Origin of the sequence: Frankia sp. CcI49 (assembly GCF_001983215.1) — a bacterium.
Classification (GTDB): domain Bacteria; phylum Actinomycetota; class Actinomycetes; order Frankiales; family Frankiaceae; genus Parafrankia; species Parafrankia irregularis.
In genome coordinates, this window is record NZ_MOWP01000036.1 from 1 (window position 1) to 56315 (window position 56315).

The window sequence follows — 56315 nt, forward strand, 5'->3', positions numbered from 1 at the left end:
CACATCGTCGAGGAAACAGCCGGTGTCGTGGGCCGAACCGCCAGCACGGTCGGACGCGTCGCCGCCGGTGGAACAGTCGCCGTACTCACCCTCGGATTCGTCGTCCTCATGGCGACCCCCGTCTCCGACCTCCCCTACGAACCCGCCACCGACCCGGCCGCCCGTGAAGGCGCCGGAGGCGGAAACGGTGGCGGCGGCGCCGGAGGCGGAAACGGCGGCGGTGGTGGCGGTGGCGCTGGTGGCCTCCCCGCCAGTGGCGGCGGCGGCGGAGGCGGCGGAGGCGGCGGCGGCGGCGGAGGCGGTGTCACGGTTCTGGAAAAGACCGCGCAAACCGTCAACCTCGAATGGCTCAACGTCCCCCTCCTCTCCGCCACCAACCCCACCAACATCCCCGTCGACCGGCCCGCACGACCCAACCCCAACAGCGGCGGCCCCGGCCTCCACGCCGACCTCGGCGCAGGCACCAAAACCCCCTACACCATCCCCCAATGCGCCCCACCCCTCCGCTGCATCGACGACACCCCACCCCCCACCACCGGAACCGGCACCAAAACCGACCCCGACAGCACCCCGCTCCCCGACACCGCCGCCGACGGCGTCACCGACAACACCTGCGCCACCACCCCCGCCGCCAGCGGCCTCGTCGACACCTGCCGCCAGGCACTCCCCGACCAGACCTGCACCCAGACCGGCAACCCCCACACCGACCGCTACGACCTCGGCAACACCCGCATCTGCCAACACGGCACAGACAGCCTCGCCGATGCCCTCGCAGATACGCAGGACATGTTGTCCGATCTTCAGAGCTCCGCTGATGGCGCGAAAATTTCCGTCGTGGCTCGCCTCGATATCGCCGGCCGTGATCCGATTTACGGCGTAAATGGACATGGGCAGGCGTATCCACGGCCCGCCAGTGTAATGCCCCAGTCGATGGGGCACGYCGAATCCGATGCGTTCATTCAGGCGRCAAAAACTGGAGCAAATGGTGGTATCGCGGATCTCTATGTGGCAGGCAAGATTCCTTGCGGGTTCTGTCGATCCAGCCTAGGTGGATGGGCAAAGTTTCTCAATCTTGACGAGTTGAACGTGTATGGTCCAAACGGATACGTGGGTCAGTATGTAAGGGGTGGGAGGTATCGTACGCTAGAGTGGGGAGATAATCCCCACTAGTTTAGGGAGCCTGATGTTCGATGTGGCAGGGAAGCTCGCCGTTCTGCCGTCTAGCCCTAGCGAGATGCTTGGGTTACTGCGAGAGGTGGTTGAGGCGTGGCGAGGCGAGGCCGGGAACCGGGTTGGCTGCACCTCCGAGGAGCTCGTAGCCGTACAGGGCAGGCTCGGTGTGCAGGTTCCGTGGCCTCTGGGGAACTTCCTCGGTCCGAATGGAATCGGGCGATACCTTATGAACTGCCAGGATCCGTTCCTTCTACCCCGCAGTATGCGGATCGAAGATAATGTGCTCGTGATTCAAGAAGAGAATCAAATGTGCGCACTTTGGGGCATCTCAACTCAGCGGCTAGCAGAGCTCGACCCGCCAGTTCTTTTTAAGGGTCTAAATGATGTGACGGGTGATTGGCGCCCCTATCACGGCAGGCTCTCCGTGCACCTCTTCGAGGCGGTCCTGAACGAGTTGGTAATTTCATCGAAGGGCAGCATATTTCGTGAAGTAGACGAAGATTCCATTGATGCACTTACCGGCTCGCTGATACAGGTCGGAATTCCCAGGCACCCATTCTGGGCCGAACCGGAAGGAGCGGCAGTTAAGTGGCTCGCTGGCGCCGAAATATTGGTGCGCATTGACGGAGACTCGATAATCTGGGCTTCAGCCCCGTTGGGATACGAAGCGCGGGGCGTTCTCAATATTGTTCCTGAGGGCTGGGAGAGTGTCGACTCCTGAATTCTTCGTGCGACATGCGGGAATGCTATGCGATGGACTTTGTTCCCCTTGCCATACGTCAGGATCTTTGGCAGAGGGGTTCGTTGGCCATGAGCCCTAGGAGATCAAGATGAGTCGTCCTCCGGTGATCCCGGCCGAGGACAAGGTCCGGATCGTGTTGTCGGTGCCTACCAGCGCGTCGACACCCTCTACAACCTCACCATCGCCGACCTCCACACGTACTATGTCGTGGCAGGATCGACACCGATCTTGGCCCACAACAGCAACTGCAAAACCATCGACCCGGTCGGGGGTGTCAAGAAAACAAGCATTCGGGTAGCCCGGGGGATCTTATCCCCGGGCCCCACAGAGCCCGGTGACGATCTCTCGTCACTGGGCTCTTGTTATCCTGTCTGAACCGCTCCGGGTTCATTAGGGGTCGGGGCGGTTCATTTGAGGTTGCAGCGTCGAACCGGCGCTGGAATAGATAACGTCGAGAGCGGCTGTCGCTTGCAATGGGGTCAGTCGAACAGGGCGCTGACGGATTCGCCGTTGTGGATGTGTCGGATGGCTTCGGCGAGTGCCGGGGCGACGGACAGCACCGTGAGCTTGGAGAACTGGTCGGCGGCTGGCACGGGGACCGTGTTGGTGCAGACGATCTCCGTGACGTCGGGCTGATCGCCGATGCGCTTGAGCGCTCCGTTGGCGAAGAGACCATGCGTGCAGGCGACCCGGATGGACCCGACGCCGATTTCGCGCAGGCGCTCCAGCAGTTCCAGCACGGTGCTGCCCTGGGCGATCTCGTCGTCCAGGATGATGATGTCGCGGCCCGCGACGTCGCCGATGACCGCGCTGATCGCGACGCGGTCGTCGGCGAAGCGCTGCTTGGCACCGGCCGCGACGGGGACGCCGAGGCGCCGGGCGAACCGCGCCGCCTCCTTGGCGTTGCCGAGGTCGGGGGAGACGACGGTCGTGTTCGACAGGTCGTTGCGCTGGAAGTGCTGGGCGAGTTCGCGCAGCGCGTGCAGGTGGTCGACCGGGACGCTGAAGAAGCCGTGTACCTGCGGTGAGTGCAGGGTCATCGCGAGGATGCGGCTGGCGCCCGCGGCGACCAGCAGGTCGGCGACGAGCCGGCCACCGATCGAGATCCGCGGTGTGTCCTTCTTGTCAGACCGTGCGTAGGAGTAGTGCGGCATGACGACGGTGATCCGGGCGGCGGAGGCGCCGCGGGCCGCGTCGAGCATGAGCAGCAGCTCGACCAGGTTCTCCTGGACGGGTTTGATCAGCGGCTGGATGAGGAAGATGTCCCGCTCGCGGCAGTTCGCCTGCAGCTGTACTTCCAGGCAGTCGTTGGCGAAACGGTCGACCCGCACCGGCGAGAGTGGAACGTCGAGGTGGTCGCACACGTCCTGGGCGAGCTGGTGGTGCGCACTCCCACTGAACACGGCGATCTCTCGCACAATTAGCTCCCGATGTCTGCGCTGCTGGGGATCTTCGCTGACCGGGCCATCCTACGAGGCGCGGCCGGCGAGCCGGCTCGCCGCGGCCCCCACGGGCGGGTGCGTTCCCGCGGGCCCGCCGGCCGGTGCCGGGCTGGCCGGGTGCCGGCCCGTCCGGGCTGGTTCTGTCGTGGCGGGGACAGGCCCAGGTCCAGCATCTCGCGGGATACTTCGGCGTAGGTCATCCCTACGATCGCGGATGTCGGTCCAGATTCTCCGCAGCGGCGTGCGCCCGGCGCGCCGGGACGAGGAGGCAGTGGATGGCCCTCGGCGCGCGCCTGGATCGTGCGCAGCAGAGCCGACCGAGTGTCGCGTTCCCGCTCGCGGTCGTCTACAAGTTCACCGAGGACCAGGGCGGGTACCTGGCCGCGCTGATCGCCTTCTACGGGTTCCTCTCGCTGTTCCCACTGCTCCTGCTGCTCACCACCTGCCTCGGTTTCGTGCTTGCCGGGCATCCGGACCTGCAGGAGCAGGTGGTCAGCTCCGCGCTCAGCCAGTTCCCGATCATCGGTGACCAGCTGCGCAACGACGTCCACGCGCTGCGGGGGAGTGCCGCCGCGGTGGCGATCGGCGTCTTCGGCAGCATCTGGGGCAGCCTCGGTGTGGCCCGCGCGGTCGGCAACGCGCTGGACACAGTGTGGGCGGTTCCGCGCCGGTCCCGACCGAACCCGTTCTTCGCCCGGGTGCGCAGCTTCGGCCTGATCGGTCTGCTCGGCCTCGGTGTGCTTCTGACGACCGTGCTGTCGGCGATCACGACCCGGGCGAGCGACCTGGGGACCGGCCTCGGGGTCGGCCTGCAGGTGCTGGCCGTGGTGCTCGGTCTCGTCGGGAACACGGGCCTGGCCCTCGTGGCGTTCCAGCTGCTCACCGTCAAGGATGTGTCGTTCCGCCAGGTCCTGCCCGGGGCGGCGGTCGCCGCCGTGGGCTGGCAGCTGCTCCAGTCGGCCGGTACCTATCTGCTGCAGTACCAGCTACAGGGCCGGACCCAGGTGTACGGGCTGTTCGCCTTGGTGCTCGGCCTGGTGACCTGGCTGTACCTGCTCGCCGTGGTGATCGTGTTCGCGATGGAGATCAACACGGTGCGGGCCGGGCGGCTGTACCCGCGCGCGCTGCTGACGCCGTTCACCGACGACGTCGTCCTGACCGACTCGGACCGGCGCGTCTACACCGCGTACGCGCAGGCCGAGCAGTTCAAGAGCTTCCAGAAGGTGGACGTCTCCTTCGACCAGGATCCGCCCATGGAGCTGACCCACGCGATGCGCACCACGGGGACCTGCCGCAGGTTCCGGCCGGACCCGGTGCCTGATGACGTCCTGGTCGAGGCGTTCGACGCGGCCCGGTTCGGGCCGCAGGGCGGGAACCGGCAGCCGGTGCGGTTCGTCGTCGTGCGCGATCCGGAGCGTCGCGCGGCGCTGGCGGAGCTGTACCGGGCCCGCTGGCAGCTCTACCTGGCGGCGTTGCGGGAGCGTGGGCTCGAGCCGCCACCCGACACGGACCACTTCGTGCGACACCTCGCCGAGGTACCGGTGCTCATCGTGGTCTGCGTGGAGCTGGCGGCGCTGCATCCGACCGACACCGATCTCGGCCGGCTCAGCATCGTCGGCGGGGCGTCGGTCTACCCGATCGTGCAGAACCTCTGCCTCGCGCTGCGCGGCCAGGGTGTCGCCAGCGCCCTGACCACGCTGTTGGTCGCGGACGAGCCCGCGGTGGCCGAGCTGCTCGCGATCCCGCCCGGGTACGTCACCGCTGCACATCTGGCGGTCGGCTACCCGGAGGCGGACTTCCCGCGCCGGCTGCGCCGCCGCCCCGTCGCCGAGCTGGTCTTCGAGGACACCTTCGGACACCCGATGGGCGACAGTCAGTAGCCCGACGGGCGACAGTCAATGGTCTGAGTGACACTCGGGAAATGACGGCACGAGAGCATGTCAGGGTCGACGTGACCGGGATCGTGCAGGGGGTCGGCTTCCGTCCCTTTCGTCCACGGGCTGGCCACCCGGCTGGGGCTGCGCGGCGAGGTCGGTAACGACAGCGAGGGCGTCCACATCGAGCTGGACGGCGACGGCGCCGACGTCGCCGCGTTCCTGACCGCGCTGCGGGACGAGGCGCCGCCGCTCGCGGAGATCGACACGGTCGACGTCACGGAATACACCGACCACACCGGCCACACCGATGGCGCCGGTGGCGCGGACGGCGCCGGTTCCGCGGAACCGGGAGGTGGCTTCCGCATCGTCGCCAGCGATCCGGCGCGCGACGGGGGCGGGCCGCGGACGCAGGTCTGCGCCGACAGCGCCACCTGCGCGAACTGCCTGCGCGAGCTGGCCGACCCGGCCGACCGGCGCTACCAGTACCCGTTCATCAACTGCACGAACTGCGGGCCGCGTTTCACGATCATCCTGGACGTCCCCTACGACCGGCCCGCCACGACGATGGCGCCGTTCCGGATGTGCGGCCGCTGCCGGGCCGAGTACGAGGACCCGACCGATCGGCGTTTCCACGCCCAGCCGGTGTGCTGCCCGGACTGCGGGCCCACGCTGGAGTTCCGGCCGGCGCACGGCTTCTGGCTGACCCCCGACTTCCGCCTCGGGCCGGGGTTCCGCCTCGGGGCCGGGATCCGTCCCACCACCCGCCCGGGCCAGGCGCCGTCCGACAACGCCCTGAACCAGGCGGCGGCGCTGCTGCGGGCCGGCGGGATCCTGGCGGTCAAAGGCCTCGGCGGATACCACCTGGCCGTGCTCGCCACGGACGACAAGGCGGTCGCCGAGCTGCGCCGGCGCAAGCGCCGCGACGGCAAGCCGTTCGCCCTGATGGCCCGGGATCTGGCCGAGGTGGAGCGGCTCTGCGTCGTCGACGAGACCGCCCGCCGGCTGCTCACCGGCCGGCGCCGCCCGATCGTGCTGCTCGACCGCCGGCCCGCACCGCCCGACCCGCCTGCCCCACCGGACGCGTCCGACCTGCCCGACGGTGCCGGGACGTCCCCCTGCATCGCGCCGTCGGTGGCCCCCGGGGTCCGGACGCTCGGGATCATGCTGCCCTACACGCCGCTGCACCACCTGCTGCTCGGCCGCCTGCCCGGTCCGATCGTGCTCACCAGCGGCAACATCTCCGACGAGCCGATCCTGTTCCGTGACGACGAGGCCCTCGCCGGGCTCGGCCGGGTCGCGGACGGGTTCCTCCTGCACGACCGGGCCATCCACACCCGCCTGGACGACTCGGTCACCCGGTCGGTCCGCGGCCGCGCGGCGGTGGTGCGCAGGTCCCGCGGCTACGCGCCGGAGCCGGTGCCGCTGGCCTGGGACGTCGCCCGGCCCGTGCTCGCGTGCGGAGCGGAGCTGAAGAACACGGTCTGCCTGGCGGCGGGGCGGCGCGCGTACCTGTCCGGGCACCTCGGCGACCTGGAGAACCCGGCGACCCTGCGTTCGTTCGCCGGTGCCATCGAGCATCTGGGCAGGCTGTTCGACATCCGGCCGGAGCTGGTGGCGCACGACCTGCATCCGGAGTACCTGTCCACCAAGTGGGCGCTGGAGCAGGAGCTGCCCGTCGTCGGCGTCCAGCACCACCATGCGCACATCGCCTCCTGCCTGGCCGACAACGGACAGCGGGGGCCCGTGCTGGGGGTGGCGTTCGACGGCCTGGGCTTCGGCCTCGACGGCACCCTGTGGGGTGGGGAGTTCCTGTGGGCCGACCTGACCGGCTTCACCCGGGTGGCCCACTTCGAGCCGGTGGCACTGCCCGGCGGGGCGGCGGCGATCCGCGCACCGTGGCGGATGGCCGCCGCCTACCTGCAGGCCGCCGGGGTGGACCACGTGGAGCGGCTCGGGGTCGCGCGGCGCAACGAGGCGTGGTGGGACGCGGTGACCAGCCTGGCCCGCGCGTGCTCGGCCACCTCGCCGGCGACGCCGTCGGCGCTGGCAACGCCGGACACACCGCCCACGCCGACTCCGCTGGCGCCGCGGACCAGCAGTGTGGGGCGGCTGTTCGACGCGGTCGCCGCGCTGGTCGGCGTCCGCGACACGATCCGCTACGAGGGGCAGGCCGCCATCGAGCTGGAGCAGCTGGCCGCACCCGGTGACCACGGCGCCTACCCGTCCGGGGCAGGCCGGGGAGCACTGGCCCGGGGCACACGGGTCGGGGGAGCGCCGGGCACCGACGCCCTGGTCCTGTCGGGTGCCGGGCTGGTCCGGGACGTGGTGGCGGACCTGCGCGCCGGGGCCACCCCGGAGGTGGTCGCCGCCCGCTTCCACACCACCCTGGCCAGGCTCACCGTCGACACCTGTGTGGCGCTGCGGGAGCGGCTGTTCGGAACGGAGCCCGGCACCGTGGCCCTGTCGGGCGGTGTGTTCGCCAACGTGCGGCTCGCCGGGGAGATCGAGGACGGCCTGGCCCGATCGGGCTTCACCGTGCTGACCCATGCGCGGGTGCCCTGCAACGACGGCGGGATCAGCCTCGGTCAGGCGGCCGTCGCCAGCGCGCGCAGCCAGGAGAACCAGTCGGACAGCCCGGCCCCGTCGTTCGCTGACACCGCCAGCACCCGGACGGACGGGTTGACCTGACGCACCGCGTCGGTGAACTGATCCCCGTCGAAGGCCAGCCAGGGCAGCAGATCGACCTTGGTCAGCAGGATCAGATCCGCGGCCCGGTACATGTGCGGGTACTTGGTCGGTTTGTCCTCGCCTTCGGTGACCGAGGTGAGCACCACCCGGGCCGTCTCACCGAGATCGAACAGCCCGGGGCAGACCAGGTTCCCCACGTTCTCGATGAGCACCACGGAGCCCCGGTGCGGGTCGATGGCGCCGCGGTGCGGGTCGAGACGGCCGGGTGGCGGGTCTAGCTCGCGCAGCGCCCGGCCGACGGAAGCGGCGTCCAGATGACAGCCGGTGCCCGTGTTCACCTGGACCGCCGGCGCTCCGGTCGCGCGGATGCGCTCGGCGTCCAGCCGGGTCTCCTGGTCGCCTTCGATCACCGCGCACTCGACGGCCCCGGTGAGACCGGGGATCGTGTGCTCCAGCAGCGTCGTCTTCCCCGAGCCCGGAGAGCTCATCAGGTTGACGGCGGCTGTCCGCCGCGCCGCCAGCCAGGCCCGGTTCTCCCGGGCGGCCTCGTCGTTTCGGGCCAGCACGTCCAGCTCCAGCCGCAGCATCCGCGTCGCGGCGCCGGCGCCGGGGCCGGTCTCGCGTGCCGACTCGTCGGTGCGGTCACACCCGCAGGTGCCACACATCAGCCCACCTCCTCATCGGCCACCTCGACGTCGGCCACCTCGACCTCATTGGCCACCTGGACGTCGGTCACCTCGACTGCGACGATCCGGACCTGCTCACCGCCGGTCAGGTCGATCTCGTGGCTGCCGCACCGGCACGGCGTGAGCAGGTCGGGCAGGTCGACGTCTCGCCCACATCGTCGGCAGTGACCCCGCCCGACCGGCTCGGTGAGCTCCAGCCGCGCGCCGGCCAGCGGTGTGCCGGCGGCGACCAGGTCGAAGCAGAACCGCACCGGCTCGGTCATCACCCCGGACAACCGGCCGATCTCCAGCGCCACCCTGGTGACCCGCACGTCTGCGGGCAGCCGGTCGACGACCATGTCGACCAGGCCGACGGTGACGGAGAGCTCGTGCACCGCGCGACCGCCCGGTCAGCAGATCCGCGGCAGCGGGTCGCCCACCAGCAGGTCGACGATGCGGGTGCCGCCGAACGCCGTGTTGAGCAGCACCGTTCCCGGCGGGTCGTCGACGATCCGGCCGATCACCGTGCTCTGCGCGCCGAGCGGGTCCGCACGCAGGGCCGCGAGCGCGGTGTCGACCGCCTCCGGGGCGACGATCACCACCATCCTGCCCTCGCACGCGACGTACAACGGGTCGAGCCCGAGCAGCTCGCAGGCTCCGCGCACCTCGGTGCGGACGGGAACCGCGGCCTCGTCGACGACGACCCCGACACCGGACGCCTTCGCGACCTCGTTGAGGATCGTCGCGACTCCACCGCGGGTCGCGTCCCGCATCGCCCGCACGCCGCCACCTGCTGCGCCGCCGCCCGGTGCGCCGTCACCGTCCCGTGTGCCGCCACCGTCCTGGGTGCCGTCACCGCTCTGCGCGTTGACGGCTGCCAGCAGGCGTGCGGTGAGGGCTGACAGCGGGGCGGTGTCGGAGCGGAGGTCGGCACTGAGGTCCAGCTCGCCGCGGGCCAGCAGCACCGTGATCCCGTGGTCGCCGATCGGCCCCGTGACCACGACGACATCCCCCGGCCGGGCCAGTGACGCCCCGAGCCGCAGCCCCGGATCGACCAGACCGACGCCCGTCGTGGTGATGTAGCAGCCGTCGGCCCGGCCACGCTGGACGACCTTCGTGTCCCCGGTGACGATCGACACGCCCGCGCGCGTCGCCGCCTCGGCCATCGACGCCACGATCCGGCGCAGGTCCGCGATGTCCATGCCCTCCTCGAGGATGACCGCGCAGGCCAGGTGCAACGGGCGGGCCCCGGCCACCGCCAGGTCGTTGACCGTGCCGTTCACCGCGAGATCCCCGATGTTGCCGCCGGGGAAGAACAACGGCGTGACGACGAACGAGTCCGTCGTCAGGGCGAGGCGCTCGGTGCCGGCGGCGAACACCGCCGCGTCCTCCAGCGGTTCCAGCAGCGGGTTGCGCAGTGCCTCGAGGAAGACCGCGTCGACCAGGGTCGCTGTGGCCTTGCCGCCGGCGCCGTGCGCCGAGGTGATGTGGGTGTCGCGCAGCTTCGGACGCCGGCGCCGCGCGGCCTCGACGCGGTCGAGGACTCCGGACGCACCCTGGCCTGCCGTCGTCATGTGCCGATCACCGCCTTTCTGCGGTCCGCCTTCGCGGGGCCGACGGAGCCGACGTCATCCCCGCGATGGGGGTTGGCGGAGCCGCGGTGGCGCAGGCGCCCGAAGTTGTAGTAGGCCGCGCAGGCCCCTTCGGGGGAGACCATGCATGCCCCGATCGGGGTCTCCGGGGTGCAGCCGGTGCCGAAGACCCGGCATTCCCACGGCTTGATCACACCGGTCAGGACCTCGCCGCACTGGCAGGCCTTCGGGTCGGCGACCCGGGCACCTGGTGGCGCGAAGATCCGCTCGGCGTCGAAGGCCGCGAACCGCTCCCGCACCTGCATGGCCGACCACGGAATGCGTCCCAGCCCGCGCCACTCGAAGTCCGGCCGCGGTTCGAGGACCTCGTCGATGGCGGCGAGTGCCACCGGGTTGCCCTCGGCCGCGACCACCCGGGTGTACTGGTTCTCGACCTCGCACCGTCCGTCCCGGAGCTGACGGAGCAGCTGGTAGATGGACTGCAGGATGTCCAGCGGCTCGAAGCCGGAGACCACCAGCGGCTTGCCGTAGTCGCGCGGGATGAACTCGTACGGCCGGCAGCCGATGACCGTCGAGACGTGCCCGGGGCCGACGAATCCGTCCAGGCGCACGTCGGGGGAGTCGAGGATCGCCCGCAGCGCCGGCACGATCGTGATGTGGTTGCAGAAGACGGAGAAGTTCTCCAGGCCTTCCGCGGCCGCCCGCAGCACCGTCAGCGCGGTGGACGGTGTCGTCGTCTCGAAGCCGATCGCCATGAACACGACCCGCCGGTCCGGGTTCGCCCGCGCGATCTTCAGCGAGTCGAGCGGGGAGTAGACCATCCGGATGTCGGTGCCCTCGGCGTTCGCGTCGAAGAACGAGCCGTGACTGCCCGGAACCCGCATCATGTCGCCGAACGAGGTCATGATGACGCCGTCCTGACGGGCGATGTGCATGGCATCGTCGACCCGGCCCATCGGGATGACACACACCGGGCACCCCGGGCCATGCACCAGGGAGACCGCCGGCGGGAGATGGTCCTCCAGACCGTGTTTGTAGATCGTGTGGGTGTGCCCGCCGCACACCTCCATGAAGGCGTAGGCCTGCCCGGGTTCGCACAGGTCGGCCATCCGGGCCGACAGCGCCCGCGCGGTGTCGGCGTCTCGGTACTCGTCGACGAAGCGCATCAGCTTCCCCTCCTTCCTCGCTGGTCGGCCGACGTTCCGTGAGCCTGAGCAGGCTCAGTCGATGGCCGATGCGCGCAGCGCCGCCAGCTCGTCGTCGTAGGCCCGCCCGATGCCGGTCAGGAACTCCAGCGCCGCCCGGGCCTCGGCCTCGTCGATCAGGGACAACGCGAAGCCGACATGGATGAGGACCCAGTCACCCGGCCGGGGCGGGGTGGCGTCGAGCAGCCCGATGTTGATCGCCCGCCGCACTCCGCTGACGTCCACCGTCGCGATGTCCGGGCGGTCCGGGCGGATCTCCACGACCTCGCCTGGGATGCCAAGGCACATGCCGGATCACATCCGGCTGAAATCTAGGTAGCGCCGCAGGTCAGGGGTCACTGTGACGGCCACTGCGCCGAGGCCGGCCGTCGCGGCGGCGAGCAGTATCCAGTGCGACATGATCAGCTCCTTCGCGATTTCGAATGCGAGTGCGAGTACGAGTACGAATGCGCGGGTGTTTCCGGGGCCTCCTCCGACGCCGCCACCTCCTCGACCACGGAGCGGACGAGCCGGGCCGCGGGCTCCACGGCGGCTGCCACCTGCGCGGACAGCCCGATCTGGGGATGCACGATGGCCGGTTCGCAGCCGACCAGCAGGGCGCGGTCGAGGTGGCCGCCGAGCGTGGCGACCAGGTCGAGGACGGCGTCCGGCCGCATCCCGTGCGCGTCGAAGCCGACCGGTTCCCGCGCGCCGCCCAGATCCAGCAACGAGACCGTTCCCGGCGGGTGCCCGCGCCCGAGCGCGTCGACGAGCACCACAGCTCCGTACCCGGAACACAGGTCGAGGGCGAGCTGCATGCCGCTGATCCCGTAGTCGGCGACCGTGACGCCCGGCGGTGGGCCGGCGTCGAGCAGACGGCGCACCACCTCGACGCCGAAACCGTCATCGGCGAGCAGGACGTTACCCACTCCGGCGACCAGCGTGGGCGGGCTCATCTCGGTTCCAGTTCGTCCGGGCTGAAATACAGGAAGCGGCCGAACTCCCGGCGCAGGTCGGCGCCCGGATCCTCGTCCAGGGTGACCGCGATGTGGGTCCGTCCGTCGAGGTCGTGCAGTACCGCGGCGACGGTGGCGGCGGCGCCGTCGACGAACATGTCCTGCGCGTCGGTCCGCCCGCGGCGGGGCCGGACCCACACCGCGGCGCCCTCCACCAGCTGCGGGGACGGGGCCAGCGGCGGGGACGGGGTGGCACGAGCCGGGTCGGAGCCGGCGATCCGGGTGCGGCCGTGGAGTTTCTCGACCATCGCCGGCGCAAGCTCCGCGACGGCGTCCAGGAGCTCGGCCGCCCGTGGGTCACCCGCCCGGGCGTCGCGTTGCTCGGTCTCGGTCAGGGTCGCCGTGCGCAGGGCGAGCATCTCGTCGATCTCGGTGGCGTCGCAGAAGGAGGTCGGGCTCTCCGCGGCGAGTTGAGGGTCGTCCGGGAGGATGATCGGTGCCGCCAGCAGCGTGTCGCTGCGGCCGGGCCGGCCCAGCAGGGCGGGCCACAGCCGCTCGTTGGCACAGTCAGCCGCGGCGCGGGCCGCCCATTCGGGCGGGTCCGCCAGCGACAGGAACTCCCCCGGGGCGACATGGGCCACCAGTTGCAGCCCGATGAACGCGGCCCCCAACGCCGCGTCCCGCGCTCCGGCGGCGGCGTCCGGCGCGCCCGGTGGCTCACCGGCGGAGATGTTGCGGACGCTCGCGCGGATCCGGAACCCCCCGTAGGGGCCAGGAAGCCGCTGGGCGTCGAGCAGCAGCTCGCCGCGCGCCGCGGGCGTCGACGGCGTCGGCCGCGGTGGCGGGTAGGTGAGTTCTCGGCGTGCCGGCTCATCGAGCATGTCGGCGAGGCGCATCCGCAGGGCGGTGGCCGCCTCGCCGCGGGCTCCGTCGTGCTCCCACAGCCATCGGATCGCGACTGTCAGCTGGGCGTCCGGGCCGCCGTCGAGGAGGAACTCGGTGTGCGCGTTGCTGTGCTCGCCGCTGCCGGCACCGGCGAACGACGGGGGCATCAGCACCCCGAACTGCCAGTGCTGCTGGTTCTTCAGCGCGTCGGCCCGGTAGGGGTAGAGCAGGTAGCCCTCGTACAGGACGGTGTCCGAAAGCGCCCGCGCCGCGGCGGACAGGAAGCCGAGCGCGTCATCGTCGCCGGGCACGGGTGCGGACGTCCCACCATCGGCGTGGTCACTGATGGCCGCGTCGGTGCTGGTCCGGTCCGGCGATCTCATCGGTCCTCCCCGGCCAGCAGCGAGACGATCGCGGCGTCGGCGGTCGCGATGGCATGGTCGCGGCGGTAGCGCGTGAGCGCGTCGACTGTGCCGCGATCCAGGCGAAGCCAGCCCGAGCCGGGGAAGTAGGCGTCGATCAGCTCGCGCCAGGTGGCCACCGGCATGCGGCAGGTGGTCTCCAGGCGCCAGGGCACCTGCTCGACGCGCAGCCCGTGCGGGCCCACCCCGAAGACGGTTCCGCTGAACATCAGACGCAGCGGGATCACCCCGCCTCGCAGCGACTGGAAGTAGTTGCCGGCGGCGACCTCAAGATCGTAGCTGCAGGGCACGGCGAGTTCGACGTCCGCGCTCCCGGTGAAGCCGGGAATCATCGTGGACACCATCGCGAACTGGATCGGATGCGGCGGGCCGGCTCCGAACAGCCCGGTCAGCGCCTGCGCCTCCGCGTCGTCGTAGCGACGCGCGCCGGGCTCGATGCGGATCTGGCAGCGGAGCGCCAGCGCGTGCAGCCGCTCACCGCTGTGCTCCTCGACCCGCAGGACGAACCGGAGCGTCGGCGCCGCGGCATGCCGCAGCGGCGTGACCTCGACACAGGTGAAGGTCAGGTCGGCCATCATGCGCCTCCCACAGCCGAAGTCATGGGAGCCGCCGCATCCGCATCTACAGCGCTGGCCGCAGCCGCAGCCGCATCCGCAGCGCTGGCCGTGGCCGTGGCCGCGGGCGTGGCCCCGGCCCGGTGCCGGGCGTCGGCGAGGAAGGCCGCGAGGTGGGCGCGGGCGTCGGCGCCGCCGTCGAATCCCCGCCAGTGCAGCCGCAGGTCGCCGACGAGCCGGTAGCAGGCGTCGATCGGCAGCAGGTACCCCGCCTGGCCGTCGCGGGTGACGTGGACGAGTACCGCCTCGACCTCGGGCTCCGGCCGCCACGCCGTTCCGCCCGTTGCGCGGTCGGCACCAGCGCTGGTGCCGGCGCCGGCGCCGGCGCCGGTGCCGATACCGGTGCCAGGGCCGTCGGTGTCGTCGAGGTTGAGGTCCTGTGGCGTCAGGGTGGCGGGCAGCTCGCAGTGCGTCGCCCCCGCGGGACTCGGGTAGAAGGCGTTGACCGCTCCGTCGTGGATCACGAAGAACGCCAGCCCCACCGGGATCCCCGCCGCGGCCAGCAGCCGCGGGCCGGCAGCGAAACTGGCGGCGAAGTGGTATCGGGTCGGTATAGCGCGGTAGCGCCCGCCGCCGGCTCCGGTGGGGGTGAACAGCAGCCGGCAGCCGGGGCAGGCGCACAGGATGGACCTGGTGGCCAGATCCGCGACATGACCGTGACCGTGCTCGTCGTCGACCGCCTCACCGCAGAACTCGCACCGGGTCATGGCGCGGCCCGGGTTCCCGGCGAGGAAGCGGCGCAGGGTGGGGGCTGTCATGGCGTGCCCGCCCGACCCGCCCTGCTGGCACGGTCAGCCGTGCCCGCCGCGCTCACGCCGACGACGGGCAGCAGGGGACGTCCCGCGGCGAGGTCGCCGGCGAGATGCTGCCCCTCGACGGTGACGCCGACCTCGGGTGCGAGCGCCGCGACGGCGCTTTCGACGGCGGCGATCACCGCCGGGCTGGTCGGCTGCCCGTCGGCCCGGACGGTGACCATCCGATCGTCGGCCGGGCCGGTCACCGCCAGCACGGGGGTCCGGTCGCCGAGCCGCGCGCGGATCTGGTCGAACGCCTGCTCGACCCGGTCGCGGGTGCTGACGGGATGCAGCCCGTGCATCGCCAGCATGGCGCCCAGGTGCGGGTCGGCCGCGAGCCGCCGGACGGTGTCCGCGTCGGCGATCCGGGTGACGCGGGCGAGGCCGGCACCGTAGAACTCCATCAGTGCTCTGACGATCTCTTCCGCGAGCACCCGCGTCCGGCTGTCTCCCAGCTGCTCCATCCTGGCGAGCAGACCGTCGACGCGGGCCGCGGTGTCACGCGGGTCCGTGCTGTCGTGCGGGTTCAGGTCGTGCGGGTTCACGGTGTCGCGCGGGTCCGCGGTGGTCGCTGTTGCTGTTGCTGTCGCTGTCATCGCGCTCATCCGGCCGGGGTGAAGGCATGCGGGGTGTGCAGCACCTCCAGGGTTCGTCCGGTGCCGGTGTGCATGTGCACACCGCATGGCAGGCACGGGTCGAAGCTGCGGACCGTGCGCATGATGTCGATCCCCTTGAACGACTCCGGCGGGTTCTTCTCGAAGATCGGCGTGTTCTGCACCGCGTCCTCGTACGGGCCGGGGGTGCCGAACACGTCGCGCACGCTGGCGTTCCACGGCGTCGGCGGGTACGGGTGGTAGTTCGCGATGCGCCCGTCCCGGATGACCATGTGATGGGAGAGCACCCCGCGTACTGCCTCGGTGAAACCACAGCTCACGGCGTCCTGCGGGACGTCGAACGGCTCCCAGGTCCGGGTGTGGCCCGCACGGACCTCGGCGAGGGCCTGCTCGACGAAGTAGACCGCGCAGGCCGCCGCGTAGGCCTGGAAGTAGGTGCGTGCCCGGTTGCGTTCCAGGGCGTTGCTCCACCGGGGGATCATCCACTCGAAGGTCCGCTCACCGACCGTCGCCGACTTCGGCAGGGTGATCTGGACGCTGCTGCCGGTGGCCCGTACGTAGCCGATGTCGACCAGCCCGGACAGCGCGGTGCTCCACAGCCGGGCGATCGGGCCACCGCCGGTGTCGAGAGGGAGGTGGTCCGTCCCGTCGAACCAGCGCGGGGACATGACCCACGAGTACTTGTCGTCGAAGTCGCGCCGGCCCGGATGGGGGATGGTGTGCTGGTTCCAGGGGTGGTGGCGGTCCACCGGGTTTCCCAGCGGGTCGTTCGTGACGAACATCGGCTGGTCGGCCCAGTCGTCGTAGTACGAGCTGCCCAGCAGGATGCGGATGCCGAGGTTGATGTCGACCAGGTCGTTGGTGACCAGCCTGCCGTCGACGATCACGCCCGGGGTGACGAACATGTGCCGGCCCCAGTCGGACATGTTCCGGTAGGTGAAGTCGCAGTGCGCCGGGTCGTTGAACGAGCCCCAGCAGCCGAGCAGCACCCGCCGCCGGCCGACCTCCTCATAGCCCGGCAGGGCCTTGTAGAAGAAGTCGAACAGGTCGTCGTGCATGGGGACGACGCGCTTGAGGAACTCGATATAGCGCATCAGCCGGGTGAGGTAGTCGGTGAACAGCTGCACGGACGCGACGGTGCCCACCCCGCCCGGATAAAGCGTGGACGGGTGAACATGGCGCCCCTCCATGAGGCAGAACATCTCCCGAGTCACCCGGCTCATCGCCAGGGCCTCGCGGTAGAACTCGCCCTCGATGGGATTGAGTGCGTGCATGATGTCGCCGATGGTGCGGTAACCGTGCTGGTCCGCGTTGGGTGACTCGGTGCGCCGGGCCTGTTCCAGCACCTCGGGATTCGTCTCGCCGACCATCTTCTCGCAGTAGTCCACACCGACCAGGTTCTCCTGGTAGATGTTGTGGTCGAACATGTACTCGGCGGCTTCGCCGAGATTGATGATCCATTCTCCGAGGTGTGGTGGCTTCACTCCGTAGGCCATGTTCTGTGCGTAGACGGAGCAGGTGGCGTGGTTGTCACCGCAGATACCGCAGATCCGGCTGGTGATGAAATGCGCGTCCCGCGGGTCCTTGTCCTTCATGAAGATGCTGTAGCCGCGGAAGATCGATGACGTGCTGTGGCACTCGACGACCCGCCGGGCCGGCCAGTCGATCTTCGTGTAGACGCCCAGGCTCCCCACGATGCGGGTGATCGGGTCCCATGACATCTCCAGCAGATGGGAGTCAGAGCCTCGGGCTTCGGTTTCCCTGTGCTCCGAGGTGGTTGTCATGCCAGCACCTTCTCCCGCGAGTCCTCGGCGTGCTGGGGCGCGTGGCCATCCCGGCGCCGCCAGTGCGGTTCGATGTCGGCCTTGCGCGCCGTGATGGCGCGGAGCCTGCGGATGACCGCGCCGTACACGCTGCTGGCCGCTGCCGACACATGGGCGCCGGGTGGTTCGTCCATGAACGGCATGAAACGGTCCGGGAAACCGGGCATGGTGCAGGCGATGCAGATGCCGCCGACGTTCGGGCAGCCGCCCACCCCGTTGATCCAGCCCCGCTTCGGGACGTTGCACTTCACCACCGGTCCCCAGCAGCCGAGCTTCACCAGGCACTGCGGGGTTCCGTATTCGGTGGTGAACTGGCCCTCCTCGTAGTAGCCGGCGCGGTCACAACCGTGGTGCACGGTCGCCTCGAACAGCCAGCGTGGCCGCAGCTGTTCGTCCAGCGGAATCATCGGAGCCTGGCCGCTGGCCTGGTAAAGCAGATAGGTGATCGTCTCCGAGAGGTTGTCCGGCTGCACCGGGCAGCCTGGTACGCACACGATCGGAATCTGCGCCTTCGATTTCCAGTCCCAGCCCAGATAGTCCGGGACCCCCATCGCGCCGGTCGGATTCCCCGCCATGGCGTGGATGCCGCCGTAGGTCGCGCAGGTTCCCGCCGCGAGCACGGCGAGTGCCTTGGGCGCAAGGCGGTCCAGCCAGGTGCTGGTGGGTACCGGCTGGTGGGTCTGCGGATCGTTGCCGAAACCGCACCAGTAGCCCTCGCCGGTGATGAGGTCCTCGTTCGGGATGGAGCCCTCGACCACCAGCACGAACGGGTCCAATTCGCCGTGATCAGCCTTGCGGAACCATTCGATGAAGGTGTCGGCGCCCTGCTCCGGGCCGGATTCGAAGTCGATGAGCGGCCAGTGCACGCTGACCTTCGGCAGACCCGGCAGGGCGCCGAGCACGATGTCCTCGATGCTCGGCTGCGTCGCCGCGGTGAGCGAGACGGAGTCCCCGTCGCAGCTCAGACCGGCGTTGATCCAAAGTATGTGGATCGGTTCCTCGACTGTGGACACGAATCTCCACCCCTTCCGTCGTCGACCGATCACTGATCTCAGACGACGGCGATCGCCTCCCCGGCGTKCACCAGGACGGTGTCGCCCGCCTGCGCCTCGACCAGCGCGATGCTGATCTCCTCCACCCCCGCAGCGGCCCTCGCGACGGCCAGTCCGCCCTCCTCCAGCCGGACGATCTCCATCTCGATCGCGTCGTCCGAACAGGTGATGCAGTGGCCCGTCTCGCCGGTGAGTTCACCGGCGGGGTGGCAGGGTGGAGCGCTTGGGCCAGCTATATCGGCATGGTCCTTGCGGTGCGTGTTCACGGCCTAACGGTACGTCTGTGATGTGAGCGGCACCACCCGACACGTGACGACCTGCGCCGCGGCGGGACGGTGGCGCCGTGGTGAGCATGACCACCCAGACCGGGCCTGATGTCCGCCCGGCGCGCCCTACGCTCGGAGACATGGCCTTCGCCTCCTTGCGGGATCTCGTCGCGGCCGGCGGCGTCGCCGTGCTCACCGGCGCGGGGATCTCGACGGGTTCCGGCATCCCGGACTACCGCGGCCCGAACGGGTCGCTGCGCCGGCACACCCCGATGACCTACCAGCAGTTCACCGGGGACGCCGAGTCCCGGCGCCGGTACTGGGCCCGCAGCCACGTCGGCTGGCGGCACGTCGCGCTGGCCCGCCCCAACCCGGGCCACCACGCCGTCGCGGCGCTGGAGGGGGCCGGACTGGTGGACGGCGTCATCACCCAGAACGTCGACGGCCTGCACAGCGCCGCCGGCTCGCGGCGGGTGATCGACCTACACGGCAGCCTGGCGCGGGTCCGCTGCCGCGGCTGCGGGGTCCTCAGCGACCGGGCCGATCTCGACCACCGCCTGCGGCTGCGCAACCCCGGTTTCGGCAAGCACGGTTTCGACAGCGGAGCCGTCGCGGGCTCGCCGTTGGGCGCCGAGGTCAACCCGGACGGCGACGCCACGCTCGCCGAGGCCGAGATCGACGGTTTCGCCGTGGTCGGCTGCGCTGACTGCGACGGTGACCTCGAGCCCGACGTCGTGTTCTTCGGCGCGACCGTGCCGCCGGCCCGGCTCGCCGCGGCCGTCGACCTGCTCACGCAGTCCCGTGCGCTGCTGGTGCTCGGATCCTCGCTGGCGGTCATGTCGGGCTACCGGTTCGTGCTGCGGGCCGGGGAGCTGGGCATCCCGGTCGGAATCGTGAACCAGGGCCCCACCCGCGGCGACGCCCGGGCGGCCTTCACGCTGGACGCGCAGCTCAGCACGGTCCTGCCGCGGCTGGCCACCGAGCTCGCCGGCGCGGCGGCGCGATGACCGCCGTCGATGATCTCACCGTCCGTGTCGCCGACAGCCAGGACGCGGCCGCGCTGGTCGAGCTGATCGAGTCGGCGTATCGCGGCGAGGGCAGCCGGGTCGGCTGGACCACCGAAGCCGACCTCCTCGACGGCCAGCGCACGGATCTGGCGATGGTGCTGGCGGCGATCGCGCGGCCGGATCTGCGGCTACTGGCCGCGGTCGACCCGACGGGCGCCGTCGTCGCCTGCTGTGAGCTGGAACGCCGACCCGACGGCGCGTACTTCGGGATGTTCGCCGTGCGCCCGGATCTGCAGGGCAGGGGCGTCGGCGACCGGCTGCTCGCCACCGCCGAGGAGTTCGCGCGCCGGCAGTGGCATGCGGCCCGGATGGAGATGCTCGTGATCTCACTGCGGGACGATCTGATCGCCTGGTACGAGCGGCGTGGCTATCGGCGCACCTCCCGCCGCGAGCCGTTCCCCTACGGGGACGAGCGGTTCGGCCTGCCACGCCGGACGGATCTCGTCTTCGTCGTCCTCGACAAGGATCTCGCACCCGGCGCCTGAGCTGGCGTGGGCCCGGCCTGCCGGCAGCGGTGCTGCTGGCGACGGTGCTGCCGGCGGCGGTGCTGCCGGCGGCGGCGAGACGGGCGGAGACGCCCGATCGGTACTGGATCTGTCGTCCAGTCGGATTCTCCGTGAACTGGGAGTGTCTGTGTACTGATCGGGATACTGATCAGGTGTCGCCAGAGGCTGCCCGCGGCGGTGATACAACCCGCCTCACGGCGAGCGGCCGTTCAATGGAGAATGAGGACGTGAGCGTTGCTGATGATCCTCATCTGTCGATGATCCGGCCGGTTGTACCGACAACACCAGATGGCTGCACCGAGTGTCTGCGGGTCGGCTCGTCCTGGGTGCATCTGAGGCTGTGTCTCACCTGTGGCAATGTGGGTTGTTGTGACTCCTCGCCGCTGCGACATGCCCGCGCACACGCGCATACGGAGGGCCATCCGGTCGTCCGTTCGTTCCAGCCCGGCGAGCACTGGCGTTGGTGCTACGTGGACGAGGCCTATGTATAGCTGTGTCCGATAGCGTGCCCAAAAGCAGGGCGTCCGATGTTTGGGCATCCGAAATGCCCCGGTGGGTGCCCGGTGGTTCGTGGAACCTCCGCCGGGCCGCCGTGGGCCGAGGTGCGTGCGCCGCCCCGGGGCCGCGGGCACCGGTGGGTGCCGTCGGCCCCGGGGCGGGTCGCCGTGCTGGCCACGCAGCACCTCGCATGGCCTGGCGGGGCGGACTAGTGGTGCGCGGTGTATCGGTCACGGTCGCTGCGTGCGTGCGCCTTGGCGCGACTGGCCCACAGCGGGGCGGCGACGGCGACCAGGGCGACCGCGACGCCGATCTGAAGAACATGGCGAATCCAGTCGATACCCGACGTGTTGCGCACCCCGATCGCGCTCGCTATGACATTTCCGACGAGGGCGCCGACGATACCGATGGCCACGGTGAGCCAGAGCGGGATGTCGTACCGGCCGTGCCCGGCCGCGCGTGCGATGAAGCGCGCGATGAGCCCGATGACGAGACCTGCCACTACTATCCACAGAATTTGAAACACGACGGATGGCCCCCTGGGTCGGGTGATGGATACCCCGGGTTTCCCCTCCGTTCCAGCGTCGCAAACGAGTCGTCGACCAGACGGGATGAATACGGATGTCGTTGATGGCGGAACGCGGTGAGAACGCAACGCCGTTTGACGAGGGCGTTCGGCTGCTGGCACCGGACGGGTCGCTCGTCGATGATCCGCGGTTCGCGGTGCGCGCGGATTCTCGCCAGACGGAGTCGTTTTACCGGGAGATGGTGCGGGCCCGGCGGCTGGACGAGGAGGCGACAGCCCTGCAGCGGCAGGGGGAGCTGGTCCTGTGGATTCCGCTGCGTGGCCAGGAGGCCGCGCAGGTGGGCTCGGCGGCGGCCGCCCGCCCGGGCGACTTCCTGTTCCCCAGCTACCGGGAACACGCGGTGGCCTGGCATCGGGGTATCCCGCCGGTGGAGGTCCTGCGGCTGCTGCGTGGCGTGACGCACGGCGGCTGGGATCCGGAGCTGTACAAGGTGGCCAACTACGTGCTGGTGCTGGCCTCGCAGACGTTGCACGCGGTCGGCTACGGCCTCGGCGTGCGAATCGACGAAGGCGTCGCTCGAGATGGCGACCCGCAGGTGGTGATGGTCTATCTCGGCGACGGTGCGATGAGTCAGGGCGACGCCAACGAGGCCTTCGTCTGGGCGGCCAGTTTCGCGGCACCCGTGGTGTTCTTCTGCCAGAACAACCAGTGGGCGATCTCCACGCCGAGCCGTCGCCAGTCGCCGGTGCCGCTCGCGCGGCGCGCGGAGGGGTTCGGCTTTCCCGGGGTTCGGGTCGACGGCAACGACGTTCTCGCCGTGCATGCGGTGACCGGCTGGGCGCTTGAGCACGCCCGTTCCGGCCAGGGCCCCGTGCTCGTCGAGGCCAACACCTACCGGATGGCACCGCACACGACGTCCGACGACGCGACCAGGTACCAGGAGCCGGCCGAGGTCGCCTGGTGGGGCGCGCGGGACCCGATCGACCGCCTGGAGCGGCTGCTGGCACACACCCACGAGCCGGCCTGGTTCGCACAGGTGCGTGCCGAGGCCGACGCCGACGCCGACGCGCTGCGCCGACAGTGCCTGGCGCTGCCGGATCCGAGCCCGTGGTCGCTGGTCGATCACGTGCTCGTTGGTGGCTCCTCACTACTGCGGGAGCAGCGAGGGCAGATCTGGGAGGGTTGACGCCGTGATAGATGTCGAAATCCACGCCGGATCCGAATCGTCCGCCGACGCCGACAGCCCCGCCGGAACCGGCCACAAGATCGCGATTGTGCGCATCGACCGGCCGGATCGGCGCAACGCCCTGGACATCGACCACTGCCAGGGCCTGCGCGACGGCGTCGGGCAGGCGGTGGACGCCGGCGCGCGCGCCATCGTCCTCACCGGTGTCGGCACCAGCTTCTGCGCCGGCGCGGACCTCGACCAGGTGTACGGCGAGGCGTTCACCGAGGCGCTCTACGCGGCACTGCACGCCATCACCGATGCCGCCGTTCCGGTGATCGCGGCCGTCAACGGCCCGGCGATCGGCGCCGGTCTGCAGCTCGCCCTCGCCGCCGACCTGCGGGTGGCCGCCGAACGTGCCTCGTTCGCGATTCCGACGGCGCGGCTGGGCCTCGCGGTCGACCCGTGGACGCTCAGCCGCCTCGCCGCGCTCGCCGGTGGCGGGACGGCACGCGCGGTCGTGATCGGCTGCGAGAGCGTGGCGGCGCAGCGGGCGATCGACCTCGGCCTGGTGCAGCGCTCCGGTGAGCTCGACGTCGCCGTCGCCTGGGCCCAGGAGCTGGCCGGGCTAGCGCCGTTGACGCTCGCGTACTCGAAGCGGGCGTTCAACGAGGCCGTGGACGCGACCGCCCGGCCGTCGGCGGCCGTGACCGCCGCCTATGAGGCATGCTGGGCCAGCGACGACGCCCAGGAAGGCCGCCGGGCGCGAGCTGAGAAGCGCCCCCCGATCTTCCAGGGCAAATAGGGCCCGCGGCCCGACGACGGGGCGGGTGCGTCCGGACGCAGGGCCATCGGACGTGGGGACGAAGGTGGAACGTCATGGCAGCGCAGGCAGCGGAAGCGAAGTTCGAGTCACGTAACCCGGCGACCGACGAGGTCGTCGGAACCTTCGCGGTGATGTCCGCCGACGAGGTGGTCGCTGCCGTGCGGTCGGCGCGGTCCGCGCGGTCGGCGTGGCAGGCGGCCGGCTTCGCCGGCCGGCGGGCCGCCCTGCTGCGCTGGGCGGCCTGGCTGGCCGCCCATGAGCATGAGATCGTCGACCTCGTCCACGCCGAGAACGGCAAGCCGGCGATCGCCGCCCGCCTCGAGCTCCTGCTGACCTGCGAACACATCCGCTGGGCGGCGCGCAACGCCCGCCCGGTGCTGCGCGAGCGCCGGGTCCGTACCACCGCGTTGATGATCGACTACGCCGCGCGGGTCGGCTACCTGCCCTACGGCGTGGTCGGGGTGATCGGGCCGTGGAACTACCCGCTGCTGACCCCGGCCGGTTCCCTCGCCTACGCGCTCGCCGCGGGCAACACGGTCGTGTTCAAGCCCAGTGAGCTGACCTCCGCGCTGGGCCTGCTCCTCGTCGAGGGCTTCACCGCGGCGAACCCGGAGCTGCCCGACGGCGTCCTCGTCGGGGTGACCGGTGGCGGCGAGACCGGGACGGCCCTGTGCCGGGCGGGTGTCGACAAGATCGCCTTCACCGGATCGGGCGCGACAGCCAGGAAGGTGCTCGCGACCTGCGCGGAGACGCTCACCCCGGTGGTCGCCGAGTGCGGCGGCAAGGACGCGGCGATCGTGGCCGAGGACGCCGACATCGCCGCCGCGGCGAGGATGGTGGCCTGGGGCGCGGCCTCGAACGCCGGGCAGACCTGCGCCGGGGTCGAACGTGTCTACGTCGTGGCCGGTGTGCGCGACGCCTTCCTCACCGAGCTGGGCCGCCAGCTCGCCGACGTCCGGCCCGGGTCTGATCCACAGGCCGCCTACGGCCCGATGACGATGCCGGGCCAGGCCGACGTCGTCCGCCGCCATGTCGCGGATGCGCTCGCCCGCGGCGGGTCGGCCCTGCTCGGCGGGCCGCAGGCGGTGCGCGGCCGGTTCGTCGATCCGATCGTGCTGGTCGACGTGCCAGAGGACAGCGCGGCGGTCCAGGAGGAGACGTTCGGCCCGACCATGACCGTGCGGACCGTCGCCGACGTCGACGAGGCGATCGCCCTGGCCAACGACAGCCGCTACGGACTGGGCGCGGCGGTCTTCTCCCGGGCCCGGGGCGAGGAGATCGCCGGGCGCCTCGATGCGGGCATGGTGTCGGTGAACTCGGTGTTGTCCTTCGCCGCGATCCCCGCCCTCCCGTTCGGCGGGCGCGGCGAGAGCGGGTTCGGGCGGATCCACGGGGCTGACGGCCTGCGCGAGTTCGCCCGGCCCCGATCGGTCGCCGCCCGCCGCCCGGGCGTCCGGGGCCTCGACGTCACCCGGTTCGACCCGTATCCAGGGACGTCCACCGTGCTGAGGGCGGCATTGCGGGTGCGTCACCGCGGCGTGCCCACGACCGGCAGCGCTACGGGGACGACGATGGACGGTGCGACCGGGACTACGGCTGGCAGCGCGACCGGGACGATGGCCGGAAGCCCGGCTGGGACGACGGCCGGCGGTGCGGCGGGCCGGCTGCTCAGGCGGGTGCGAGCAGCCAGGCGATGAGCTCGGCGGCGACCGGGCCAGCGGTGCCGCCCAGGCCGAGCGGGAACCCGAGCGTGTCGCGCAGCCCCGCCAGGACCGGCTCGCTGACCGCCTTCCCCTGCACCGCGAGCACCAGCGCGGCTCGCTGACGGTCATCCAGCACGGCGAGCGCCGGTGCGGCACCGGGCCGGCTCAGCAGCTGGCGGGCCACGTCGTTGTCGACGACCACCTCGCCTGCCGACAGCCGGGTCAGCACCGACCGCAGCTGGTCGCGGTTCGTGATCGTCGACTTCAGGACGTAGCCGACGCCGCCTGGTGAGTCACGCAGCAGGTCTGCCGCGTACGGCGCCTCGTCGTCAGCGGAGAAGACCAGCACCGCCGTGGCCGGGCGCAGCGCCTTGATCTGCCGCGCGGCACGCAGGCCCTCGTCGGTGAGGGTCGGCGGCATCCGCATGTCGACCAGGGCGACGTCCACCGGCTCGGTGACGGGGGCGTCCGTGACGACGTCGACGAGGTCGTGACCGCGGCCGACGACCGCGACGACCTGCGCGCCGACACTGGCCACGAGCGCACGCAGCCCCGCGCGCAGATGTGGGCTGTCATCCGCGATCGCTACCCGCATCGGTCAGGTCTACCGGACCCGTCCCGGTGCGGCTACCGGCCCTACCCCGGAACGTCCGGGGGTTATCCCGGTGTGATCGGGACAGTGAGCCCTTCCACCTCACGGTGCACGGGCAGGGTGCCGCAGGTCGGAGTCGACGATGGAAAAGGCTCAGCGAGCACCGGCGTGAGAAGATCCGGTGTGCGTGTTGCGATCGCGGAGGACAGTGGGCTCATCAGAGAGGCACTCGGTGTTCTGCTCACGACGATCGGCGTCCAGGTCACGGCGTCGGTGCCGACCGGCACCGAACTGCTCGCGGCCGTGCGCGAGGCTCCTCCCGACGTCGCGATCGTGGACATGCGGATGCCGCCCACCCGGACCAACGAGGGGCTGCTGACCGCCCGCGCGTTGCGCGACGCGCACCCGTCGATGGGCATTCTCGTCGTCACCGCCCACGACGACGACCCGTTCGCGGCCGACCTTTTCGCCGGCGGTGCCGACGGTATCGGCTACATGCGCAAGGACAACATCACCAACCGGCAGGCGCTGCGGGACGCGCTCGAGCGCCTGCGGGACGGGCAGCCCGTCATCGACTCGCACATCGCCGCGCGCCTGCTCGCCGGCTACCCGCAGTCGCACCGCCTGCTCGGGCTGTCCGACCGCGAACGGCGAATCCTCGAACTGATGGCGCAGGGGCTGTCGAACAGCGGGATCTCCCAACAGGTGCACCTGAGCCCGAAGACGGTCGAGTCCCACATCGCCAGCATCTTCACCAAGCTCGGCCTGCGGATGGAGCCCACCGAGAACAGGCGCGTGCTCGCGGTGCTCGCCTGGCTGGAGGCCGCACGGCACAGCTGAGCGGCACAGCTGAGCGGCGCAGCTGGGTGCGGCACCCGGCCGGGCGCCGCACCCAGCTGTGGTTGCCTGGGGTCAAGTAGCGTCTGTCTGGCGCCGGATGGCGTCCGGGTGGTGGCGAGCGGCGCCCGGGCGGCGTCGGGCGGCGTCTGGCCTGTGCCGGGGAGCGCCTGCCGGGCACCTTGTCACGACAATGTGATGGTGTTCGGAACGCCCCGGCTCGACGGGCCCGACGGCTTACACTTCAGATGATCTTCTGTTTGCCGTGTCAGCGGGGAGGTGCTGTGAGCGGTTCGGAAGCATTGAGTCGCGTCATCACGTTCTGTGGCAAGTGCAGCTGTGGCTGCCCGGAGCTCTATATCGATCATGAGGCTGAGGCCACCCGGAGGGTTGTGCTCACGGACGACTTCGGCCAGCGGATCCAGATGAGCATCGAGCAGCTCGAAGTCATCGTCGACGAGGCCCGCGCGGGCCGGATCACCTCCCTGGTGGCGGCCGAAATCGCCGCCGGAGGGTGACCGGTCATCCTCATTCCGTAGCGGCCGAGCTCGGTCCGCTACCGGGGCCGGTCACCGCCGTGGCTGCCGCGGCGGCCGCGGTGGTGGCGGCGGTTCACCTCGTGCGGCTGTACGGGCTGCTTCGCTCCACCCCGGCCGGGCGCCTGACGCTCGGTCATCCGGCGGCGGGTCATCCGGCGGCTGGCCATCCGGTGGCTGGCCATATGGTCGCCGACGGCTGGATCGAAGTCGCCCACGTGCTGGTCGCGGCGGGGATGGCGGTGATGTTCGTCGGCCCGCCGCGGCTCATCGGCTCGTGGCCGTTCTTCGCCGTGTACCTGGCACTCGCGCTCGTCATGCTGGCGATGGTGGTGCTGCATCCGCACTGTGGGACGCCCGGAGTCTGGTCATGCTGCGCCATGGTCGTCGTCGAGTCGGCGGCGATGGCGTGCATGTCGGGCGCGGTCGGTTTCGCGGGCTGGCCGCTGCGCACCGACGGCGCCCTCGGCGCCTGGTGCGTCGCCGTCTTCGCCGGAGCCTGCCTGGTGGCGCTGGTGGGCCTGCCCGCCCGCTGGGCGGCGCGGACATCCGCCCGCAGGATCACCGCCTGGCTGGTCAGGGCGTTTCCGGATCCGGTCGTTCCGCGTGGCACCAGGCTTGTCATGTCAGGCGGGATGGTGCTGATGTTTCTCGGGCACGTCTGACCGCGATGTTCTGATCCGCGCTGTTCCGATAGCGCGCGAATCGCCTTCCTGGCGGGCGGAGCGCGCCACGGGCGCCTATGGTCACCCGGTTGGCGGAAACGAGGCCAAGGGGGCGACCCATGCGGCGCATCGTGCTCATCTTCGTGCTGACCTTCACTGCAGTGCTGACCGTGACGGCTTCGGCGAGTTTCGCCGCACCGGCGAGCGCACCGGCGAGCACACCGGCTGTCACATCAGGCACCGCGACACCTGCCGCCCCGGCCGGTGCGTTGACACCCGCGCAGGCGGTGCAGCTGGTGCGGGAACGCGGCTACACGCCGATGGGGAGCAGMAGCTACGAACCCGCCTGGGCGCTGAGCGCGATCGTGGGGCGGTTGACGTCATCCGTGGACGGACATCCGCAGCAGGCGTTCTTCTTCAGTCAGGGCCGGTTCGTCGGAACCGACAGCGTCCCGAGTGCGAACGTGCGATGGGTGTGGTCCACGAGCGACACCGTGGCGCTTCAGTACGACCTGTACCGCCCTGATGATCCGATGTGCTGCCCGTCGGCGGGGGCGGCCACGGTGCGCTTCCGGTGGAACGGCACCGCGGTGCAGGCGCTCGACCCGATCCCGACCAACGACTGGTCGGCTCCGACGAGCCGCCGCTGAGCCGGCCATGTTCTACGTCCTGTAGAAAAGACGTCATGGGCGTGGTCTACGACATCGTTGTTGTGTTTCACCTGGTCGGGATGGCCATGATTGTCGGAGGGTGGCTCGCGCAGATCCGCTCGCCGCATCCGGTCATCACGCCCGGCATCCTGCACGGCGCCCTCGTCCAGATCGTCACAGGCATGATCCTGGTGGGGCTGGCGTCCAGCGGGGCCGTGGACCGGGACGTGGACAACGCCAAGATCGCGGTCAAGCTCGTCGTCGCGGCGGCCGTCGCCGGCATCGCCGTCGTGGGCAACGCCCGCGGCCGCGAGGCGCCGGCGGCCCTGGCTCACGCCGCAGGTGGGCTCGGGGTGGCCAATGTGGCGATCGCGGTGCTGTGGTGACGATGGCAGCCGGGCGGGCCTTCACGGCCCACGGGTGATCGCGGGCTGCGGGCTGCGGGCTGGGGACTGCGGGCTGGGGACTGCGGGCTGGGGGGGGCACCGGGCGTCGGCGGGATGGCCGACGCCCGGTGCCTCGTGCGTGCAGCCGGTGCGGGGGCGCCGAGTCAGTGCCCTTCCGGTGCCTCGACCAACTCGGTGAGCACACCGCCGACACCCTTCGGGTGCATGAAGGCGATGCGGCTGCCGGCCGTGCCGTGCACGGGCGTCTTGTTGACCAGGTCGAAGCCGGCGACGGTGAGCGCCGCCAGCGCGGAGTCGATGTCACCCACGCCGTAGGCGATGTGGTGGATGCCCGGCCCCTTCTTGGCCAGGAACTTGCCGACCGGGGTGTCCTCGCGGATCGGCTCCAGCAGCTGGACGTAGGAACCGCCGGTGTCGCCCTTGTGGACCAGCAGCATGGCCTCGCGCACGCCCTGCGCCTCGTTGGTCTCCTGATGCGCGACCGTCAGGCCGAATGCAGCCTCGTAGCGAGGAATGGCCTCCTCCAGCGAGGCCACGGCGATCCCGACATGGTCGATCCTGGTCAGCACAACATCGCTCCTGGTCGTAGGACGGTCGGCCCGTGGCGGCGTCCGGCCCGGGCCCAGCCTCCKAGAGTGCCCGGATACGGCGTTGCGGTCCACTGAATCCAGTACGCCGTGTCCCGGTCACCACCGACCTGTGGCGCGCGTCACCCCGGGCCTCGTCGAAGTTTCATGACGAGTGGTGCGGGAAGGTCCCAGTCACCGCAGTCGGTATGAATTCCCCGCTCGGACCCACAAGAAGATCCGTGTTGTCTGTAGTGATTAATGGAAGGCGTGTAACGGTGCCTGGAGCTCGGCTGGATCGCATTTCTGCCGAGTCGATGCCAGGGGTGCGGCTTATCGCCGGAAAACGCGGCGTCCCCGCCGTGACGCCTCTGGATGTCCAGGGGCCCGCGGCGGGGACGGTGCGTCGAGTCGATCGACGATTCCGATCAGCTTACGAGGGGCAGCTGATCGATCGGTCGCTCGCTCGGGTATTCGGTTGTGCGGCCGATCAGCCGAACAGGGCCTTGTGGGTGAGCGGGCCGATGACGCCGTCGGGCACCAGGCCGTGCTTCTTCTGGAAGTCGATGACCATGTGGTTGGTCTGCGGTCCGAAGTAGCCGTCGACGACGATCGGGTAGCCGAGCTTACGCAGCTGGTCCTGCACCAGGGAGACATCCCAGCGGGGGCCGGACACGCCCAGCCGCATGTAGCCCGAGTCGACGGCGCGGTTGGCGCTGGTGGACGGCGCGGTGGACACCGTGGTGCTCACCGAGTTGCCCACGGCCGCGGCTGCTGCGGCTCCACGAGCCAGGTACTTCGTGTGCATGCCGTTGGTGTAGGCACTCCACGCGGTGATGCCCTGGCTCTGGCAGACCTGCCGTGCGGCCCAGGCGTTGACGTTCGGGTCGTAGAGGTCGCGGTTTCCGACCCAGCTGGCATGCGCGCGCATGTTGATCTGCCACAGGCCGCGGGAGTCCTCGCCGACGGTCGCGTGGGCGGTGGTGTTGCCGCCGGACTCGGCGAGCGCGACGGCGACCCAGGTGCTCAGCGGAATTCCGCGGCAGGAGTTCAGGCCGGCGTTCTTCGCCGCCTGCGCGATGCTGGTGTCCGAGATTACCGCCGCGCTGGCGGGGCTCGCGGTGAAGAACAGGCCGGCGGATGCCCCGATGACGCTCGCCGCGGCAACAGCAGCGGAGCGACCACGGCCTCGGCGGCGGACGCTGGGGGACTTGCGGTGCTTTCCGGTCGACATCAAGATATCTCGTTTCTACGTTGAAGAGCAGGCGGGTAGGGCGTCTTCGGGCGCCAGTGATCCGTACACGGATCAATGAGTCGCGACGAAATGGGGTCGCGAAAAAAGGCGCACGAATGGACGCGCGTTCTGCTATCGGCGTGAAATTTGTCCGGGCCCGAGCGGGCCCCAGATCTCCGGTGTCAACCCCGGGTTACGGGCGCGGCGTTACCGCGGCGGCGTTCCGGGGGACGGATGCAGTCCCGGCTGCTATTCCAAGCATGCGTACACGCAGATCCTTCCCGTACGCCTGCGAGGTTAGCTGTCGGGTTCGGGCCGGGAAGCCCGGTCGGCGCGCGCTGCGCGGCGACTTCACCCCGAGGACGGCCGCCTGGGTGCGGTGGCCATCCGGAGGAACCTGGTTCCCCCGCTTCTGCCCTGGTGGTCACTAGGAGGGGACGACGGGCCTAGGGCAGAACTCGGCGTACGACCCGTCGCTTGTTTGGTGCCAACACACCGTAACGAACTACTAAGGGTAGTCGCAAGTCCCAGTTTTTGCCCTTTTGTGGCGCTACCTAGTCACGATGCGTACAACAGGTTGGTGTATGCGCACTGTACGCGACGAAGAGGGGGAGGGGGTCCGCCGAGTACCGCCGGTGCCGCCGATGTGGTGTATGCGGCGTTCTGCCGGCTGCTTGAGCTGCGCGTGGTGACCGGGTCGTCCGCGGAGGGTGGTGACCGATCCGCAGTGATCCCTGGCAGGCCTGTCGGCTCGCGATCGCCGAATCGGCTGTGATGTGCGTAGCATCTCCGGCGAGAGTGGAATACCGGACCCCTGCCCCGTCCCCGTGGGGCCCTCGCCGACGTCCTACGGTGACTGGCGGGGCGGTTCCGCGGAACCGCCCCATACGTCGCGGGCAAGCTGGCGGTGTGGGCGCTCTCCCGTCGACCGCGCCGTCAGGAACAGGCTCGCCCGGCCAGCGGACCGGGCGAGCCCGAGCGGATGTGCGATGTGATCAGACCCAGCCGGACATCGGGTAGGCCGTCATCAGGTCGCGCACCTCGCCGGCGATGCGGCTGATGGTGGTCTCGTCGTCGTCGCCCGCTGCCTTGACGGCCTCGTCGATCCAGCCCGCCAGCGTCGGCATCTGCTCCGGCTGCAGTCCGCGGGTGGTGATCGCGGCCGTTCCCAGCCGGACGCCGGACGGGTCGAACGGCTTGCGCGGGTCGAACGGAACGGTGTTGTAGTTGAGCTCGATACCGGCCCGGTCCAGCGCCTTCGCGGCCGGCTTGCCGGCGACGCCACGGCTGGTCAGGTCGATCAGGATCAGGTGGTTGTCGGTGCCGCCGGTGACGAGGTCGAAACCGCGGGCGGACAGCGCCTCGGCGAGCGCCTTCGCGTTCGCGACGACGCGGTGGGCGTACTCGCGGAAGTCCGGGGTGGTGGCTTCGCGCAGCGCGACCGCGATGGCGGCGGTCGTGTGGTTGTGCGGGCCGCCCTGCAGGCCTGGGAACACCGCCTTGTCGAGGGCGGACGCGTGCGCCGCGTCCGACATGATCATCGCGCCGCGGGGCCCGCGCAGGGTCTTGTGCGTGGTGGTGGTGATGACCGGCGCGTGGCCCACGGGCGAGGGGTGGGCGCCACCGGCGATCAGGCCGGCGATGTGGGAGATGTCCGCCACGAGCACGGCGTCGATCTCGCCCGCGATCGCCGCGAAGGCGGGGAAGTCGATGGTGCGGGGGATCGCGGTCCCACCACAGAAGATCACTTTTGGTCGGTGCTGGAGCGCGAGGTCGCGCACCTCGTCGAGGTCGACCCGCCCGGTGTCCTGGCGTACTCCGTACCGGACCCCCTGGAACCAGCGGCCGGTGGCCGACACCGTCCAGCCGTGGGTCAGGTGGCCACCCGAGGGCAGGCCCATGCCCATCACGGCGTCGCCCGGCTGCAGGAACGCCAGGTAGACGGCCAGGTTGGCAGGCGAGCCGGAGTACGGCTGGACGTTCGCGTGCTCGACGCCGAACACCGCCTTCGCCCGGTCGATCGCCAGGGTCTCGACCGGGTCGATGAACTGCTGGCCCTCGTAGTAGCGCTTGCCGGCGTAGCCCTCGGAGTACTTGTTCGTCAGGACGGAGCCGGAGGCCTCGAGGACGGCGGTGGAGACGTAGTTCTCGGAGGCGATCAGGCGGATCTTCTCGAACTGGCGCTGGGCCTCGGACTCGACCAGGCCGGCGATCTCGGGGTCGCTGGCCGCCAGGTGCGTCATCGCGGGCTCGTGCATGTGGACCTCCAACGGGCATGCGGCGGACGTCGGAGYGCCCAGGCGCGCGGCACCGCCAGCAGATTCGTCGCTCCCCGGTGGTCACTTCCACCCGAGCACGCCAGTCACGACTGTTGCTCTGCATCGTAGTGGTCACGGCCTTGTCGCCCCGGAGGCCTGGACAGTGGACCGCCGTCGCCAGGCGCCGGCCGGCACCACGCCGCGCCGGCACGCCGCCGCGCCGGCACGCCTGCCGCCATGTCACGCCTGCTGCCGCGTCACGCCCGAGGCTCGTCGTGCTCCGCGGCGCACTGACCGCTCAGCGCCTGTCGGGCCTGGTCGGGTCGAAGCGGTGGCTCGGGCAGCGGGTGGGCGGCCTCGGCGCGCAGGCCGTCCAGCATGATCGCGAGATGGCGTCGCCAGGCGCGGGGCGCGACGGCCGCGGTCGCCTCGACGGTGCGGGCGTGGCCCCACAGGACGAAGGCCATGTCCTCCAGGGTGATGTCCGCGCGCAGGACCGCGGCCTCCTGGGCCCGCACGATGACCTGCTGCATCAGCTCATAGCCGCGGGCCCGGGCCTGCTCGGCGGCGCCGCGCAGCGGCAGTGCCCGGGAGACGACGTCGTTGTAGCCGAGGTCGGCGGCCTGCAGCTCGCAGGTCTGTTCGAGCAGGAGGACGAGCGCCTGCCACGGGTCGTCCATGTCGAGCGCCGCTTCGGCGATGCGCACACTCGCCGCGACCCGGTCGGCGAACACGGCGTCGACGAGGTGGCCGCGGGTCGGGAACCGGTTGTACAGCGTGCCGATGCTCACCCGGGCGCGGCGGGCGATCTCCTCCAGGGGGACGTCGACGCCGCGCTCGGCGAACAGCTCGCGCGCGGCGGCGATCAGCTGCTCGCGGTTGCGGCGTGCGTCCCTGCGCAGGCCGGGCTCGTCTTCTGTCGGGGGCAATGTCCTCACCTGGGGAAGTTGACGGTGTCCTCAAGTTACCCTAGCCTCTGCCGAACTTGAGGGTCACCTCAAGTTCGGGGTGGCGGGGCGCCGGCTGTAGGGGAGAGATCGGTAGACGTGGGCAGATTCGTCATCTCGGGGGGAACCGACGGCATCGGGCGGGCCCTGGCCCTGCACTACCTGCGGGCGGGTGCCGACGTCGTGGTCATCGGCCGCAGCGAGGAGAAGTTCCGCCGCCTGGTCGCCGAGGCCGGCGGCGGCGTCAGTGGCGTCAGTGGCGCCGGGGTGGCCCATTTCGTCGGGGYGGACCTGGCGCTCGCCGCGGAGAACCGCCGGGTCGTCGCCGAGGTCACCGACAGGTTCCCCGCGATCGACGCACTCATCCTCTGTGCGGCCTACCTGCGCACCACCCGCACCGTCACGGCGGAGGGCCTCGAGCACACCTTCGCCCTCTACTACCTGAGCCGGTACCTGCTCAGTCACGGCCTGGCTGACCGGCTTGAGGCCGCCGAGCGGCCGGTGGTTCTGAACACCTCGGTGCCAGGTGCGTCTCGCGACGCCGTGAGGTGGGGCGACCTGCAGCTTGACCGGCGGTTCACCGCCCGGCGCGCCAACCAGCAGAGCCGGCGCGCCAACGAGCTGCTCGGTCTGATGTTGCGTGCGCGTCCGGCGGGCCGCATCCGTCACGTGCTCTACAACCCCGGCTTCGTGCGCACCAGCCATGCGGGTGCGCTGAGCCGGCCGGCGCGGGCGCTGGTGTCGGCGCTGGCCGCGGTCGCTGCCACCCCGGTCGACCGGGCGGTCGAACCGATCGTCGAGCTGATCGATCAGCCTCCGGAGCGCCAGGTGTCGGCCTACCGGCGCCGGCATCGGCTGCGGCTGAGTGCGGGAGCGGCCGACGTCGCCGATGCCGAACGGTTGCGGAGCGTTACCGATCGACTGTAACTACTCACCGTCGCGTATAGAGATTTTCTGGTGGTTGTTGTGACTGCTTGTCGACAAGGTCGGCAAGGTTCCAGTGATGGATCTCCACGGTGCGTGGTGAGATGGATGCGTACGGGTGGCTCGGAGCTTGTGAAATAGATCGCCCAGTTGTAGTGATTGACGTTTTACCTGGTCATCGGGCATTCTTCACCTATGCGGTGGACATACACCGGCGTGGCGCGCCGCTACGTCGACCTCGTGCGGATCGCCAGCGCCCTCTGTCGCTAGTCGTCGACGGCGTCCGGTGCCACGCTCCGTGGCACCCCGCCAGGTGTGCCTGGTCCTCTCCACCGGGTCCGGGTTGATGTAGGTAGCCACCGTCCGTCACCGGTGGACAGGTCGGGCACCCGCGCCCGTGCCAGCTGTACAGCCGGTCCCGAGATGCCTGCTGCCGGAGTTTCGTCTGCTGCTGGCATTGTCGTCCGCCTCCCGTCGGCGGACGTCGCTCCACCGCTCCCGTTCCGTGTTCCTCGTCCGCGCGCGGCGTCATCAGACGCCTGCGCGACCCTGCCCGCGCCCTGCCTGAGAACGCCCCGTGCCCTGCCACCGCCGGGTCGTGTTTTCAGCGCGCCCGTAACTAACCGACCGGCATCCGTACCGGTCGGCACCCCGCCATGCCTGACTTCCGCCTGACTTCTTCGCTGCCGCCTGACTTTTCTCATGCCTGAGAGGACCAACCCGTGAGTACCCCGAGGACGACCTTCCTGAGTTCCGCCTCGTCACCTGAGTCGGCGGCGCCGGTGATGGGGCGACGTGGGTTCCTGCGCCTGGGGGCGCTGGCCGGAGGCTCGATCCTGCTGGCGGCGTGCGGGGGCGGCGGTGACTCGGCCTCGGGCGGCAGCACCAGCGGGGGCACCCTGCGCTGGGGATGGGCGCTGGTCACCTCCTGGGACCCGATCACGTCGTCGGCCGGGTGGGACGTCCACGCCCTCTCGCTGGTCTACGCGGGCCTGACGAAGCTGGACGAGAAGGCGAACCCGGTGCCCGCGCTCGCCAGCTCCTGGGAGTACAGCGCCGACGGCACGTCGGTCACCTTCCACCTGCGCTCCGGGCTCACGTTCAGCGACGGCACCGCGGTGGACGCCGCCGCCGTCAAGAAGAGCCTCGAGCGCGGCCGGGACGCGAAGAACTCGTTGGTGGCCGCCCAGCTCGCCAGCCTCAAGGAGGTCGTGGCGGTCGACGCGACGACCGTCCGCATCGACCTGAAGAACACCGACTACCAGCTGCCCGCCATTCTCGCCGGCAAGACCGGGATGATCGTCAGCCCGAAGGCCATCGACACCGACGAGAAGGGCCTGGCCACCAAGCCGGTCGGCGCCGGCCCGTTCCAGCTGAACTCCTATGTGCCCAACGACAGCGCGAAGCTGACGCGCTTCGCCGGCTACTGGGACGCCGCCAACATCAAGCCGGACAACTTCGAGCTCTACCCGGCGCCCGAGGCCGCCACCGCCCTCGCGTCGCTCCAGTCGGGCCGCCTCGACGTCGCCATGATTCCCGCGTCGCAGCTCACCGCGGTCAAGGCCGCCGGGTTCGAGGTACAGGTCATCTCGTCGCTGGTCATCAGCGTGCTCGACGTCAACAACACGGTGGCTCCGTTCGACAATCCCAAGGTCGTCCAGGCGATCAAGCATGCGGTCGACCGGAAGGCGCTGGTGGACACCGTCAACTTCGGTGTCGGCGAGGTCAACTACCAGCCGTTCCCGAAGGGGCATGCCGGGCACAACGCCGCCCTGGAGAACGCCTACCCCTACGACGTGGCCAAGGCCAAGAAGCTGCTCGCCGAGGCCGGGCACCCGGACGGTATCGACGTCACCCTCACCACCACGGTCGCCGAGGGGCTGCCCGAGCAGGTCCAGGCGCAGCTCGCCAAGGCCGGGATCCGGGTCAAGCTGGAGGTCATCCCGCAGGCCCAGGCGACCCAGCAGGTCTACATCCAGCGGGCGAAGCCGTTCTTCACCGACCAGTTCGCCGGGCGGGAGAGCCCCGTGCAGGCGTTCCAGGTGCTCTTCGGCGACCAGGGCCTGATGAACCCGGGCCGGACGAACCCGCCGGCGCTCAAGGAGGCGGTCGCGAAGATCACCGCGACGCCGCTGGACGACCCGAACTACGCGTCCGTCGTGCAGGCGGCCACGAAGACCGCTGTGGAGACCATGCCCAACGTCTTCCTCTTCAGCAACCCGCGGATCCTGGCCCGTCGCTCGAACGTGTCGCCGGTCGGCAGCTACCTGATGGCGCAGCGGTTCGAGGGCGTCACCGTGACCGGGAACAGCTGACCATGACCACCCTCGACGTCGTCGGCTCCGGAGGACGGGGCCAGCCGGAGCCGTCGCAGCCGTCGCAGCCGCGGCTCCCGGGGGGCGCGGGCCTGCTGCGCCGCTGGCGCCCGTCGGGCCTGTCCGGGCTGGCCCGTGGCCTCGGGCAACTGCTGGCGGTGGGGGTGCCGGTGACACTGCTGGCCACCTTCATCACCTATGGCATGACCGCGCTCACCGACAGCAATCCGGCCGCGACCGTGCTCGGGGATCTCGCCACGCCGCAGGACATCGAGCGGATGAACCACCAGTTCGGGCTGGACCGGCCGTTCCTCGTCCAGTACGTGAGCTGGCTCGGCAACGCGCTCACCGGGGATCTCGGCTACTCCTACTTCACCACCCTGCCGGTGCGGGACAGCGTCGCGCAGGCCCTGCCGGTCGACCTGTCGATCACGCTGGTGGCCGCGGTGGTCGCCATCCTCGTCGGCGGGGTGACCGGGATCGCCGCGGCGCTGAACAACGGCGGGCGGCTCGACCGTGCGGTCACGGCGGTGTGCGCCGTGGCGTCGACCATCCCGCCGTTCGTCGTCGGGATCGGTCTGATCATCCTGTTCGCGGTGACGGTGCCGGTGCTGCCCTCCGGAGGGTACGTGCCGTTCACCGAGGACCCGGGCCAGTGGCTGAAGTTCGTGATCCTGCCGGGGATCGCACTCAGCGTGGAGTTCGGTGCGGAGCTCACGCGCCAGATCCGCACCTCCCTGGTGGGCACCCTGCGGGAGAACTTCGTGACCGGTGCCACCGTGCGAGGGCTGTCGGTGCGCAGGGTGGTGTTCGGCCATGCGCTGCGCAACGCCGTCGGGCCGGCGCTGACCGTTGTCGGCCTGTACGTGCCGCGGCTGATCGGCGGTGCGGTTGTCGCCGAGGCGGTCTTCAACCTGCCCGGTCTGGGGCAGCAGGCGCTGCAGGCCGCCGAGCGCGGTGACATTCCCGTCATCCAGGGCGTTCTCGTCACCTCGATCGCACTGGTGCTGGTCTGCAACGTCGCGGTCAACGTGGCGCTGGTGCGGCTCCGCCCCGCAGCGGAGCGGCGATCATGAGCGTGCTGCGCCGGATGATCCGGCTGCGTTCGGTGCGCCTCGCCCTGCTGGTACTCGCGGTCGTCGCCGTGCTCGCGGTCGCCGGCGGCTCCCTCGCGCCGCAGGACCCGATCGCCCAGGACCCGAAGGCGATCCTGCAGAACCCGAGCGGCGCCCACTGGCTGGGCACCGACTACCTGGGCCGCGACGTGCTGAGCCGGCTGATGGACGCCACCGGCCGCTCGGTGGTCGGCGCGGCCGAGGCGGTCGGCGTCGGGCTCCTGCTCGGCGCGCCCGCGGGGCTGGCGTCGGTGGTGTTCGGCCGGGCCTTCGAATGGCTCGCGCTGCGGATCAGCGACGCGCTGCTCACCCTGCCCTACATCATCTTCGCGATCGCGGTCACCGGGATCATCGGCAACGGCATCCATCAGGCGATGCTCGCGATCGGCCTGGTGCTCGCCCCGAACTACTTCCGGATCACCCGGGCCGCGACGCTCGGCCTGGCCTCCTCGCAGTACGTCGAGATCGCCGAGCTGGTCGGGGCGTCCCGCTGGTGGATCCTGCGGACGCACATCTGGAACAAGGTGCTTCCCACCATCGTGGTGACGGCGGCGAGTGGGGCGGCGGCGTCGCTGCTGGTGGTCTCGTCGCTGTCGTTCCTCGGCATCGGGACGAAGCCGCCCGCGCCCACCTGGGGCGGAATGCTCTCGTCGGACCTGAACTACCTCGCCCAGCGGCCCTGGGCACCGCTCGCGCCCTCGCTGGTGATCATCATCACGGTGGTCGCGCTGAACGCGCTCGCGGACGCGCTCCGTGACACCACCGGCATCGTCACCGGCGATCCGGCTCGCAGYGGCCGTGCCCGTGGCAGCGACTCCGCTGACACCGCCGAGACCAGCTCTGCCGCCACAGTCAGCTCTGCCGCCACAGTCAGCTCCGCCGTCGCGACCAGTTCCGCCGCGACGGCCACGGCCACCGGGCCCGTCGAGACCACCACGGCGGCCACGTCCTCCATACCCCGGCAGAACCGGGAGGTGCGCGATGCCTGACGACCTGCTTCGGGTCGAGGACCTGAACATCACCGTCGGCGGCGTGTCGTTCGGGCGGCGCCGCCGTGCCCGCGGCGCCGGCGGAGTCCCCGCCGTGCAGGGAGTCTCGTTCACCATCCGGCGCGGCGAGGCGGTGGGGTTCGTCGGCGAGTCCGGCAGCGGCAAGACCCTGACCTGCCGGGCCGCCCTCGGCGTGCTCGCGCCCGGCTGCACGGTCAGCTCCGGTGAGATCGACTTCGACGGGACGTCTCTCGTCGACCTGCCCAGGCGCCGCTGGGACGGGCTGCGCGGCACCCGGATCGGTGCGGTCTTCCAGGATCCCGGCTCGTACCTCAACCCGTCCCACACGGTGGGCCGCCAGCTCGCCGAGCAGTTCCGGATCAAGGTCGGGCACCGCCGCCGCGAAGCCCGCCAGGCCGCGATCGCGCTGCTCGGCACGCTCGGCCTGCACCAGCCCGAGCTGGTCTACCACCAGTACCCGCACGAGCTGTCCGGCGGCATGCTGCAACGGGTCGTGCTCGCGATCGCCGTCGCCGGTGAGCCGGACCTGCTCGTCGCCGACGAGGCGACGACCGCGCTCGACGTCACGGTGCAGGCGGAGGTGCTGGAGGCGCTGGACCTGCTGCGCGCCGAGCGGGGCCTCGCGATCCTCGCCGTCTCCCACGACCTCGCCGTGATCGCGCAGCTCTGCGACCGGATCCTGGTCTTCTACGCCGGCGAGATCGTCGAGGCCGGGCCCACGGCGGACGTCCTGGCGAACCCGCGGCACCCCTACACGGCAGCGTTGCTGCGGGTCGCCTCCGTCGGTGACTGGCGGCGCCGTGAGCTGGACGTCATCGACGGCGCCGCGCCGCCGGTGGGCGCGCGGATCACCGGCTGCCGGTTCGCCGACCGCTGCGCCTTCGTCACCGACGCCTGCCGCGCGGCGCCGGTGGAGCTGCGGGCGGCGGTGCCGGGCGCGCCGGCCGGTGCGCCCGGGGGAGAGCGGTTCGCACGGTGCGCCCGGCTGGGCGAGATCGAACTGACGCCCCGAGTCCCCGAGCGAGCAGGAGCACCCACATGAACGCCACCAGGACCGCCGTTGTCGCGGAACCGCATCCGGACGGTTCCGCGGAACCGCATCCGGACGGTTCCGCGGAACCGGTTCCGGTGGCTGCCGCGGCGCCGCTCCTGGAGGTCCGTGGCCTGACCGTCTCCTTCCGCGCCCGCAGTGGGCCGGGACGGCGCACGACCGTCCTGCGGGACGTCTCCCTGGCCGTCCGTCCCGGCGAGGTCGTCGGCGTCATCGGTGAGACCGGATCAGGCAAGACCACGCTCGCCCGCGCGATCGCCGGCCTGACCCGGGCCGACGCCGGCGAGGTCGAGGTCGACGGCCGGGACGTCCGCGGTCTGCGGCGCCGCGCCCGCCGGGACTTCCGCCGCAGCGGTGCCATCCGCTTCGTCTTCCAGGACCCGCTGCGCGCGCTCGATCCCGACCTCACCATCGGCACCAGCATCGCCGAGGGGCTCGCCGTCGCCGGCCGCGGCAGCCGCGACGACCGGCGCGCGGCCGTCGCCGACGCGCTGCGCCGGGTTGGTCTCGATCCCGCCGTGGCGGACCGCCTGCCCGGGGCGATCTCCGGTGGCCAGCGGCAGCGGGCATCCATCGCCCGCGCGATCGTCGACGACCCGCGGCTGCTCATCTGTGACGAGCCCGTCAGCGCGCTGGACGGATCGAACCGCAACCTCATCCTTCGGCTGCTGGACGGGCTGCGCCGTCAGCCCGCCGATCCCGCCGTTTCCGCCAGCGCGGCCGATGCGGACCCTGGCCGTGGCCGGCTGGGGATCATCATCATCTCGCACGACCTGAGCTCGCTCGCCGGCATCGCGGACCGGGTCGTCGTCCTCTACCGCGGCCGCGTCGTCGAGGACGGCCCGATCGCCGAGGTGTTCGACCGGCCGCGGCATCCCTACACCGCGCTGCTGATCGCCTCGGCGCCGAGCATCCGCGACGAGGACGGCCCGACCCCGGCGCAGCTGCGGCGGCCCGCCGACAGGCCGGGCGCCGGGCGGCGGCCCGCCGACGCCTGCGGCTTCGCGCACCGGTGCCCATTCGCGACCGACGCCTGCGACCGGACCCCTGCCGCGCTGCCCGTCGCGGCCGGCTGGACCGTCGCCTGCCATCACACCGAGACCTGGCGGTCCTCACTACCGGCAACGTCGTCACCAGCGACGTCGCTACCGGCAACGTCGCCGCCGGCGCCTGCACGGTCCGCGCATCCCGGCCTGCCGGTCCGGCGCCACGACGTCGCCAGGCCATCGATCTCCGCCGCCGCGGGGCCTGGTACGACCGCCGTCCCGGCCCCCGCGGCCTCCGCACCTGCTGGCGCGCGCAGCGCCGTCGACGCGGGTGCGGCGCTGACCGCCCTGTCCACAAAGGAGTGAACAACGATGTCCGTTGAGTTCATCGGGATGGTTTCCACCTCGGCCGGCAGCGAGTCCCAGGGCTCGACCGGCCCCGTCGTCGACCCGGACTACCTGGACGGGTTCGTCCGCGCCCACGAGGAAGCCGGCTTCGACCGGGTGCTGGTCGCGCACGCCTCCTTCATGCCCGACGGGTTCGTCGTCGCCGACCAGATCCTCGCCCGCTCGAAGAAGCTCGGCGTCCTGCTCGCACACCGGCCCGGTTTCGTCGCCCCGACCATCGCCGCGCGCAAGTACGCCACGATCGACGCGTTCAACCCCGGCCGCATCGCCCTGCACGTCATCACCGGCGGGGACGACGCCGACCAGGCCCGCGACGGCGACCTCACCGACAAGGCCACCCGCTACCGGCGCACCGACGAGTTCCTCGACATCCTGCGGCGCGAGTGGGAGTCGGCCACCCCGTTCGACTACGACGGCGACTTCTACCAGATCCGCGGGGCCTGGTCGGCGGTGCGCCCGCCCGCTGGACGCATCCCGATCTACTTCGGTGGCGCTTCCGACGACGCGGTGCGGGTCGGCGGGAAACACGCCGACGTCTACGCGTTCTGGGGTGAGCCGCTGGCCGGGATCGTCGAGCGCATCCGGCAGGTCCGGGCCGCCGCCGCCCCGTACGGGCGTGACCCGCGGTTCAGTGTCAGCCTGCGGCCCATCCCCGCCGACACCGAGCAGGCCGCGTGGGATCGCGCCGCCGAGATCCTGGAGCTCACCCGGGAGCGCAGCGCCGACATCCAGAAGTTCCTGAAGGGCTCCGAGCAGGTGGGCAGCCAGCGGCTGCTGAAGTACGCCGACGAGGGTGACGTCCACGACAAGCGGCTGTGGACCGCCATCGCCAAGGTGACCGGCGCCGTCGGCAACTCCACCGCGTTGGTCGGCAGCTACGAGCAGGTCGCCGAGGCGCTCGTCGACTACGTGCACGTCGGCGTCTCCACCCTGCTCATCCGCGGCTTCGACCCGGTCGCCGACGCCCGGGACTACGGCAGCCTGGTGAAGCTCGTCCACGAGCGGACCGCCGACCGTGACCCCGTCACCGGCTCCGGCACACCGGCCGTGACCGCGCCCGCCGCGCCCGCCGCGGCCCCGGCGTCCGTCTGACCTGGAATCTCACTGGAAGCCGACGAAGGCGAGCAGGAGCTGACATGGCGATCGAGATCCTCGGCATGGTGGGAACCAAGGAGGTGTCGGAGACCCGCGGGTCGTACTTCGACGGCCCCGCGGTCGACGCCGCCTACCTGACCCGGTTCGCGCAGGCGCACGACGAGGCCGGCTTCGACCGTGTCCTCATCGGCTACGGGGCGACCGCACCCGACGGGTTCGCCGTCGCCGGCCATGTGCTGGCGCACACCCGGCGGCTCGGCGTGCTCATCGCGCACCGGCCCGGCTTCGTCGCGCCGACCCTGGCCGCCCGCAAGCTCGCCACCCTCGACCAGCTCAGCGGTGGTGGACGGGTCGCCATCCACCACATCTCCGGCGGCAACGACGCCGACCAGCGCCGCGACGGCGACTTCGCCGACCACGACACCCGCTACGCGCGCACCGCGGAGTTCATGGACGTCCTGCGGCGCACGCTCACCTCCGACGCGCCGTTCGACCACGAGGGGCCGTTCTACCGGTTCGAAGGCGCCTACAGCTCGGTGAAGCCGGCGACCGCCGCCGGCATCCCGCTGTTCTTCGGCGGGCAGTCCGAGGCGGCCGTCGAGGTGGGCGCCCGGCACGCGGACGTCTACATGCTGTTCGGTGAGCCGCTCGAACAGACCGCGGAGCGCATCGCCCTGCTGCGCGCCGAGGCGGCGAAGCACGGCCGCACGCTGCGCTTCAGCCTCTCCACCCGGCCGATCGTCGCCGCGACTGAGGAAGCCGCCTGGGCCCGTGCCGAGGCGATCGCCGCCGAGACCCGCCGCCGCGCCGAGGCCGCACGGGTGAGCGCGGCCCTGGTCGCCGGGCCAGCCGGGTCATCGGGGCCAGCCGGGTCGGCGGGGTCGGCGGGGTCGGCTGCGGCGGGCAGGGCGCTGTTCGCGACGTCCGGCTCGGTGGCGTCCGCCCGGCTGCAGGAGGTGGCGGCCCGCCAGCAGGTGTACGACGAGCGCCTCTGGTTCGGCGTCACCGCCCTGACCGGCCCCGGTGGCAACTCCTCCGGCCACGTCGGCACCCCGCAGCAGGTCGCCGACGCGCTGCTGCGCTACCACGAGATCGGCGTCGACACGTTCCTGATCCGCGGTTTCGACCCCTACGACGACGTCGTCGACTGGGGCAGAGAGCTGATCCCCGCCCTGCGGGCCGGTGCCGCCCGGGTACGCGAGGTGGTCCACTCCTGAACCGGGCCGCTGGCGCTCGGTGACGGGATGCCTGCGGCGTCCGGCTACTCCGGGCCGTTCTGGCGGTGCTTGTCCGCTTTCAGGGTACGTGTGGTTGTCGCGTACCCGAGACTGTAGGGCTCTCCGTGCCGGAGAACTGCGTACCGGTCGGGTCGCATCTCTGGAACGTCACGCCGCGCAGGTCTCCGCTCGGCGGAATCCGGCCCCGGGGCGCGTTCGGCGGCGTCAGCCTTCTACGCTGTACTGCGTGGATGCGGACATTGCACGCGACCGCATCGGTACGCCAGCCATCCTGCGCGGTCCCCATCCGCCGGTCATCGGACAGCAGGCAGGGCCAAAAGGGGGAAAGGGTGGCTGGCCTACCGGTGCAACCTCGCGATGCCTGCCTGATCCGCCTGATCCGCATGGCCCGTCCATGCCGCTGCTGCCGTTTTCGCCGAGCAGGAGGTATGGATTTCAACTGCCAGAGAGCCGGTCGCGGATCGGTGCCGATCAAGGTCGATAGTCGGTGGGCGGGGAGGTTCGCCCCCGTTACCTTGCTCGCAGGCCCGAAACGGGCTGTTCAGGCCACCGTCTCCGGCATGACTGATCGCCCCTGTCGCCCATGACCTGGGGGGTGTTGTCACCGGAGACGGCGGACGGACGTGACCGCTGATAGAGACCTGGCGTGGGTGATGCCTGCTCGTAACGTGGCTGCCGGCACGCTGTCCATGGTCGGCCTGGACCCCGCCACAGAAGGTGATCCACTTGGAGGAGACCGACAACCTCACCGAGCCCTACACCGTGTTCTGCGGGCTCGACGTCGGTAAGGAAACCCACCACGCCACCGCCCTGAACCCCGCCGGCAAGAAGCTCCACGACCGGCCCCTCCCCAACGACGAACCCGCCCTTCGGCAGGTCTTCACCCAGCTCACCGAAGCCGGACGAGTGCTGGTGATCGTCGACCAGCCCGCGAGTATCGGCGCTCTGTCGATCGCGGTCGCCCGCCAGATGGGCCTGGACGTCGCCTACCTGCCAGGACTCGCGATGCGCCGCCTGGCCGACCTGCACCCCGGTGAGTCGAAGACCGACGCCCGCGACGCCTACGTCATCGCCGACGCCGCCAGAACCCTGCCCCGCACCCTGCGCCGTGTCGGCACCGACGATGAGACCCTCGCCGGACTGACCGTGCTCGTCGGCTACGACAGCGACCTCGCCGCCGAATCCACCCGGCTCACCAACCGGCTGCGCGACGCCCTGCTGCACATCCATCCGGCCGCGGAACGCCTGCTGGGCAAGCACATCCACCGACCCGGGGTCCTCGAACTGCTCGCCGACGCACCCACCCCGGCCGACTGGCGACAGCTCGGCGGTGCCGGCATCGCCACGACGATGCGCCCACGATCGCCTCGGCTCGCCAAGACCCTGCCCGCCCAACTGGTCCGTGTCCTCGACGAGCAGACCGTGACCGTTCCCGGCACCGCCGCGTTCGACCGCGTCATCGCCGGCGTCGCCCGCAAGCTCCTCGGCGTGCTCGACGAACGCGCCGACCTCGCCCAGGACGTCGAGGCCGCCCTGGAGGCCCACCCTCTTGCCGAGGTCCTGATCTCGATGCCCGGCGTCGGGATCAGGACCGCCGCCAGCCTTCTGACGATCATCGGGGACGTCTCCGCGTTCCCGACCGCAGCCCACCTCGCCGCCTACGCCGGCCTGGCCCCGGTCACCCGCCGTTCCGGCAGCTCGATCCGCGGCGAGGTCCGTTCCCAACGCGGCAACCACGCCCTGAAATCAACCCTGTTCCTGTCGGCGTTCGCCAGTCTCGGTGACCCGACCAGCCGGGGCTACTACGACCGCAAACGCGCCGAAGGCAAACGGCACAACGCCGCCCTGATCTGCCTCGCCCGCCGCCGCGTCGACGTCCTCTACGCCATGATCCGCGACCGCAAGCACTACCAGCCGCCCGCTACCAACCCCACACCCGAGCCGGCCCGCGCCGCTTGACAACGCCATAGAGACACCCCATGAACGTGGCCCGACTTCCGAGAGCCCGGCAGCCTGGCAGCCCGGTTTGACGAGTCGCAAAAGTGAAGAATTTTGGTTGTTCCCACGACCAAAATCCTTCTTTCTTGCGGCTCCCAGGCAATTCTGCGGCCCTTCTGTCCCTTTTGGGGCGAACTGCTGATGCTGTGTGGGCGGAGCGGGCACCTCGATGGTTGGCGGTGCGGGTGCGGTTCGCCTTCCGTCAGCACGGGCCGCGGATCCGCGACTTCTCGGGATTTCGCTACACGTGCTCTCGGGCGACCACAATCCTCAGGTTCTCGCCCGATGGGGGCAGGGGAGCGGGCGGGCTCGAGTTCCGCTCCCGGTCAGCACTCCGTGCCGGGGGTGCCGGGGGCGTCGAGGCGGACTTCGGACCAGCCGAGGTCGCCGAGGTTGACGACGATCGCCTCCTGGGTGGTGCGGGCGATGACGACGACGGCCTCGGCGTCGGGGTCGGGGTTCTCCTCACGGTGCGGCACGTACGGCGGGACGAAGATGTAGTCGCCGGGGGAGGTCTCGACGCGGGTCTCGACCGGCTCGTCGCCGTCGACGTCCAGGAAGACGAAGACCGGACTGCCGGAGACGATGTAGATCGCGGTCTCCGACGCGCCGTGGTGGTGGTTTCCGGACGCCGTCGACGCCGGGACGTGCGTCTGGCCCATCCACAGGTTGCGTGCGCCGACGGTCTTGCCGCTGACCGCCTCCATGCGCCGCATCCCGGAGGTCTGCGTCGTGTCGCCGACGAGGCCGGCCGGGGCGATGCGGTGCAGGCGGCGGTGGAACGGGTCGATGTCGGCGGGCAGCAGGACGCCGCTGGGCGTGCGGACGAACTCCCCGTCGGCGCTGCCGGCGGGGACGTGGATGGCGGGCATCAGACTCCCTTGCTGGTACTGGGTTCGAGGTGCGCGTCCGCCGGTGCGGCCGGGGACCCGGGTGCCAAGGACCCGGGTGCCAGGGACCCGGGTGCGAGCGACTCGGGTGCCAGCGACTCGGGGGGCAGAGCCGTGGGGCCCGGGCGCACGGGTGCCAGGAGCAGTTGGCACAACGTCTCGGCGACGCGGCGTGAGATCTCGGCGGGCAGGCTCTGCCGGGCCCAGAGTGCCATCGGCAGGGGGGCCGGCTGGGGCAGGTCGTCGCGGGCGACGAGTCCTTCCGGGGTCTGGCCCAGGGTAGCCATCAGCCCGACGCCGAGGCCGGCCCGGATGGCGGCCTGCACACCGGCGAGCTGGACGGCCTCCGCGCCGATCACGGTCGGGATCGCGTGGAAGGACAGCGCCTCCAGCGCGCGGTTGCGCAGCGAGCAGGGCTGGTCGAAGACGACCAGCGGGACGGGCTGGGACAGGGAGGACGGCCGCTCCCAGGTGGGTGCGGAGTACCAGGTCAGTTCGAGCTGGCCGACCGGCCAGGCGCGGGGGTCGTCGGCCGGCCCGAGCAGCAGGGCCAGGTCGACCTGGCCGGTGTCGAGACCTTCCCGCAGGCGGTTGCCCCGGTCGATGCGGAAACGCATGACCTGGTGCGGCAGCTCCTGCTCCAGGATGCCGTTGAGGGATGGCAGCAGCTGCGCCGCGGCGTGTTCCGTAGACCCGATGACCACCGGTTCCGCGGCCTGCGGGACGAAGCTGTGCAGGGTCTCGTCGTGCAGGCCGAGGATCCGCCGGGCCTGGCGGAGGAGGTGCTCGCCGTCGCGGGTGAGCCGGGAGCCGCGCCCCTGCCGTTCGACCAGGATGCGGCCCGTCGCGGCCTCCAGGCGGCGCACATGCTGGCTGACCGCCGCCTGGCTGAGGTGCAGTGCGGACGCCGCGCGCTGGAAGCCGCCGCAGTCCGCGACAGCGACGAAGCTGCGCAGCGGGGCGATGTCCAGGGTGCGTCCCACCAGGTCAGGCTACCTAGCGGCCACACTATCTACACCGAAATGGTGAAAATAATCGCGGAACGCTATAGATCATCATTGTGAAGCGTAGTTGGACACCGCCGGCCAAACGGACGCATGCTGGGCCCATGAACCGGTCGGAGATCGTAGCGGCGGGCGTCGGCTGGCATCTGATCGACCTCACCTGTCGCGGTGCCGCCGTGTGTCGCGGTGCCGCCGCGCGCTGCCGCTGACCGTGTCCCGCCCGCTGCCAGCCCTCTGATCAGGCGTTCTGCCGGCCGAGCTGCACCGGTTTGCCGCGCGGTCGGTCCAGGGGCCGGTCGCCGCACTGAGTACATGGCCCGCTCAGGCCGCTGAGGTCGCTGGTCCGCCCGGCTGTGGATCGTCGCCGATTCGGGGTGTCGGTCTGGCGTGCCCGGCGCAAGATCGTCACTTTGCGTGTTGGATCACCCGGCCTGAGGGCGGTCCAGCGCGTGTTGCCGACCAGGAAAGGTCCACCGATGTCTGCTCGCACGCTGAAGCCCCGCACGCCGAAGCCTCGCACGTTGAAGCTCGGTGCCGTCCTGTTCGGGGTCGGCGGGCCAGGGCAGCACAACACCTGGCTCAGCCCTGAGATCCCGGGCGACGCCAGTGTGGACGTCCACTGGTACATCGCCCGCGCGCAGGCCGCCGAGGCCGCGAAGTTCGACCTCGTCTTCATCGTGGACAGCCAGTTCATCACCCCGGACTCGCCGCACCACTACCTCAGCCGGCTCGAGCCGCTCACGCTGCTGTCCGCGATCGCCGTGCACACCAGCCACATCGGCCTGGTGGGGACGATCACGACGTCCTACAACGAGCCGTTCAACGTCGCGCGCCGGCTGGCGTCCCTCGACCACATCAGCGGCGGTCGCGCCGGCTGGAACGTGGTCACCAGCGGCGACGCGGGCACCGCGGGCAACTACAGCCGGGACGAGCACTACGACTACGCGACCCGCTACGGCCGGGCACTGGAGCACGTCCAGGTCGCGCGGGCGCTGTGGGACTCCTACGAGGCCGACGCCTTCCCCCGGGACAAGGAACGCGGCGTGTTCTTCGACCGCGACCGCCAGCATGCGCTGAACCACCGCGGCGAGTACTTCTCGGTGGTCGGCCCGCTCAACCTGGAGCGCACCCCCCAGGGGCAGCCGGTGATCTTCCAGGCGGGGGACTCCGAGGAGGGCCGTGACCTCGGCGCCAGCGTCGCCGAGGCGATCTTCACACACGCCGAGACGTTGGAGCAGGCTCAGGCGTTCCGCACCGAGCTGCGGGCACGGGCGGCGGCCAAGGGGCGCGACCCTGACCAGGTGCTCGTGTTCCCGGGCATCTCGCCGATCATCGCCGACACCGACGAGCAGGCCCGCGAGATCCAGCGGGCGACTCTGGGCGCGAAGAGCTTCGCCCGGGCGCTGGCCGAGCTCGGCCGGCCGTTCGGCTGGCACGACTTCTCGCAGTACGACCTGGACGCACCGTTCCCCGAGGTCGGTGACGCCGGTGCGCTCAGCTTCCGGACCCAGGCGGAGGCCATCAAGAAGCACGCCCGGGAGAACGACCTCACCCTGCGCCAGGTGGTCGAGCACCAGCTCAGCGCGCACTACGCACCCTTCGTCGGCTCGGCGCGCACCGTGGCCGACGAGATCGAGCGCTGGTTCCGCGCCGGCGCCTTCGACGGCATCAACATCATCGTGACGGTGCCCAGCGAGTTCGCGCGCTTCGTCGACGAGGTCCTGCCGATCCTGCGCGAGCGCGGCGTCGTGCGGGACGAGTACGAGTCCACGACGCTGCGCGGCAACCTCGGGCTGCCCATTCCCGAGAACCGCCACACCGCGGCCCGCCAGCAGACGCTGCAGCCCGCCGGTGTGTGACCTGACCCATCACCTCACACCCATCACCACACCCATCACCCAGTTTCCTGCCGTGGCGGCGCACCGTCGTACCGCGGCCCATCGCACAGCCCGAACCGGCGGGAGCCCGACACCATGACCGACCACCTCGACGTCCTCGACTTCGAAGCCACCGGCGGCCTGCGCACCCGCGGGACCGTTCTGATCGTGCCGGGCCGCGGAGAGAGCCCGGCCGTCTACCGCCGCTTCGGCGCCCGCGTGGCGTCGGACACCTACCGGGTGCGGGCGACCGAAGCACCGGTGCTCGATCCGGCCGACCCGATCGCCTCCCTCGAGGTGATCGCGAAGCAGCTGGCCGAAGCCGCCGCCGGCGTGGGAGACGAGCCGACCCGGCCGCTCGTCGCGGTCGGTTCGGACACCGGCGCGGTGGCACTGGCCGCGCTCGCCGCACTCGCCGCCGGTGGTCAGCGGGGCGTCTCCGACGTCTGGCGGCCGGACGCCCTCGTCCTCGCCGGGCTGCCCGGCTACGGCGCCCACGCCACCGGCGGTTGGGACGACGAGCTGAACGCCCGTACCCACTGCCCGGTGCATCGTGGTGTGCTCAGCGACGACCCGGCAGTACAGCGGGGCAGCCTCGGCGATGTCGTCCCCGACGCGCTGCTCGACCTCGCCTACGGCAGCACCGCCACGCTGCCGCAGCTGCTGCTCGTCGGTGACGACGACCCCGTCGCCGACCGTGAGGCGCTCAGCCGCGCGGCGAAGGCGCTGCCGAACGCGCGGCTGACCGTGGTCCGTGGAGCGCACCACGACGTGCTCAACGACGTCCACCACCGGTCGGTCTCCGCCGAGGTCGTCACGTTCCTGGAGGCGCTGCGCAACGAGCCGGCGCTGAGCCCGATCATCGTCACGGAGGCGAGCAGATGGTGACAGCGGTGCCGGCGCTCGACCCCACCCGGCTGCGGCACGTCTTCGGCGCCTTCCCGTCCGGGGTCGCCGCGGTGGCCGCCCTGGTCGACGGCGCACCCGTGGGGATCGCGGCGAGCTCCTTCACCTCCGTCTCACTGGAGCCGCCGCTGGTATCGCTGTGCGTCGCGCACACGTCCAACACCTGGCCGGTGTTGCGCGGCGCGGCCCGCATCGGTGTGAGCATTCTCAGCGCGGACCAGGGCCGGGCGGCCCGCCAGCTCGCGGGGCGGGGCGGCGACCGATTCGCCGAGCTGGGCTGGCGGGTGAGCGAGCACGGCGCCGTTCTGCTCGACGGGGCGAGCGGATGGATCGAGACCAGCATCGACCAGGAGGTGCGCGCGGGTGACCACGACCTCGTCCTGCTGCGGGTGCACGACCTCGACGCCGACCACGGCATCAGCCCGCTGGTGTTCCACGCCAGCCAGTTCCGCCGCCTCGAAGCCTAGGCGCCCGCGAGCAGGTCGGGGAAGCTGCGGAGGGTGTGCCCGCCGTCGACGGCTAGGTGCTGGCCGGTGATCCAGGACGACTCCGGGCCGGCGAGGAAGCGGATGGCCGCCGCCTGGTCGTCGGCCTCGCCGTGTCGGGCGAGCGGCTGGCTGGCGAGGAAGGCGGCCCGCACGGTGTCACTGGCGAACAGGCCGGTGGTGGTGGCGGTCCGGGTGAGCCCGGGGCGCACCGAGTTGACCCGGATTCCGCGTGCTCCCAGTTCGTCGGCGGCGATCCGGACCAGGGCGTCGACCGCGGCCTTGCCGGTGCCGTAGCTGGCGAGGTTGCGGGTGGAGAAGGCGGCCGCGGTCGACGAGGTGGCGACGATCGAGCCGCCGGCCGTCATCGCCGCGCCGGCGTACCTGATGAGCAGGTAGACCGGGCGGACGTTCAGGTCCACCTCGCGGCTGAACTGGTCCGGATCGTAGGTGAGGACCGGGGCGAACGAGCCGCCGCCGGGCACTGTCACCGCGATGTCCAGGTGCCCGCCGATGCCACCGGCCGCGATCTCGACGGCCCGTTCGACGTCGGCCGCGACCAGGGTGTCGCAGCGGGCCGTGCGCAGTCGCAGGCCCTCGGTGCCCGCGAGCTTTTCCGCCGCGGCGTTCAGTTTCTCCTCGGTGCGCCCGGCGATGGTCACGGCGGCGCCGTCCCGGGCGAGCACTGTCGCGGTTGCCAGGCCTATTCCGCTGCCGCCGCCCACGACCAGGGCGTGTAGGCCGTCCAGTCGTCCCCAGGGCATCGTGTCGTCTCCTTCCGTCCTTCGACCATGGCGATCGAGTGGTGGTTGTCTGAGGTGCTGTCGCAGCAGCCGGCCTGCGACAGGGCGTTACAGGAAGCTGCCACCGCCGTCGGCCGTCACCGTGCAGCCGGTGATGTAGCCGGCGTCGGGACCGACCAGGAACGCCACTGTCCGGCCGATGTCCTGTTCCGGGTCGCCGACCCGCTTGATGGACAGCCCGCGCAGCACCTCGTCCATGAAGCCGGGTGTCGAGTCGAAGTGCGCTCTCATGGACGGGCCGGCGGCGAACGGCGCGACCGCGTTCACGGTGATGCCGTGCACGCCCCATTCGCGTGCCGCGACCTTCGTCAGGCCGCCTACCGCGGCCTTCGCCGCGACGTACGCCGAGAAGCCGGCCAGGCCGATCAGCTCCGAGCCCGACCGCAGGTTGACGATCCTTCCGTCGCCCTTCAGATGCGGGAACGCTGCCCGCATGAAGGCAAGCGTGGCGGCCGGGCCGACGGCCAGCGCGAGCGCCAGGTCGTCATCGGTGGTCTCCTCCAGCGGCACGCCGACCCGGGCCGCCATCGCGTTGTTCACCAGGATCCGCAGGTCGCCGAAACGCTCGACGGTTGCGGCGACGCACGCCTCGACCTGGGCGCAGTCGCGGATGTCGCAGGGGAAGGCAAGCGCCTTCGCACCGCGTCCTTCGATCTCGGCGGCGACCGCGGCAGCGTTGTCCGCGTTGAGCTCGGCGACGGTGACCGAAGCTCCCTCCGATGCCAGCGCGAGCGCGATGCCGCGCCCGATTCCCTGGCCGGCCCCGGTCACGATGGCCGTCCGGCCGTCGAGTGTTCCCATCAGTGCTCCCTCTGTCGGATCGTCGGGTGTCGGTGCAGGCGTCGGTGCGCAGGTGCCTCGCGGGTGCGGCGGGACAGGCCGGATCTCAGCCCGAGGTGGCAGGCTCGCCGGCAGCCGCGGTGTCGTCGAGGACGCTGCCGGTGACGGGGTGCATCGGCTGCCAGCGGGCGGTGGCGACGCGGCGGGCGAACCGCCACCCGCCGTCGCTGCCTCGCACGCAGCGGTCGGCGTAGCGGACGAGCATCCGCGGGTCCGTCGGCGTCCCGTCGGACTCCCGGTACCGGTGGTGCGCCACGCAGTAGGTCTGCGCGACCGCGACCTCGCCTGCCGCCTCGACCTGGGCGCGGTGGTGCGGGAAACCGAAGGTGCCAAACGGGTAGCGGTCGGTGCGCTCGCCCATCACCACATGATCGCTGTGCACCAGCGTGTCGACGCCGGCGTCGTCGGCCGCCCGGGCGAGCTCGACGATCCGGTGCTGCTCGCCCGCGCCGTTGACGGCGGTGCCGACGGGCAGCCCGAGAGCGAGCCGTGGACGGGTCTCCGTCACGAGTGGCGCCCCGTCACGAATCGCTTGTCTATATAGTGAGACACTATTCCGTTCACGAGACACGATAGGACGTGTCGCGAGGAGGGGTCAACGTATGCCCACCCAGCCGGCCCGTTCCGTCCAGCGGGCAGCACAGGTCCTGAAGGTGCTCGCCGCCACCCCGGAGACCGACCGTTCGCTGTCGGACATCGCGCGCGCCGTGGGCATGCCGCGTTCGTCCTGCCAGTCCGTGCTGCTCGCGCTGTGTGGCGAGGGGCTGGCGTTGCGCCGGGAACCCGGGCCGCACTATCGGCTCGGGCCCGAGCTGCTCGGGCTCGGCCGGGCCGCGAGCCAGGCCGCGGTGCTCTCCGATGTGCTGGCGGACGTGCTGCCGCGGCTGCGGGACGAGTTCGGGGCGACCGCGATGGCCGGGACCATCCAGGGTGACAGCGTGGTCGTCACCGCTGCGTACCCGGTGCCGCATCCGTACGGGCTCACGGTCAGGAGCGGCTCGCCGCTGCCGCTGCGCGCGCCGATCGGCCCGATCTACGTCGCGTGGGCCGGCGACGACGCCGAGGCCCGCTGGTTCGCCCGCGCCCAGCCGCCGCTTTCCCCCGCGCAGCGCGACACCCACCGCGCGGCACTGGCGGCGGTGCGGACGCGGGGATGGAGCGCGACGGTCCGCCCCCACGGCGAGCAGGTCGCGGCCCCTGGCGAGCCCGCTGTCCACGAGGCCACGGACGCGGACCTGGCGGCCACCCGGCTACACGTGATCGGGCTGAGCGCACCCGTCTGGACACCGGACGGGACGTTGGCCTGCTCCCTCGCGCTGACCAGCCTGCCCGGCGACGTCACCGGAGGCGAGCTGCAGCGGCTCGCTGCCCGCGTCGTCGAGGTCGCGGCACAGGTCATCGCGATCATCGGCGGAGCTCCGCCGGAGGCCAGCTGACCAGAGGCCAGCTGAACAGTAACGCGATCATCGTTGTTGCGGACGGCACCGCCCGCGGGGCAGCGCTACGCGGGGTGGAGCTGTGAGCGCAGCTCGTGCGCGCCGTCGGGGCGGGCGATCTCGTAGTACGTCCGGTAGCCGCCGCCGGGCAGCTCGACCACGGAGAGGTAACGCAGCGCGTGGTCGGCGTCGAGTGACTGCGCGGCCGGCTCCACCCCGACCGCCTCGAAGTGGCCGGGGCCCGTACCGAACGCGACACCGGTGCGCTCGGCCCAGTTCTCGGCGGCGCTGGCCCGGCCGTCGTAGAACGCCACCGTCCGGTCACCGTCGAGAAGAACGGAGCTGATCCGGACACCGCGGGCGTCCCAGTGCCCCGGGCGCGGTGCCAGGGCGATGCCGTGCCAGGTCCAGGTCAGACCGTCGGGGCTGGTGGCGTAGCGGCTGTCCATCCGGTCGGTGGCGGTGTCGTCCTCCAGCGGATGGCACGACGCCCACAGGTGCCAGCGGTCGCCGTCGTACCTGATCACCGGGTCCTTCACCGCGGTGCGCGCGTCTCCGGGCAGCACGGTCTGCCTGCGGGTGGCGTCGAAGCCGGCGGGGGAGTCGGCCTCCAGGACATCGACCCACCAGTGGTAGCTGTCGGGAGTGGCGCAGCTGACGTAGAGCCGCCAGGTGCCCTGCGGGGTGACGGCCAGCGCGGCGCGTTCGAGCGACTCGGCGCCGAACGGGCCGCGGGTGATCGTGGCCAGCTGGGTGAAGCGCTCGCCGTCGGTGGACGACGCGATGACCACCGCGTAGCCGCGCCCGCGCCCGACCGGCCGGCGCAGCCGGTAGGTGAGGTAGTAGACGCCGTCCGCCAGGATCGCGCTGGGCGCGCCGGCCCAGTAGCCCGGCCCGTCGCCGGGCGGGCCCACCACGATCGCCCCCGCGTCAGGCAGGGGGAGGGGAAGGTGCTCGGCCCGTTCGGCGTGTCCGATTGTCACGAGGCAATCCTACTTAGCCGGTAAACATGGTCGGGGATCCGGGGGCTCGCTGGCGACCGGTGCCGCGTCGCCGGCCTGTCGCCGGGTAGTCGCCGTGCGGCCTGGCCCACTCTCGGTTCCTTTCCACTATTTCTATCGGACTTACCGGTTATGCTCCGGACGACGACGCGACGCCGGGTCGTCACCTGTCGTTACACAGAATCTGTGTCGTGTCGCCCCACCAGGAGCGTGTCGAGATGCCCCTGCCCGACTTCCTCGTCATCGGCGTCCCCAAGGCCGGTACGACCGCCATCCACGCGGCGCTCAGTCGGCACCCGCAGCTGTTCCTGTCCGAGGTCAAGGAGCCGAAGTTCTTCCTCTCGGACGGGCCGCCGCCCGCCTGGCGCGGGCCCGGCGACGTCCAGACCAGCCAGGAACACGTGTGGCGGCCCGCGGACTACGAGGCGCTGTTCGACCAGGCGCCGCCCGGGGCACTGCGCGGCGAGGCGACCCCGTTCTATCTCTACGATCTCGACGCGCAGAACCGGATCCGCCGGCTGCTGCCGAAGGCGCGGCTGGTGGTGCTGCTGCGCAACCCGGTCGACCGGGCCCATTCGAACTGGACGCATCTGTGGGCCGCCGGGCTCGAGCCGGAGCGGGACTTCGTCCGCGCCTGCGCGCTGGAGGAGAGCCGCCGCGCCGCCGGGTGGGCGCATTTCTGGCACTACGTCTCGCAGGGGCTTTACGGGGAGCAGCTCGCCCACCTGTTCGAGCTGTTCCCGCGCGAGCAGGTGCTCCTGCTGCGCTACCGCGACCTGCGCGACGATCCGGTGACCACCCTCGACCGGGTCTGCGAGTTCCTCGAGGTCGAGACCGGGCTGCTGGACGTCGTGCCCTCGCAGAACGTCACCCCGTTCGTGGCGGACACCCGGCCGAACGCGGTGCTGCGGGCGGTGCTGCGCACGGGCGGCCGGTTCGGCCAGCACTTCCCGGTGCCGGTGCGCCGGGCGGTGCGGGGCCCGCTGCTCACGCTCCTGCAGCGTGAGCGAGGCGGGCGACCGAAGCTGACTCCGGCCGAGCGGGCCGCGGTGCTGCCCTACTTCACCTCCGACATCGCCCGTCTGGAGGAGCTGGCCGGCCTTTCGTACGCGGACTGGCTTACCGTAGGCCTCGAACCGGACGTCATCGACTAGGGCTGG

At 71.1% G+C, this 56315-nt stretch carries 54 protein-coding genes, 1 pseudogene and 2 riboswitches; of the genes and pseudogenes, 29 read left to right on the plus strand and 26 right to left on the minus strand.

Features of this window, described 5'->3' with window-relative positions; translation table 11 throughout:
* Positions 1 to 1170: pseudogene (locus CcI49_RS42800) on the plus strand (hypothetical protein); the annotation flags it as partial.
* Between the two features lie 13 nt (positions 1171 to 1183).
* Positions 1184 to 1894 carry a hypothetical protein gene (locus CcI49_RS41765; RefSeq protein WP_131831258.1) on the plus strand — a complete coding sequence of 237 codons (711 nt, stop codon included), beginning with the start codon at positions 1184 to 1186 and terminating at the stop codon, positions 1892 to 1894.
* Between the two features lie 500 nt (positions 1895 to 2394).
* Here the strand turns inward: CcI49_RS41765 and CcI49_RS31305 are convergent, their stop codons facing one another.
* Positions 2395 to 3333 (minus strand): ribose-phosphate pyrophosphokinase, encoded by a 939-nt coding sequence (locus CcI49_RS31305; RefSeq protein WP_076832648.1) that lies wholly within the window; start codon positions 3331 to 3333, stop codon positions 2395 to 2397.
* Between the two features lie 299 nt (positions 3334 to 3632).
* Here CcI49_RS31305 and CcI49_RS31310 point away from each other — a divergent pair, with 299 nt between their 5' ends.
* Both CcI49_RS31310 and CcI49_RS31315 read left to right on the plus strand, forming a co-directional pair.
* Entirely contained in the window at positions 3633 to 5237 is a 1605-nt protein-coding gene (locus CcI49_RS31310) for a YhjD/YihY/BrkB family envelope integrity protein (protein ID WP_076832651.1), read from the plus strand.
* 138 nt (positions 5238 to 5375) lie between these two features.
* A complete protein-coding gene (locus CcI49_RS31315; RefSeq protein ID WP_241840360.1) occupies positions 5376 to 7922 on the plus strand; it encodes a carbamoyltransferase HypF in 2547 nt (848 codons plus the stop codon).
* On the opposite strand, the gene hypB is transcribed toward CcI49_RS31315, so the two are convergent.
* The 13 genes from hypB to CcI49_RS31380 form a co-directional block, all read right to left on the minus strand.
* The gene (gene hypB, locus CcI49_RS31320) at positions 7820 to 8587 is read right to left on the minus strand and encodes a hydrogenase nickel incorporation protein HypB (protein ID WP_076832659.1); all 768 of its coding nucleotides are present in this window, start codon (positions 8585 to 8587) and stop codon (positions 7820 to 7822) included. The two genes, CcI49_RS31315 and hypB, sit on opposite strands and share 103 nt — an antisense overlap.
* A complete protein-coding gene (locus tag CcI49_RS31325; RefSeq protein ID WP_054571149.1) occupies positions 8587 to 8982 on the minus strand; it encodes a hydrogenase maturation nickel metallochaperone HypA in 396 nt (131 codons plus the stop codon). The genes hypB and CcI49_RS31325 overlap by 1 nt, the downstream gene beginning before the upstream one ends.
* 15 nt (positions 8983 to 8997) lie before the next feature.
* The gene (hypE, locus tag CcI49_RS31330; protein WP_076832662.1) at positions 8998 to 10161 is read right to left on the minus strand and encodes a hydrogenase expression/formation protein HypE; all 1164 of its coding nucleotides are present in this window, start codon (positions 10159 to 10161) and stop codon (positions 8998 to 9000) included.
* The gene (gene hypD, locus CcI49_RS31335; protein ID WP_054571151.1) at positions 10158 to 11345 is read right to left on the minus strand and encodes a hydrogenase formation protein HypD; all 1188 of its coding nucleotides are present in this window, start codon (positions 11343 to 11345) and stop codon (positions 10158 to 10160) included. The genes hypE and hypD overlap by 4 nt, the downstream gene beginning before the upstream one ends.
* Positions 11346 to 11399: 54 nt before the next feature.
* Positions 11400 to 11672 carry a HypC/HybG/HupF family hydrogenase formation chaperone gene (locus tag CcI49_RS31340; RefSeq protein ID WP_006538162.1) on the minus strand — a complete coding sequence of 91 codons (273 nt, stop codon included), beginning with the start codon at positions 11670 to 11672 and terminating at the stop codon, positions 11400 to 11402.
* Positions 11673 to 11785: 113 nt separating this feature from the next.
* A complete protein-coding gene (locus CcI49_RS31345; protein WP_076832666.1) occupies positions 11786 to 12319 on the minus strand; it encodes a hydrogenase maturation protease in 534 nt (177 codons plus the stop codon).
* Complete coding sequence (locus CcI49_RS31350) at positions 12316 to 13587, minus strand: hypothetical protein (protein ID WP_083749840.1); 1272 nt, start codon at positions 13585 to 13587, stop codon at positions 12316 to 12318. Before CcI49_RS31350 ends, CcI49_RS31345 begins: the two co-directional genes overlap by 4 nt.
* Complete coding sequence (locus CcI49_RS31355) at positions 13584 to 14201, minus strand: DUF6084 family protein (RefSeq protein ID WP_076832669.1); 618 nt, start codon at positions 14199 to 14201, stop codon at positions 13584 to 13586. The genes CcI49_RS31350 and CcI49_RS31355 overlap by 4 nt, the downstream gene beginning before the upstream one ends.
* Positions 14201 to 14998: a DUF5947 family protein gene (locus CcI49_RS31360; RefSeq protein ID WP_076832672.1), complete on the minus strand. Its 798-nt coding sequence runs from the start codon at positions 14996 to 14998 to the stop codon at positions 14201 to 14203. The genes CcI49_RS31355 and CcI49_RS31360 overlap by 1 nt, the downstream gene beginning before the upstream one ends.
* Positions 14995 to 15630 carry a hypothetical protein gene (locus tag CcI49_RS31365; protein WP_054571240.1) on the minus strand — a complete coding sequence of 212 codons (636 nt, stop codon included), beginning with the start codon at positions 15628 to 15630 and terminating at the stop codon, positions 14995 to 14997. The genes CcI49_RS31360 and CcI49_RS31365 overlap by 4 nt, the downstream gene beginning before the upstream one ends.
* Positions 15631 to 15635: 5 nt before the next feature.
* Positions 15636 to 17432 carry a nickel-dependent hydrogenase large subunit gene (locus CcI49_RS31370; protein WP_076832675.1) on the minus strand — a complete coding sequence of 599 codons (1797 nt, stop codon included), beginning with the start codon at positions 17430 to 17432 and terminating at the stop codon, positions 15636 to 15638.
* Positions 17429 to 18484, minus strand: a complete 1056-nt coding sequence (locus CcI49_RS31375) for a hydrogenase expression protein HypE (protein WP_054571157.1) — start codon at positions 18482 to 18484, stop codon at positions 17429 to 17431. Before CcI49_RS31375 ends, CcI49_RS31370 begins: the two co-directional genes overlap by 4 nt.
* Before the next feature lie 38 nt (positions 18485 to 18522).
* Positions 18523 to 18789: a hypothetical protein gene (locus CcI49_RS31380; RefSeq protein ID WP_076832679.1), complete on the minus strand. Its 267-nt coding sequence runs from the start codon at positions 18787 to 18789 to the stop codon at positions 18523 to 18525.
* Between the two features lie 140 nt (positions 18790 to 18929).
* On the opposite strand from CcI49_RS31380, the gene CcI49_RS31385 reads away from it, so the two are divergent.
* From CcI49_RS31385 to CcI49_RS31395, 3 genes are all read left to right on the plus strand, one after another.
* Entirely contained in the window at positions 18930 to 19796 is an 867-nt protein-coding gene (locus CcI49_RS31385) for a Sir2 family NAD-dependent protein deacetylase (protein ID WP_076832682.1), read from the plus strand.
* Positions 19793 to 20341 carry a GNAT family N-acetyltransferase gene (locus tag CcI49_RS31390; protein WP_054571160.1) on the plus strand — a complete coding sequence of 183 codons (549 nt, stop codon included), beginning with the start codon at positions 19793 to 19795 and terminating at the stop codon, positions 20339 to 20341. Before CcI49_RS31385 ends, CcI49_RS31390 begins: the two co-directional genes overlap by 4 nt.
* 248 nt (positions 20342 to 20589) lie before the next feature.
* Positions 20590 to 20853: a UBP-type zinc finger domain-containing protein gene (locus CcI49_RS31395; protein WP_193209887.1), complete on the plus strand. Its 264-nt coding sequence runs from the start codon at positions 20590 to 20592 to the stop codon at positions 20851 to 20853.
* 215 nt (positions 20854 to 21068) lie between these two features.
* Here CcI49_RS31395 and CcI49_RS31400 read toward each other — a convergent pair whose 3' ends face one another.
* Positions 21069 to 21386 (minus strand): hypothetical protein, encoded by a 318-nt coding sequence (locus CcI49_RS31400; protein ID WP_054571161.1) that lies wholly within the window; start codon positions 21384 to 21386, stop codon positions 21069 to 21071.
* Between the two features lie 95 nt (positions 21387 to 21481).
* Here CcI49_RS31400 and CcI49_RS31405 point away from each other — a divergent pair, with 95 nt between their 5' ends.
* From CcI49_RS31405 to CcI49_RS31415, 3 genes are all read left to right on the plus strand, one after another.
* Positions 21482 to 22573: a thiamine pyrophosphate-dependent enzyme gene (locus CcI49_RS31405; protein ID WP_054571162.1), complete on the plus strand. Its 1092-nt coding sequence runs from the start codon at positions 21482 to 21484 to the stop codon at positions 22571 to 22573.
* A gap of 4 nt (positions 22574 to 22577) precedes the next feature.
* The gene (locus tag CcI49_RS31410; RefSeq protein ID WP_054571163.1) at positions 22578 to 23357 is read left to right on the plus strand and encodes an enoyl-CoA hydratase; all 780 of its coding nucleotides are present in this window, start codon (positions 22578 to 22580) and stop codon (positions 23355 to 23357) included.
* Positions 23358 to 23431: 74 nt separating this feature from the next.
* On the plus strand, positions 23432 to 25075 hold the full coding sequence (locus CcI49_RS31415; protein ID WP_076832690.1) for an aldehyde dehydrogenase family protein: 1644 nt from the start codon (positions 23432 to 23434) through the stop codon (positions 25073 to 25075).
* Here CcI49_RS31415 and CcI49_RS31420 read toward each other — a convergent pair.
* Positions 25047 to 25676, minus strand: coding sequence for a response regulator (locus tag CcI49_RS31420; RefSeq protein ID WP_076832694.1), 630 nt, complete (start codon positions 25674 to 25676; stop codon positions 25047 to 25049). The two genes, CcI49_RS31415 and CcI49_RS31420, sit on opposite strands and share 29 nt — an antisense overlap.
* Positions 25677 to 25856: 180 nt before the next feature.
* Here CcI49_RS31420 and CcI49_RS31425 point away from each other — a divergent pair, with 180 nt between their 5' ends.
* The 5 genes from CcI49_RS31425 (at position 25857) to CcI49_RS31445 (ending at position 28747) form a co-directional block, all read left to right on the plus strand.
* The gene (locus CcI49_RS31425) at positions 25857 to 26513 is read left to right on the plus strand and encodes a response regulator transcription factor (RefSeq protein ID WP_054571166.1); all 657 of its coding nucleotides are present in this window, start codon (positions 25857 to 25859) and stop codon (positions 26511 to 26513) included.
* Between the two features lie 281 nt (positions 26514 to 26794).
* A complete protein-coding gene (locus CcI49_RS31430; protein WP_006543191.1) occupies positions 26795 to 27028 on the plus strand; it encodes a hypothetical protein in 234 nt (77 codons plus the stop codon).
* Positions 27029 to 27087: 59 nt separating this feature from the next.
* Positions 27088 to 27711 (plus strand): DUF5134 domain-containing protein, encoded by a 624-nt coding sequence (locus CcI49_RS31435; RefSeq protein WP_241840351.1) that lies wholly within the window; start codon positions 27088 to 27090, stop codon positions 27709 to 27711.
* Between the two features lie 119 nt (positions 27712 to 27830).
* The gene (locus tag CcI49_RS31440) at positions 27831 to 28361 is read left to right on the plus strand and encodes an LppP/LprE family lipoprotein (RefSeq protein ID WP_076832700.1); all 531 of its coding nucleotides are present in this window, start codon (positions 27831 to 27833) and stop codon (positions 28359 to 28361) included.
* Between the two features lie 35 nt (positions 28362 to 28396).
* Positions 28397 to 28747, plus strand: a complete 351-nt coding sequence (locus tag CcI49_RS31445) for a hypothetical protein (RefSeq protein WP_054571169.1) — start codon at positions 28397 to 28399, stop codon at positions 28745 to 28747.
* A gap of 164 nt (positions 28748 to 28911) precedes the next feature.
* Here CcI49_RS31445 and mce read toward each other — a convergent pair whose 3' ends face one another.
* The 4 genes from mce to CcI49_RS31465 all read right to left on the minus strand — a co-directional run bounded on the left by mce (position 28912) and on the right by CcI49_RS31465 (position 33755).
* Entirely contained in the window at positions 28912 to 29337 is a 426-nt protein-coding gene (gene mce / locus CcI49_RS31450) for a methylmalonyl-CoA epimerase (protein ID WP_006543187.1), read from the minus strand.
* Between the two features lie 487 nt (positions 29338 to 29824).
* Positions 29825 to 30568 (minus strand): peptidoglycan-binding protein, encoded by a 744-nt coding sequence (locus tag CcI49_RS31455; RefSeq protein WP_054571170.1) that lies wholly within the window; start codon positions 30566 to 30568, stop codon positions 29825 to 29827.
* Between the two features lie 272 nt (positions 30569 to 30840).
* Positions 30841 to 31042: riboswitch (cyclic di-AMP (ydaO/yuaA leader) on the minus strand.
* Positions 31043 to 31563: 521 nt separating this feature from the next.
* Positions 31564 to 32826 (minus strand): serine hydroxymethyltransferase, encoded by a 1263-nt coding sequence (gene glyA, locus CcI49_RS31460; RefSeq protein WP_054571171.1) that lies wholly within the window; start codon positions 32824 to 32826, stop codon positions 31564 to 31566.
* 29 nt (positions 32827 to 32855) lie between these two features.
* Positions 32856 to 32944, minus strand: a riboswitch (ZMP/ZTP riboswitch).
* Positions 32945 to 33083: 139 nt separating this feature from the next.
* Positions 33084 to 33755 (minus strand): TetR/AcrR family transcriptional regulator, encoded by a 672-nt coding sequence (locus CcI49_RS31465; RefSeq protein WP_198955694.1) that lies wholly within the window; start codon positions 33753 to 33755, stop codon positions 33084 to 33086.
* Positions 33756 to 33872: 117 nt separating this feature from the next.
* On the opposite strand from CcI49_RS31465, the gene CcI49_RS31470 reads away from it, so the two are divergent.
* The 9 genes from CcI49_RS31470 to CcI49_RS31510 all read left to right on the plus strand — a co-directional run bounded on the left by CcI49_RS31470 (position 33873) and on the right by CcI49_RS31510 (position 45874).
* Positions 33873 to 34700 (plus strand): SDR family NAD(P)-dependent oxidoreductase, encoded by an 828-nt coding sequence (locus CcI49_RS31470; protein WP_076832703.1) that lies wholly within the window; start codon positions 33873 to 33875, stop codon positions 34698 to 34700.
* 719 nt (positions 34701 to 35419) lie between these two features.
* Positions 35420 to 37012, plus strand: coding sequence for an ABC transporter substrate-binding protein (locus CcI49_RS31475; protein ID WP_241840352.1), 1593 nt, complete (start codon positions 35420 to 35422; stop codon positions 37010 to 37012).
* Between the two features lie 2 nt (positions 37013 to 37014).
* Positions 37015 to 38088 (plus strand): ABC transporter permease, encoded by a 1074-nt coding sequence (locus tag CcI49_RS31480; protein WP_116437554.1) that lies wholly within the window; start codon positions 37015 to 37017, stop codon positions 38086 to 38088.
* A complete protein-coding gene (locus CcI49_RS31485; RefSeq protein ID WP_076832710.1) occupies positions 38085 to 39116 on the plus strand; it encodes an ABC transporter permease in 1032 nt (343 codons plus the stop codon). The genes CcI49_RS31480 and CcI49_RS31485 overlap by 4 nt, the downstream gene beginning before the upstream one ends.
* Positions 39109 to 40179: an ABC transporter ATP-binding protein gene (locus tag CcI49_RS31490; RefSeq protein WP_054571175.1), complete on the plus strand. Its 1071-nt coding sequence runs from the start codon at positions 39109 to 39111 to the stop codon at positions 40177 to 40179. The genes CcI49_RS31485 and CcI49_RS31490 overlap by 8 nt, the downstream gene beginning before the upstream one ends.
* A complete protein-coding gene (locus CcI49_RS31495) occupies positions 40176 to 41540 on the plus strand; it encodes an ABC transporter ATP-binding protein (protein WP_241840353.1) in 1365 nt (454 codons plus the stop codon). The genes CcI49_RS31490 and CcI49_RS31495 overlap by 4 nt, the downstream gene beginning before the upstream one ends.
* Positions 41541 to 41546: 6 nt before the next feature.
* Positions 41547 to 42674 (plus strand): LLM class flavin-dependent oxidoreductase, encoded by a 1128-nt coding sequence (locus CcI49_RS31500; protein WP_054571176.1) that lies wholly within the window; start codon positions 41547 to 41549, stop codon positions 42672 to 42674.
* A gap of 44 nt (positions 42675 to 42718) precedes the next feature.
* Positions 42719 to 43894, plus strand: coding sequence for an LLM class flavin-dependent oxidoreductase (locus tag CcI49_RS31505; protein ID WP_076832713.1), 1176 nt, complete (start codon positions 42719 to 42721; stop codon positions 43892 to 43894).
* A gap of 747 nt (positions 43895 to 44641) precedes the next feature.
* Positions 44642 to 45874, plus strand: coding sequence for an IS110 family transposase (locus CcI49_RS31510; protein ID WP_076832716.1), 1233 nt, complete (start codon positions 44642 to 44644; stop codon positions 45872 to 45874).
* A 365-nt stretch (positions 45875 to 46239) separates the two neighbouring features.
* Here CcI49_RS31510 and CcI49_RS31515 read toward each other — a convergent pair whose 3' ends face one another.
* Both CcI49_RS31515 and CcI49_RS31520 read right to left on the minus strand, forming a co-directional pair.
* Positions 46240 to 46785, minus strand: coding sequence for a cupin domain-containing protein (locus CcI49_RS31515; RefSeq protein ID WP_076832720.1), 546 nt, complete (start codon positions 46783 to 46785; stop codon positions 46240 to 46242).
* Positions 46785 to 47786, minus strand: a complete 1002-nt coding sequence (locus tag CcI49_RS31520) for a LysR family transcriptional regulator (protein ID WP_076832723.1) — start codon at positions 47784 to 47786, stop codon at positions 46785 to 46787. Before CcI49_RS31520 ends, CcI49_RS31515 begins: the two co-directional genes overlap by 1 nt.
* A 497-nt stretch (positions 47787 to 48283) precedes the next feature.
* Here CcI49_RS31520 and CcI49_RS31525 point away from each other — a divergent pair, with 497 nt between their 5' ends.
* The 3 genes from CcI49_RS31525 (at position 48284) to CcI49_RS31535 (ending at position 51057) form a co-directional block, all read left to right on the plus strand.
* Positions 48284 to 49666 (plus strand): NtaA/DmoA family FMN-dependent monooxygenase, encoded by a 1383-nt coding sequence (locus CcI49_RS31525; RefSeq protein ID WP_076832725.1) that lies wholly within the window; start codon positions 48284 to 48286, stop codon positions 49664 to 49666.
* 114 nt (positions 49667 to 49780) lie between these two features.
* Positions 49781 to 50572, plus strand: coding sequence for an alpha/beta hydrolase (locus tag CcI49_RS31530; RefSeq protein ID WP_076832728.1), 792 nt, complete (start codon positions 49781 to 49783; stop codon positions 50570 to 50572).
* Positions 50566 to 51057, plus strand: coding sequence for a flavin reductase family protein (locus tag CcI49_RS31535; protein WP_076832733.1), 492 nt, complete (start codon positions 50566 to 50568; stop codon positions 51055 to 51057). The genes CcI49_RS31530 and CcI49_RS31535 overlap by 7 nt, the downstream gene beginning before the upstream one ends.
* On the opposite strand, the gene CcI49_RS31540 is transcribed toward CcI49_RS31535, so the two are convergent.
* From CcI49_RS31540 to CcI49_RS40100, 3 genes are all read right to left on the minus strand, one after another.
* On the minus strand, positions 51054 to 51839 hold the full coding sequence (locus CcI49_RS31540) for an SDR family oxidoreductase (RefSeq protein WP_076832736.1): 786 nt from the start codon (positions 51837 to 51839) through the stop codon (positions 51054 to 51056). The genes CcI49_RS31535 and CcI49_RS31540 overlap by 4 nt on opposite strands.
* Before the next feature lie 87 nt (positions 51840 to 51926).
* A complete protein-coding gene (locus CcI49_RS31545; RefSeq protein ID WP_076832740.1) occupies positions 51927 to 52679 on the minus strand; it encodes an SDR family oxidoreductase in 753 nt (250 codons plus the stop codon).
* Between the two features lie 85 nt (positions 52680 to 52764).
* The gene (locus CcI49_RS40100) at positions 52765 to 53226 is read right to left on the minus strand and encodes a nuclear transport factor 2 family protein (protein ID WP_083749841.1); all 462 of its coding nucleotides are present in this window, start codon (positions 53224 to 53226) and stop codon (positions 52765 to 52767) included.
* 94 nt (positions 53227 to 53320) lie between these two features.
* On the opposite strand from CcI49_RS40100, the gene CcI49_RS31560 reads away from it, so the two are divergent.
* Positions 53321 to 54154 carry a helix-turn-helix domain-containing protein gene (locus CcI49_RS31560; RefSeq protein WP_054571186.1) on the plus strand — a complete coding sequence of 278 codons (834 nt, stop codon included), beginning with the start codon at positions 53321 to 53323 and terminating at the stop codon, positions 54152 to 54154.
* A gap of 65 nt (positions 54155 to 54219) precedes the next feature.
* Here CcI49_RS31560 and CcI49_RS31565 read toward each other — a convergent pair whose 3' ends face one another.
* Complete coding sequence (locus CcI49_RS31565) at positions 54220 to 55137, minus strand: hypothetical protein (RefSeq protein WP_076832744.1); 918 nt, start codon at positions 55135 to 55137, stop codon at positions 54220 to 54222.
* 236 nt (positions 55138 to 55373) lie between these two features.
* Here CcI49_RS31565 and CcI49_RS31570 point away from each other — a divergent pair, with 236 nt between their 5' ends.
* A complete protein-coding gene (locus tag CcI49_RS31570) occupies positions 55374 to 56309 on the plus strand; it encodes a sulfotransferase (protein WP_054571245.1) in 936 nt (311 codons plus the stop codon).
* Positions 56310 to 56315 lie beyond the last annotated feature (6 nt).

Excerpts from the sequence above, each read along its gene's own strand:
- CcI49_RS41765 (WP_131831258.1), top strand. The coding sequence starts at position 1,184 with ATGTTCGATGTGGCAGGGAAGCTCGCCGTTCTGCCGTCTAGCCCTAGC.
- CcI49_RS31310 (WP_076832651.1), top strand. The coding sequence starts at position 3,633 with ATGGCCCTCGGCGCGCGCCTGGATCGTGCGCAGCAGAGCCGACCGAGT.
- hypB (WP_076832659.1), bottom strand. The coding sequence starts at position 8,587 with ATGTGTGGCACCTGCGGGTGTGACCGCACCGACGAGTCGGCACGCGAG.
- hypE (WP_076832662.1), bottom strand. The coding sequence starts at position 10,161 with ATGACGACGGCAGGCCAGGGTGCGTCCGGAGTCCTCGACCGCGTCGAG.
- hypD (WP_054571151.1), bottom strand. The coding sequence starts at position 11,345 with ATGCGCTTCGTCGACGAGTACCGAGACGCCGACACCGCGCGGGCGCTG.
- CcI49_RS31340 (WP_006538162.1), bottom strand. The coding sequence starts at position 11,672 with ATGTGCCTTGGCATCCCAGGCGAGGTCGTGGAGATCCGCCCGGACCGC.
- CcI49_RS31345 (WP_076832666.1), bottom strand. The coding sequence starts at position 12,319 with ATGAGCCCGCCCACGCTGGTCGCCGGAGTGGGTAACGTCCTGCTCGCC.
- CcI49_RS31350 (WP_083749840.1), bottom strand. The coding sequence starts at position 13,587 with ATGAGATCGCCGGACCGGACCAGCACCGACGCGGCCATCAGTGACCAC.
- CcI49_RS31355 (WP_076832669.1), bottom strand. The coding sequence starts at position 14,201 with ATGGCCGACCTGACCTTCACCTGTGTCGAGGTCACGCCGCTGCGGCAT.
- CcI49_RS31360 (WP_076832672.1), bottom strand. The coding sequence starts at position 14,998 with ATGACAGCCCCCACCCTGCGCCGCTTCCTCGCCGGGAACCCGGGCCGC.
- CcI49_RS31365 (WP_054571240.1), bottom strand. The coding sequence starts at position 15,630 with ATGACAGCGACAGCAACAGCAACAGCGACCACCGCGGACCCGCGCGAC.
- CcI49_RS31370 (WP_076832675.1), bottom strand. The coding sequence starts at position 17,432 with ATGACAACCACCTCGGAGCACAGGGAAACCGAAGCCCGAGGCTCTGAC.
- CcI49_RS31385 (WP_076832682.1), top strand. The coding sequence starts at position 18,930 with ATGGCCTTCGCCTCCTTGCGGGATCTCGTCGCGGCCGGCGGCGTCGCC.
- CcI49_RS31390 (WP_054571160.1), top strand. The coding sequence starts at position 19,793 with ATGACCGCCGTCGATGATCTCACCGTCCGTGTCGCCGACAGCCAGGAC.
- CcI49_RS31405 (WP_054571162.1), top strand. The coding sequence starts at position 21,482 with ATGTCGTTGATGGCGGAACGCGGTGAGAACGCAACGCCGTTTGACGAG.
- CcI49_RS31415 (WP_076832690.1), top strand. The coding sequence starts at position 23,432 with ATGGCAGCGCAGGCAGCGGAAGCGAAGTTCGAGTCACGTAACCCGGCG.
- CcI49_RS31420 (WP_076832694.1), bottom strand. The coding sequence starts at position 25,676 with ATGCGGGTAGCGATCGCGGATGACAGCCCACATCTGCGCGCGGGGCTG.
- CcI49_RS31445 (WP_054571169.1), top strand. The coding sequence starts at position 28,397 with ATGGGCGTGGTCTACGACATCGTTGTTGTGTTTCACCTGGTCGGGATG.
- CcI49_RS31455 (WP_054571170.1), bottom strand. The coding sequence starts at position 30,568 with ATGTCGACCGGAAAGCACCGCAAGTCCCCCAGCGTCCGCCGCCGAGGC.
- glyA (WP_054571171.1), bottom strand. The coding sequence starts at position 32,826 with ATGCACGAGCCCGCGATGACGCACCTGGCGGCCAGCGACCCCGAGATC.
- CcI49_RS31480 (WP_116437554.1), top strand. The coding sequence starts at position 37,015 with ATGACCACCCTCGACGTCGTCGGCTCCGGAGGACGGGGCCAGCCGGAG.
- CcI49_RS31490 (WP_054571175.1), top strand. The coding sequence starts at position 39,109 with ATGCCTGACGACCTGCTTCGGGTCGAGGACCTGAACATCACCGTCGGC.
- CcI49_RS31495 (WP_241840353.1), top strand. The coding sequence starts at position 40,176 with ATGAACGCCACCAGGACCGCCGTTGTCGCGGAACCGCATCCGGACGGT.
- CcI49_RS31500 (WP_054571176.1), top strand. The coding sequence starts at position 41,547 with ATGTCCGTTGAGTTCATCGGGATGGTTTCCACCTCGGCCGGCAGCGAG.
- CcI49_RS31505 (WP_076832713.1), top strand. The coding sequence starts at position 42,719 with ATGGCGATCGAGATCCTCGGCATGGTGGGAACCAAGGAGGTGTCGGAG.
- CcI49_RS31515 (WP_076832720.1), bottom strand. The coding sequence starts at position 46,785 with ATGCCCGCCATCCACGTCCCCGCCGGCAGCGCCGACGGGGAGTTCGTC.
- CcI49_RS31525 (WP_076832725.1), top strand. The coding sequence starts at position 48,284 with ATGTCTGCTCGCACGCTGAAGCCCCGCACGCCGAAGCCTCGCACGTTG.
- CcI49_RS31530 (WP_076832728.1), top strand. The coding sequence starts at position 49,781 with ATGACCGACCACCTCGACGTCCTCGACTTCGAAGCCACCGGCGGCCTG.
- CcI49_RS31535 (WP_076832733.1), top strand. The coding sequence starts at position 50,566 with ATGGTGACAGCGGTGCCGGCGCTCGACCCCACCCGGCTGCGGCACGTC.
- CcI49_RS31540 (WP_076832736.1), bottom strand. The coding sequence starts at position 51,839 with ATGCCCTGGGGACGACTGGACGGCCTACACGCCCTGGTCGTGGGCGGC.
- CcI49_RS31545 (WP_076832740.1), bottom strand. The coding sequence starts at position 52,679 with ATGGGAACACTCGACGGCCGGACGGCCATCGTGACCGGGGCCGGCCAG.
- CcI49_RS31560 (WP_054571186.1), top strand. The coding sequence starts at position 53,321 with ATGCCCACCCAGCCGGCCCGTTCCGTCCAGCGGGCAGCACAGGTCCTG.
- CcI49_RS31570 (WP_054571245.1), top strand. The coding sequence starts at position 55,374 with ATGCCCCTGCCCGACTTCCTCGTCATCGGCGTCCCCAAGGCCGGTACG.